Origin of the sequence: Cellulosimicrobium sp. RS (assembly GCF_046159675.1) — a bacterium.
Classification (GTDB): domain Bacteria; phylum Actinomycetota; class Actinomycetes; order Actinomycetales; family Cellulomonadaceae; genus Cellulosimicrobium; species Cellulosimicrobium funkei.
This window is the reverse complement of the sequence record NZ_JBJXVU010000013.1, coordinates 1-56,869: the sequence shown is the minus strand read 5'-3', so window position 1 is coordinate 56,869 and position 56,869 is coordinate 1. Positions and strand designations below refer to the sequence as shown.

General features: G+C 75.1%; 49 protein-coding genes and 4 tRNA genes (1 of these 53 cut by a window edge). 18 read left to right on the top strand and 35 right to left on the bottom strand.

The window, feature by feature from the left end:
• The 3 genes from ACI769_RS17975 to ACI769_RS17965 form a co-directional block, all read right to left on the bottom strand.
• Positions 1 to 791 carry the 5' end (the start) of a S8 family serine peptidase gene (locus tag ACI769_RS17975; RefSeq protein ID WP_409142050.1) on the bottom strand. 997 nt of this gene lie to the left of the window's left edge, so only the first 791 of its 1,788 coding nucleotides appear in the window; its start codon is at positions 789 to 791; its stop codon lies beyond the left edge, outside the window.
• A 145-nt stretch (positions 792 to 936) separates the two neighbouring features.
• Entirely contained in the window at positions 937 to 1,434 is a 498-nt protein-coding gene (locus ACI769_RS17970) for a hypothetical protein (protein ID WP_034653625.1), read from the bottom strand.
• Positions 1,431 to 2,066 carry an RNA polymerase sigma factor gene (locus ACI769_RS17965; RefSeq protein WP_034653623.1) on the bottom strand — a complete coding sequence of 212 codons (636 nt, stop codon included), beginning with the start codon at positions 2,064 to 2,066 and terminating at the stop codon, positions 1,431 to 1,433. Before ACI769_RS17965 ends, ACI769_RS17970 begins: the two co-directional genes overlap by 4 nt.
• A 354-nt stretch (positions 2,067 to 2,420) precedes the next feature.
• Here ACI769_RS17965 and ACI769_RS17960 point away from each other — a divergent pair, with 354 nt between their 5' ends.
• The 3 genes from ACI769_RS17960 (at position 2,421) to ACI769_RS17950 (ending at position 4,885) form a co-directional block, all read left to right on the top strand.
• On the top strand, positions 2,421 to 2,828 hold the full coding sequence (locus ACI769_RS17960; RefSeq protein WP_043659485.1) for a DUF4383 domain-containing protein: 408 nt from the start codon (positions 2,421 to 2,423) through the stop codon (positions 2,826 to 2,828).
• On the top strand, positions 2,825 to 3,379 hold the full coding sequence (locus ACI769_RS17955) for a hypothetical protein (RefSeq protein WP_144722354.1): 555 nt from the start codon (positions 2,825 to 2,827) through the stop codon (positions 3,377 to 3,379). The genes ACI769_RS17960 and ACI769_RS17955 overlap by 4 nt, the downstream gene beginning before the upstream one ends.
• A 210-nt stretch (positions 3,380 to 3,589) precedes the next feature.
• Positions 3,590 to 4,885: a glycosyl hydrolase family 18 protein gene (locus tag ACI769_RS17950; protein ID WP_061268501.1), complete on the top strand. Its 1,296-nt coding sequence runs from the start codon at positions 3,590 to 3,592 to the stop codon at positions 4,883 to 4,885.
• 116 nt (positions 4,886 to 5,001) lie between these two features.
• Here the strand turns inward: ACI769_RS17950 and rplA are convergent, their stop codons facing one another.
• The 5 genes from rplA to ACI769_RS17925 all read right to left on the bottom strand — a co-directional run bounded on the left by rplA (position 5,002) and on the right by ACI769_RS17925 (position 7,798).
• Positions 5,002 to 5,718 (bottom strand): 50S ribosomal protein L1, encoded by a 717-nt coding sequence (rplA, locus tag ACI769_RS17945; protein WP_034653773.1) that lies wholly within the window; start codon positions 5,716 to 5,718, stop codon positions 5,002 to 5,004.
• A gap of 119 nt (positions 5,719 to 5,837) precedes the next feature.
• Positions 5,838 to 6,269, bottom strand: coding sequence for a 50S ribosomal protein L11 (rplK, locus tag ACI769_RS17940; protein ID WP_021482529.1), 432 nt, complete (start codon positions 6,267 to 6,269; stop codon positions 5,838 to 5,840).
• Between the two features lie 96 nt (positions 6,270 to 6,365).
• A complete protein-coding gene (gene nusG / locus ACI769_RS17935) occupies positions 6,366 to 7,223 on the bottom strand; it encodes a transcription termination/antitermination protein NusG (RefSeq protein ID WP_085388402.1) in 858 nt (285 codons plus the stop codon).
• Between the two features lie 114 nt (positions 7,224 to 7,337).
• The gene (gene secE, locus ACI769_RS17930; protein WP_031316181.1) at positions 7,338 to 7,619 is read right to left on the bottom strand and encodes a preprotein translocase subunit SecE; all 282 of its coding nucleotides are present in this window, start codon (positions 7,617 to 7,619) and stop codon (positions 7,338 to 7,340) included.
• Positions 7,620 to 7,725: 106 nt separating this feature from the next.
• A tRNA-Trp gene (locus ACI769_RS17925) sits at positions 7,726 to 7,798 on the bottom strand.
• A gap of 205 nt (positions 7,799 to 8,003) precedes the next feature.
• Here ACI769_RS17925 and ACI769_RS17920 point away from each other — a divergent pair.
• From ACI769_RS17920 to ACI769_RS17900, 5 genes are all read left to right on the top strand, one after another.
• Positions 8,004 to 9,014 (top strand): ABC transporter ATP-binding protein, encoded by a 1,011-nt coding sequence (locus ACI769_RS17920; RefSeq protein WP_144722353.1) that lies wholly within the window; start codon positions 8,004 to 8,006, stop codon positions 9,012 to 9,014.
• Positions 9,011 to 9,868, top strand: coding sequence for an ABC transporter permease (locus ACI769_RS17915; RefSeq protein WP_043656145.1), 858 nt, complete (start codon positions 9,011 to 9,013; stop codon positions 9,866 to 9,868). Before ACI769_RS17920 ends, ACI769_RS17915 begins: the two co-directional genes overlap by 4 nt.
• Positions 9,855 to 11,177 (top strand): sensor histidine kinase, encoded by a 1,323-nt coding sequence (locus ACI769_RS17910; protein WP_085388404.1) that lies wholly within the window; start codon positions 9,855 to 9,857, stop codon positions 11,175 to 11,177. Before ACI769_RS17915 ends, ACI769_RS17910 begins: the two co-directional genes overlap by 14 nt.
• Positions 11,174 to 11,839, top strand: coding sequence for a response regulator transcription factor (locus tag ACI769_RS17905; RefSeq protein WP_255438041.1), 666 nt, complete (start codon positions 11,174 to 11,176; stop codon positions 11,837 to 11,839). The genes ACI769_RS17910 and ACI769_RS17905 overlap by 4 nt, the downstream gene beginning before the upstream one ends.
• Before the next feature lie 101 nt (positions 11,840 to 11,940).
• A complete protein-coding gene (locus ACI769_RS17900) occupies positions 11,941 to 12,960 on the top strand; it encodes an adenosine deaminase (RefSeq protein WP_034654722.1) in 1,020 nt (339 codons plus the stop codon).
• A 49-nt stretch (positions 12,961 to 13,009) separates the two neighbouring features.
• Here the strand turns inward: ACI769_RS17900 and ACI769_RS17895 are convergent, their stop codons facing one another.
• Complete coding sequence (locus ACI769_RS17895; RefSeq protein ID WP_144722352.1) at positions 13,010 to 13,780, bottom strand: methyltransferase domain-containing protein; 771 nt, start codon at positions 13,778 to 13,780, stop codon at positions 13,010 to 13,012.
• Between the two features lie 122 nt (positions 13,781 to 13,902).
• Between ACI769_RS17895 and ACI769_RS17890 the strand changes: the two genes are divergently transcribed.
• From ACI769_RS17890 to ACI769_RS17880, 3 genes are read left to right on the top strand one after another with little or no spacing between them, the layout of a single operon-like run.
• Complete coding sequence (locus tag ACI769_RS17890; protein ID WP_409142049.1) at positions 13,903 to 14,256, top strand: hypothetical protein; 354 nt, start codon at positions 13,903 to 13,905, stop codon at positions 14,254 to 14,256.
• 41 nt (positions 14,257 to 14,297) lie between these two features.
• Complete coding sequence (locus ACI769_RS17885; protein ID WP_409142048.1) at positions 14,298 to 15,929, top strand: sensor histidine kinase; 1,632 nt, start codon at positions 14,298 to 14,300, stop codon at positions 15,927 to 15,929.
• Positions 15,926 to 16,600, top strand: a complete 675-nt coding sequence (locus tag ACI769_RS17880; RefSeq protein ID WP_034654727.1) for a response regulator transcription factor — start codon at positions 15,926 to 15,928, stop codon at positions 16,598 to 16,600. The genes ACI769_RS17885 and ACI769_RS17880 overlap by 4 nt, the downstream gene beginning before the upstream one ends.
• Before the next feature lie 72 nt (positions 16,601 to 16,672).
• On the opposite strand, the gene ACI769_RS17875 is transcribed toward ACI769_RS17880, so the two are convergent.
• Positions 16,673 to 17,074 carry a hypothetical protein gene (locus ACI769_RS17875; protein WP_409142047.1) on the bottom strand — a complete coding sequence of 134 codons (402 nt, stop codon included), beginning with the start codon at positions 17,072 to 17,074 and terminating at the stop codon, positions 16,673 to 16,675.
• 64 nt (positions 17,075 to 17,138) lie between these two features.
• The gene (locus ACI769_RS17870; protein WP_085388408.1) at positions 17,139 to 18,467 is read right to left on the bottom strand and encodes a hypothetical protein; all 1,329 of its coding nucleotides are present in this window, start codon (positions 18,465 to 18,467) and stop codon (positions 17,139 to 17,141) included.
• A 124-nt stretch (positions 18,468 to 18,591) separates the two neighbouring features.
• Between ACI769_RS17870 and ACI769_RS17865 the strand changes: the two genes are divergently transcribed.
• The 3 genes from ACI769_RS17865 (at position 18,592) to ACI769_RS17855 (ending at position 21,096) form a co-directional block, all read left to right on the top strand.
• A complete protein-coding gene (locus ACI769_RS17865; protein ID WP_409142046.1) occupies positions 18,592 to 19,560 on the top strand; it encodes a hypothetical protein in 969 nt (322 codons plus the stop codon).
• Positions 19,553 to 19,948, top strand: coding sequence for a GntR family transcriptional regulator (locus ACI769_RS17860; RefSeq protein WP_085388410.1), 396 nt, complete (start codon positions 19,553 to 19,555; stop codon positions 19,946 to 19,948). The genes ACI769_RS17865 and ACI769_RS17860 overlap by 8 nt, the downstream gene beginning before the upstream one ends.
• Before the next feature lie 167 nt (positions 19,949 to 20,115).
• Entirely contained in the window at positions 20,116 to 21,096 is a 981-nt protein-coding gene (locus ACI769_RS17855) for a L,D-transpeptidase family protein (protein WP_232322612.1), read from the top strand.
• Positions 21,097 to 21,115: 19 nt separating this feature from the next.
• Here the strand turns inward: ACI769_RS17855 and ACI769_RS17850 are convergent, their stop codons facing one another.
• The 3 genes from ACI769_RS17850 to ACI769_RS17840 form a co-directional block, all read right to left on the bottom strand.
• Positions 21,116 to 22,333 carry a UDP-N-acetylmuramate dehydrogenase gene (locus ACI769_RS17850; protein WP_085388843.1) on the bottom strand — a complete coding sequence of 406 codons (1,218 nt, stop codon included), beginning with the start codon at positions 22,331 to 22,333 and terminating at the stop codon, positions 21,116 to 21,118.
• 62 nt (positions 22,334 to 22,395) lie between these two features.
• Positions 22,396 to 23,709 (bottom strand): MFS transporter, encoded by a 1,314-nt coding sequence (locus ACI769_RS17845; protein WP_085388844.1) that lies wholly within the window; start codon positions 23,707 to 23,709, stop codon positions 22,396 to 22,398.
• On the bottom strand, positions 23,706 to 25,310 hold the full coding sequence (locus ACI769_RS17840) for an MFS transporter (RefSeq protein ID WP_085388411.1): 1,605 nt from the start codon (positions 25,308 to 25,310) through the stop codon (positions 23,706 to 23,708). Before ACI769_RS17840 ends, ACI769_RS17845 begins: the two co-directional genes overlap by 4 nt.
• A gap of 72 nt (positions 25,311 to 25,382) precedes the next feature.
• Between ACI769_RS17840 and ACI769_RS17835 the strand changes: the two genes are divergently transcribed.
• Positions 25,383 to 26,525 carry a LacI family DNA-binding transcriptional regulator gene (locus tag ACI769_RS17835; RefSeq protein ID WP_085388412.1) on the top strand — a complete coding sequence of 381 codons (1,143 nt, stop codon included), beginning with the start codon at positions 25,383 to 25,385 and terminating at the stop codon, positions 26,523 to 26,525.
• A 9-nt stretch (positions 26,526 to 26,534) separates the two neighbouring features.
• Here the strand turns inward: ACI769_RS17835 and ACI769_RS17830 are convergent, their stop codons facing one another.
• The 7 genes from ACI769_RS17830 to ACI769_RS17800 form a co-directional block, all read right to left on the bottom strand.
• Positions 26,535 to 28,064, bottom strand: coding sequence for a Tat pathway signal sequence domain protein (locus ACI769_RS17830; protein WP_085388413.1), 1,530 nt, complete (start codon positions 28,062 to 28,064; stop codon positions 26,535 to 26,537).
• Between the two features lie 247 nt (positions 28,065 to 28,311).
• Positions 28,312 to 28,746 (bottom strand): MaoC family dehydratase, encoded by a 435-nt coding sequence (locus tag ACI769_RS17825; protein ID WP_085388414.1) that lies wholly within the window; start codon positions 28,744 to 28,746, stop codon positions 28,312 to 28,314.
• Positions 28,743 to 29,201: a MaoC family dehydratase N-terminal domain-containing protein gene (locus ACI769_RS17820; RefSeq protein ID WP_409142045.1), complete on the bottom strand. Its 459-nt coding sequence runs from the start codon at positions 29,199 to 29,201 to the stop codon at positions 28,743 to 28,745. The genes ACI769_RS17825 and ACI769_RS17820 overlap by 4 nt, the downstream gene beginning before the upstream one ends.
• A 28-nt stretch (positions 29,202 to 29,229) precedes the next feature.
• A complete protein-coding gene (gene rpmG / locus ACI769_RS17815; RefSeq protein ID WP_021482899.1) occupies positions 29,230 to 29,400 on the bottom strand; it encodes a 50S ribosomal protein L33 in 171 nt (56 codons plus the stop codon).
• 86 nt (positions 29,401 to 29,486) lie between these two features.
• Positions 29,487 to 29,563: transfer RNA gene (locus ACI769_RS17810), tRNA-Met, on the bottom strand.
• A 61-nt stretch (positions 29,564 to 29,624) separates the two neighbouring features.
• Positions 29,625 to 29,697: transfer RNA gene (locus ACI769_RS17805), tRNA-Thr, on the bottom strand.
• A gap of 165 nt (positions 29,698 to 29,862) precedes the next feature.
• A tRNA-Tyr gene (locus ACI769_RS17800) sits at positions 29,863 to 29,944 on the bottom strand.
• A gap of 130 nt (positions 29,945 to 30,074) precedes the next feature.
• Between ACI769_RS17800 and rarD the strand changes: the two genes are divergently transcribed.
• Genes rarD through ACI769_RS17785 form a run of 3 tightly spaced genes read left to right on the top strand, consistent with a single transcriptional unit; the run spans position 30,075 to position 32,644 of the window.
• On the top strand, positions 30,075 to 31,112 hold the full coding sequence (gene rarD / locus ACI769_RS17795; RefSeq protein WP_085388416.1) for an EamA family transporter RarD: 1,038 nt from the start codon (positions 30,075 to 30,077) through the stop codon (positions 31,110 to 31,112).
• Positions 31,113 to 31,168: 56 nt separating this feature from the next.
• Positions 31,169 to 31,663, top strand: a complete 495-nt coding sequence (locus ACI769_RS17790) for a YajQ family cyclic di-GMP-binding protein (RefSeq protein WP_085388417.1) — start codon at positions 31,169 to 31,171, stop codon at positions 31,661 to 31,663.
• Between the two features lie 6 nt (positions 31,664 to 31,669).
• On the top strand, positions 31,670 to 32,644 hold the full coding sequence (locus tag ACI769_RS17785; RefSeq protein WP_085388418.1) for an HAD family hydrolase: 975 nt from the start codon (positions 31,670 to 31,672) through the stop codon (positions 32,642 to 32,644).
• A 44-nt stretch (positions 32,645 to 32,688) separates the two neighbouring features.
• Here the strand turns inward: ACI769_RS17785 and htpX are convergent, their stop codons facing one another.
• The 14 genes from htpX to ACI769_RS17715 all read right to left on the bottom strand — a co-directional run.
• The gene (gene htpX / locus ACI769_RS17780) at positions 32,689 to 33,573 is read right to left on the bottom strand and encodes a zinc metalloprotease HtpX (protein ID WP_021483666.1); all 885 of its coding nucleotides are present in this window, start codon (positions 33,571 to 33,573) and stop codon (positions 32,689 to 32,691) included.
• Between the two features lie 232 nt (positions 33,574 to 33,805).
• Positions 33,806 to 35,218, bottom strand: a complete 1,413-nt coding sequence (locus tag ACI769_RS17775; protein ID WP_085388419.1) for an FAD-dependent oxidoreductase — start codon at positions 35,216 to 35,218, stop codon at positions 33,806 to 33,808.
• Positions 35,219 to 35,435: 217 nt separating this feature from the next.
• Positions 35,436 to 35,909: an LpqN/LpqT family lipoprotein gene (locus ACI769_RS17770; RefSeq protein ID WP_085388420.1), complete on the bottom strand. Its 474-nt coding sequence runs from the start codon at positions 35,907 to 35,909 to the stop codon at positions 35,436 to 35,438.
• A 131-nt stretch (positions 35,910 to 36,040) separates the two neighbouring features.
• Positions 36,041 to 36,313 (bottom strand): WXG100 family type VII secretion target, encoded by a 273-nt coding sequence (locus ACI769_RS17765; protein ID WP_021482523.1) that lies wholly within the window; start codon positions 36,311 to 36,313, stop codon positions 36,041 to 36,043.
• A 135-nt stretch (positions 36,314 to 36,448) separates the two neighbouring features.
• Positions 36,449 to 40,927 (bottom strand): FtsK/SpoIIIE domain-containing protein, encoded by a 4,479-nt coding sequence (locus ACI769_RS17760; RefSeq protein WP_409142044.1) that lies wholly within the window; start codon positions 40,925 to 40,927, stop codon positions 36,449 to 36,451.
• A 103-nt stretch (positions 40,928 to 41,030) separates the two neighbouring features.
• The gene (locus ACI769_RS17755; RefSeq protein WP_043654136.1) at positions 41,031 to 41,732 is read right to left on the bottom strand and encodes a hypothetical protein; all 702 of its coding nucleotides are present in this window, start codon (positions 41,730 to 41,732) and stop codon (positions 41,031 to 41,033) included.
• A complete protein-coding gene (locus ACI769_RS17750) occupies positions 41,729 to 43,522 on the bottom strand; it encodes a serine/threonine-protein kinase (RefSeq protein WP_085388422.1) in 1,794 nt (597 codons plus the stop codon). Before ACI769_RS17750 ends, ACI769_RS17755 begins: the two co-directional genes overlap by 4 nt.
• Complete coding sequence (locus ACI769_RS17745) at positions 43,519 to 45,225, bottom strand: FHA domain-containing protein (RefSeq protein WP_085388423.1); 1,707 nt, start codon at positions 45,223 to 45,225, stop codon at positions 43,519 to 43,521. Before ACI769_RS17745 ends, ACI769_RS17750 begins: the two co-directional genes overlap by 4 nt.
• Complete coding sequence (locus ACI769_RS17740) at positions 45,222 to 46,079, bottom strand: PP2C family serine/threonine-protein phosphatase (RefSeq protein ID WP_043660484.1); 858 nt, start codon at positions 46,077 to 46,079, stop codon at positions 45,222 to 45,224. The genes ACI769_RS17745 and ACI769_RS17740 overlap by 4 nt, the downstream gene beginning before the upstream one ends.
• On the bottom strand, positions 46,076 to 47,692 hold the full coding sequence (locus tag ACI769_RS17735) for an RDD family protein (RefSeq protein WP_085388424.1): 1,617 nt from the start codon (positions 47,690 to 47,692) through the stop codon (positions 46,076 to 46,078). The genes ACI769_RS17740 and ACI769_RS17735 overlap by 4 nt, the downstream gene beginning before the upstream one ends.
• Positions 47,689 to 50,190 (bottom strand): transglutaminase-like domain-containing protein, encoded by a 2,502-nt coding sequence (locus ACI769_RS17730; RefSeq protein WP_409142043.1) that lies wholly within the window; start codon positions 50,188 to 50,190, stop codon positions 47,689 to 47,691. The genes ACI769_RS17735 and ACI769_RS17730 overlap by 4 nt, the downstream gene beginning before the upstream one ends.
• Entirely contained in the window at positions 50,190 to 51,533 is a 1,344-nt protein-coding gene (locus ACI769_RS17725; RefSeq protein WP_085388426.1) for a DUF58 domain-containing protein, read from the bottom strand. Before ACI769_RS17725 ends, ACI769_RS17730 begins: the two co-directional genes overlap by 1 nt.
• Before the next feature lie 82 nt (positions 51,534 to 51,615).
• Complete coding sequence (locus tag ACI769_RS17720; protein WP_043659321.1) at positions 51,616 to 52,590, bottom strand: MoxR family ATPase; 975 nt, start codon at positions 52,588 to 52,590, stop codon at positions 51,616 to 51,618.
• Positions 52,591 to 52,637: 47 nt separating this feature from the next.
• On the bottom strand, positions 52,638 to 56,869 hold a 4,232-nt coding region (locus ACI769_RS17715), incomplete at its 5' end, for an Ig-like domain-containing protein (RefSeq protein ID WP_409142042.1).

Sequence of the window (56,869 nt, the reverse complement as noted above, 5' to 3'; positions counted from 1 at the left end):
CACGGGTGCTCGCCGACGCCGGTGTCGAGCACGGCGACGACGGGGCGACGGACGCCGTCGCCCGCGACCCACGGCGTGTCCCCCGCGGGCAGCGCACGGCGCGGCACGGGCCCGATCCAGCTCACGGGCGTGCGGCCGCCCGAGCCCGGCAGGGAGTACTCCGCGGTGCCCGCGAAGGGGTGCGGCTGCGTGTAGGGATGGGGCTGGGTGTACGGGTGCGGCTGCGTGTAGGGATGGGGCTGGGTGTACGGGTGCGGCTGCGTGTACGGGAACGGCTGGGTGTACGGCTGGCCGCCGATGAACGGGGTCGGCGCGACCATGTGGTCGAGCGCGAGCCGCGGGCTGTGCCGGTCGTCCGGGCACAGTCGTCCGCTCAGCTCCTCGACGAGGCGCCAGGCGTCGGGGAGCTCCCCCTGCGTGTCGTCGCGGTAGCGCAGACGCACGGAGTAGCCGAACGTGCGGAGCAGGTCGGTCGTCGTCTCCGGGTCGAGGTCGGCCTCGCGCACGAGCTCGGCGTCGTCGATGCTCTCCTGCTGCACCTCCACGCGAAGGCGGAGGCGCTCGGCCGCGCGCTCGAGCCACCGCAGGGAGCGGTTCCCCTCGCGGTCGAACGGCGACTCGGGGATGAGGATCCGGTCGCCCACGTACCAGGTCGGGTGCGGGGACTGCTGCCCGGCGCGACGCTGCGCGGCGACCGGGTCGATCGTGCGGGTGCGCCACTGGAGCCGGCTCGGCCGGTCACCGAAGAAGCCGGGGTCCGCCGCGGCGGGGGGTTCAGGGGTCTCGCTCACGTGCTCCTCCTCGGGAGATGACGTTCGTCCGGTGCCGCGCGCGTCGTCGTCGACGGGCGGCCGCCCGCGCACCGCTGCGCGGGGAAGGGTTGCTGGTGGTCCTGCGGTCGGTGGGCCGCGGGCGTCGCCCGCGGCCCACCGGGTGCTAGAGCTCGACGACCGGCGTGCTCACGGCACCGCCGGCGCCGTCGGCGCGGCGGACCACGAGGCTCGCCGGGCCGCGGTCGACGGCCTCGAAGACGAAGCGGCCGTCGTCGTCGCTCGTCGTCTCGCTCACCACGCCGGGGCGGTGCAGCTCGACGCGCAGCGCCGTCGCGGGGGCGGCCCAGCCGTCGATCCGGATGCGGCCGTCGTCCGTCGGGGACAGCGAGATCATCACCGTGACGGACTCGGACGTGAACGTGATCGTGCGCGCCTCGACGGGCGGCGCGTCGCCGCGCACGGACGTCGCGGGGGCCTGGACGTACTCCAGCTCCATGACCTCGGCCTCGAGCCCGGCGAGCGTGATCGCGAAGAGCGACCGCTCGACGAGGCCGTCCGGGACGGGGTCGATCTCCTCGGCGATCCGCGCGAGGTCGGCCAGGAGGGCGAGGTCGACGGCGTCGAGCGGCTCGTCGGGGCTGTGCGTCGGCTCGGTGCTCATGATGCTTCCCACGGTTCCCCCTGGTCGTCGATGATGTCGCGCAGCTTGGCGAGGCAGCGGCCCCGCGTGGAGCCGATGCTCCCGACGGGCATGCCGATGGCGGCCGAGATGGCCTTGTAGTCCGGACGGTCGGCGAGCGACACGAGGTGCAGGAGCTGGCGGCAGCGTTCCGGCAGCCGGTCGAGCGCGGCCCAGAGGGAGCGGTCGCGCTCGTTGCGGAGCACCTCGACGTCCGGCGTCGGGTCGCCCGACGGGAGCTCGGGGACGCCCTCGTCGGTGTCGTCCGGGAGCTCGGTGCGCCGTCGGGCCTCGTCGCGGTGCTTGCGCACGGCCTCCCAGGCCGCGCGCTTGGCCGTGATGAGCAGCCACTTGAGGACGGCGTGCGGCTCCTTGATGGTCATCGCGTTGCGCACGAGCGCGACCCACACCGTCTGGACGAGGTCGTCGGCCTGCTCGCGCTCGACGCCCTGCGCGCGCACCGTGTGCCACAGGAGGGGGGACGCCTCGCGGACGAAGTCCCCGAGCGCCTCCGGGCGGCCGTCGCGGTACTCCAGGAGCGCGAACGCACCCCGGTCCCCCAGGCTGAGGCCCGGTTCGCCGGTGTCGGCCACCTCGTCGGTCGTTCTGGTCATGGGGCGCACTGTCCTCGGCACGCTCGTCCGGTCAGGCATCAGCGGGGGGTCCCCGGAAGCGCCTGATTCTACGGCCGGGCCGGTGGGGTCGACAACCATCGTCACTGGTCACACCCCTCCCGGCTCGTGCGGTTGCGTCGCATCTCGTCCCTCCGGCACACGGGCGGGAGCGTCTGGTCGGCGCTCCTCCACCCGGACGAGAGGGGCGGACCGCCCGTCTGATACATCGCGGCCGGCTCCGTCCGGAGCGATCCCGGCCCGAGACCCGCACCGGCGGACCCGTCCAGATCGCGCACCGCTCCGAACCCGGGGCGACGCGCGGAGAGGCCGCGCGACCACCGAGCGGAGACCACCATGACCTCGTCCCCGAACCGCCTGCTCGCAGCCGTCTTCGGCACCGTCTACCTGCTGGTCGGCCTCGCCGGCTTCGTCGTGACGTCGGGGGTCGGCTTCGCCGCCACCGAGGGCCGCAACCTCCTGCTGTTCGAGGTGAACCCCCTGCACAACATCGTCCACCTCGGCATCGGGGCGGCGCTGCTGCTCGCGTCGCGCAGCGTCCGGGCCGCGCGCGGCACGAACGTCGCGATCGGCGCGGTGTACCTCCTCGTCGGCGTGGTGGGGCTGTTCCTCGTCGACACCGGCGCCAACATCATCGCGCTCAACGGCGCCGACAACGTGCTCCACCTCGCCAGCGCGCTGCTGCTCCTCGGCGTCGGGCTCGCCGCGGACCGCGAGGACGCGGGCCGCACCGTCACGGCATGACGACGCCCGTCCCGACCCGCCGCGTCGGCGCCGCGCTCGCGCTGCTCGGCGCCGGGATCGTCGACCTCGGGCTCGTCCGGGGCGCGTTCCCGGCGCCGTCCGGCCTGCTCGCGCTGGCCACCGGGGCCGGGGAGCTCGTCGTCGCGCTCGTGCTCCTCGCCCGCGGACCGCGGCCCGGTCGCGCGACGGCGGTCCCGCGCGTCGGGATCGCCCTGCTCCTCGTCGCGACCGTCGCGGGGATGGCCGTGCCCGTCGCGTCCGGCGTGCCGCTCTCCGCGGGTGCGGCCGCCGCGGCCGCCCTGCGGGTCGCGACGGCGTGCGTCCTCGCCCGCCCGGCGCGCGTCCCCGCCGACGGCCCGCCGGCGCGCGCCGGGGCGCGGCTCGTCGCGCTGTTCTCAGTGTCCGTCGTGGTCGCCGCCGTCGCGACGTTCGGTCTCGGCGGGACCGACGCCGCGCGGCACGCCGTCCCGCACGGGTCCCACCTGCCCACCCTGGGGCACCTGCCGGGTCACGGCCAGGCCCACGACGGCGGCCCCGGCACCGCGCCGTGAGGGCCCGACGGCGGCTGCGCCCGGAGCGGCGCCACGCCTCCCGGAGGGTACGAGTTCTCCCGTAACCGCGGGGCCCGAAGTTCCGGGGAATCCCTCATGCCGCGCGGCGGGCACCGGGCCTAGCGTCGGGAGCGACCCCTGCACCCACACCGCGGGTGCGGACCGGCGAGGCGCGACGACGCGCCCCGCCCGAGCACGAGGAGCACCTCCGTGAGAACAGTCCTCCCCGGCCGCACGCGCGGCCTCACCGGGCGCGCGCTGCGCGCCCTCGCCTCCGTCGTCGCCGCGGCGACCGTCGTCGCGGGCGGCGCGCTCGCCGCCGCGCCCGCGACCGCCGCGGCGCCGTCCGCCGCCCCCGCCGCTCCCGTGAGCGCCGCCGCGCCGTCGGGCAGCACGCAGTGGCTCACCGGCTACTGGCACAACTTCGACAACGGCTCCGTGACGATGCGCCTGTCCGAGGTCCCCCAGGCGTACAATCTCGTGGCGATCGCGTTCGCGGACAACCTCGCCGGGACCCCCGGCGGCATCACGTTCAACCTCGCGAGCGCGGAGCTCGGCGGCTACACCGAGGCCCAGTTCAAGGCCGACGTCGCGGCCATCCGGGCCCAGGGCCGCAAGGTCGTCATCTCCGTGGGCGGCGAGAAGGGGAACGTCATCGTCTCGAACGCGACCGAGGCGAAGAACTTCGCCGACACCACGTACGCGCTCATGCAGAAGTACGGGTTCGACGGCGTCGACATCGACCTCGAGCACGGCATCAACGCCACGTACATGTCGAGCGCGCTCCACCAGCTCGCGGCGAAGGTCGGTCCGAGCCTGATCCTCACCATGGCGCCGCAGACGATCGACTACCAGGCGACGAGCATGGGGTACTACCAGCTCACCCTCGCGATCAAGGACATCCTCACGATCGTCAACACCCAGTACTACAACTCCGGCTCGATGATGGGCTGCAACCAGCAGGTCTACTCGCAGGGCACGGTCGACTTCCTCACCGCGCTCACCTGCATCCAGCTCGAGATGGGCCTGCGCCCCGACCAGGTGGGCATCGGCGTCCCGGCCGTGCCGCGCGCCGCGGGCGGCGGCTACCAGCCGCTCGCGAACGTCGTCAAGGCCGTCGACTGCCTCGAGGTCGGCACCGGCTGCGGCGCCTTCAAGCCCGCGAAGCCGTACGGCAAGATCGGCGGCGTCATGACCTGGTCGATCAACTGGGACAAGACCAACGGCTACCAGGTCGCGTCCGTGATCGGCGGCCGCCTCGCGAGCGGTCCGACCACGCCCACGGAGCCGACCAACCCCACCGAGCCGACCAACCCCACCAACCCGACGAACCCCACCAACCCCGGGACCTGCACCGCGACCGCGTGGTCGGCCTCCGCCGTCTACACCGGTGGCGCCCGCGTCTCCCACCAGGGCCGCACCTACGAGGCCAAGTGGTGGACCACCAACGAGAACCCCGCGCAGAGCGGGCAGTGGGGCGTCTGGAAGGACCTCGGCGCCTGCTGACCCGGCCGGCACGCCCTCTGGCGACCTGCTGAGACGACGACGGCGCGGCACCCTGGTCGGGTGCCGCGCCGTCGTGCGTGGTGCGGACGGAGGACCGTCCGCGGGGAGGACTGCCGTCAGGCGGCGTCGTCCTCGAGCAGCTTCGTCGTCTTGGACTGGTCCAGCGGGATGCCGGGGCCCATCGTCGTCGTCAGCGTGGCCTTGGTGATGTACCGGCCCTTCGAGGACGACGGCTTGAGACGCAGGACCTCTTCGAGGGCCGCCGCATAGTTCTCCACGAGCGCCTTCTCGTCGAACGAGACCTTGCCGATGATGAAGTGCAGGTTGCCGTGCTTGTCGACACGGAACTCGATCTTGCCGCCCTTGATGTCCGACACGGCCTTCGCCACGTCCATCGTCACGGTGCCGGTCTTCGGGTTCGGCATGAGACCACGGGGGCCCAGCACCTTGCCCAGACGACCGACCTTGCCCATGAGGTCCGGCGTCGCCACGGCGGCGTCGAAGTCGGTGTACCCACCGGCGACCTTCTCGATCAGGTCGTCGCCGCCGACCTCGTCGGCACCGGCCGCACGGGCCTCCTCCGCCTTCGCCGCGTTCGCGAAGACGATGACGCGGGCGGTCTTGCCCGTGCCGTGGGGGAGGTTGACCGTGCCACGGACCATCTGGTCCGCCTTGCGCGGGTCGACACCGAGGCGGAACGCGACCTCGACGGTCGCGTCGTACTTCACGGTCGACGTCTCCTTGGCGAGACGGATCGCCTCGAGCGGCGCGTAGAGACGCTCGCGGTCGATCTTCTCCTCGGCGTTGCGGTACGCCTTGCTGCGCGTTGCCATCTGCTTCTCCTTCTGCAGTCGTGGTCAGCGGGTCCGCGCGGACCCTGCCACCGTCGCCCGCGGGGTGCGGAGCGACGTCGTGCACGAGGCCGGCACACAGGTCCGGCCTCGGTTCTTCGTCAGCCCTCGACGGTGATACCCATCGAGCGGGCCGTGCCGGCGATGATCTTCGACGCGGCGTCGAGGTCGTTCGCGTTGAGGTCCTCGAGCTTGGTCTGGGCGATCTCGCGCACCTGGTCCGCGGTGATCTTCGCGACCTTGGTGGTGTGCGGCGTCGCCGAGCCCTTCTGCACGCCCGCGGCCTTCTTGATGAGCTCCGCCGCCGGCGGGGTCTTCGTCACGAAGGTGAACGAGCGGTCCTCGTAGACCGTGATCTCGACGGGGATGACGTTGCCGCGCTGCGACTCGGTCGCCGCGTTGTAGGCCTTGCAGAACTCCATGATGTTCACACCGTGCTGACCGAGCGCGGGGCCGATCGGCGGCGCGGGCGTCGCCGCACCGGCCTGGATCTGGAGCTTGATGAGGCCGGAGACCTTCTTCTTGGGAGGCATGACTCTTCCCTGGCTTTCTTCTCGTGGGCCGACGCCGTGGGCGATGACCCGGTTGCAGTACTGCGCTCACGCGGGGCGGCTCGGGCCGCCCGCGCGTCAGATCTTGGCGACCTGGTTGAACGACAGCTCGACCGGGGTCTCCCGGCCGAAGATGGAGACGAGGACCTTGAGCTTCTGGTTCTCGACGTTGATCTCGGAGATCGTGGCGGGCAGCGTGTCGAACGGGCCGTCCGTGACGGTGACCGACTCGCCGACCGTGAAGTCGACCTCGACGGGAGCCTTCGCCGCGGCCTGCGCGGGCTTGCCGGCCTCCGGGGCGGGGGTGAGCATCGGCGCGAGCATCGAGAAGACCTCGTCGAGCGTCAGCGGCACCGGCTGGTGGGTGTGCCCGACGAAGCCGGTGACACCGGGCGTGTGGCGCACGGCGCCCCACGACTCGTCGGTGAGGTCCATACGCACGAGGACGTAGCCGGGGATGCGCACGCGTCGGACGATCTTCTTCTGCGCGTTCTTGATCTCGGCCACCTCCTCCATGGGGACCTCGATCTGGAAGATGTAGTCCTCCATGTTCAGGCTCTGGATGCGGTTCTCCAGGTTGGCCTTCACGCGGTTCTCGTAGCCCGCGTAGGAGTGGATGACGTACCAGTCGCCCGGCTGCGAGCGCAGCGTGCGCTTGAACTCTGCGACCGGGTCCTCGATGACGTCGCCGTCCTCGTCGGCCGGGCGGACCTCGTCGGCCTCGTCGTCGTCCGACGGCTCGTCGTCGTCCGACGCGTCGTCGGTCTCGTCAGCGGCGTCGTCCGTCGCGTCGTCGTCGGCCTCGTCAGCGGCGTCGAGGGCCTCGTCGGCTCCGTCGACCGCCGGGACGTCCGTGGTCTCGTCGACGTCGTCCTGGGCACCCTCGGGCTGCGTCGGGTCGACGTTCTCCGTCTGGTCCAGCGACTCCTGGGACACGAACGAACCTGCTTTCTCAACGAACTGCTCGAAGACTTCTTCTGGAAGCGCCGACGGCGCCCCGAGAGGCGCCGGCTGCCGTGCTGACCCGGCCTGGCCGGGGAAGGTCGTGCGCTAGCCGAAGACCCACCGGACGGCCTGGCCGATCCCCAGGTCGAGGACGGTCACGAACGCCATGACCACGACCACGAAGACCAGGACCACCGTCGTGTAGGTGATGAGCTCGGACCGCGTCGGCGTGACGACCTTGCGGAGCTCGGCGACCACCTGGCGCACGAACAGGGCGATGCGCGCGAAGACGTTGGGCTTCTTGTCCGCGGACGGACCGCCCTTCTTCTTCACCTCGTCGGCGCGTGCACCGCCTGCGCCCACGGCCTCTGACGGCGATTCGCTCACTCGATCTTCCCCATCGCTCACGTACGGGACCTGCTCGAACCCTCGGTGCGACCCGGTGCCGGGCCGCGCGCGGATCCCGGGAAGGTCCCGCGAGAGCCACGCCGTGCAGGGTAGACAGGACTCGAACCTGCAACCTGCGGTTTTGGAGACCGCTGCGCTACCAATTGCGCCACTACCCTTCGTGCCGACGGCGCCCCGCGCGGCCCCGCTCCCTGGACGAAAGTCGTCTCACGGGCGCGGACCAGCGTGGCGGGCGTCAACCACCGAGGGATCACTGTACGCGACGCGGCGCCCCTGGTCGAACCACCGTCCACCGATCGGTGGACACGAGGTCCGGACGAACGGGCGTCGCGGGCCGGGGCCCCGCGCCGACACGCTGGTCCCATGACGACGACACCCCTCCCCGCCGGCCCCCGCGGCGCCGGCTCCGGCCCCGGCGCCGGGCAGAGCGGACCGGCCGTGGACGTGCGCGGCCTGCGCAAGCGCTACGGGCCCAAGCAGGCCGTGGACGGCATCGACCTGCGCGTCGAGCGCGGCGAGATCTTCGCGGTCCTCGGCCCCAACGGCGCCGGGAAGACCACCACGGTCGAGATCCTCGAGGGCTTCCGCCGCCGGGACGCGGGCGAGGTCCGCGTGCTCGGCGAGGACCCCCAGACCGCGGGCCGAGCCTGGCGCTCGCGCCTCGGCGTCGTCCTCCAGGACTCGCGCGACCAGGCCGAGCTCACGGTCGCCGAGCTCGTCCGGCACTTCGCGACGTTCTACCCGACGCCGCGGGACCCCGACGAGGTGATCGACGCCGTCGGGCTGCGGGAGAGGGCCCGCACGCGCACGCGCCAGCTCTCCGGCGGGCAGCGCCGACGGCTCGACGTCGCGCTCGGGATCGTCGGCCGGCCGGAGCTGCTGTTCCTCGACGAACCTACGACGGGGTTCGACCCTCAGGCCCGCCGCGCGTTCTGGGCGCTCGTCCGGTCGCTGCGCGAGGACGGCACGACGATCCTGCTCACCACGCACTACCTCGACGAGGCGGCCTACCTGGCCGACCGCGCGGCCGTCGTGCGGTCGGGGCAGGTCGTCGCGCTCGACGCGCCCGACCGCCTCGGGGGCGCGGAGGCGCGCCGTCCCGTCGTGCGGTGGCTCGACGGCGGCACCCGGCGCTCCGAGCGCACGGACTCCCCCACCGCGGTCGTCGCGGCGCTCGCCGCGCAGTACCCCGACGGCGAGGTCCCCGGGCTCGAGGTGACGCGCCCGAGCCTCGAGGACGTCTACCTCGAGCTCATCGGCGAGCCGGTCGCGTCGAGCGACCCGGCCCCCGACCCGGACCGGCCCGGCGCACCCGCCGCGGCCCGCACGCCCGACGACGCGACCGTCGTCGTCCCCGAGGAGGCCCGACCGTGACCGTCGCCCCGACCACGCGCGCACCGCGCGCCGCCCTGCCCGGGCCCGCCCGCCTCGGCGTCGAGCGCACGCGCGCCGAGCTGCGCGGGTTCTTCCGCGAGCGCGACGCGGTCGTCTTCATCTTCACGTACCCGCTCATCATGCTCGCGATCTTCGCGACCGTGTTCGACGGGCAGGACCAGGGCGACGCGGGCTACTCCGTGCCCTTCGCGCAGTACTTCCTGCCGGGGATGATCGCGACGGGCGTCATGCTCACGAGCTTCCAGTCGCTCGCGATCTCGATCGCGGTCGAGCGCGACGACGGCGCGCTCAAGCGCCTGCGCGCGACCCCGCTGCCCGCGTCGGCGTACTTCTACGGCAAGGTGGGCCTGGTCCTCGCGACCTCGATCGTGCAGACGGCGCTCCTGCTGCTCCTCGCGGCCGTCGTGTACGACGTCCCGATGCCCTGGGACATGCCCGACGCCGCGACCCGGCTCACGACGTTCGCGTGGGTGTTCGTGCTCGGGTGCGCCGCGGGCGCCGTGTGCGGGGTCGCGTTCTCGTCGCTGCCGCGCTCGGGCCGGTCCGCGACGGCGGTCGTCACGCCCGTCGTGCTCGTGCTGCAGTTCATCTCCGGGGTCTTCTTCGCGTTCTTCGCGCTGCCCGCGTGGATGCAGACCGTCGCCTCGGTGTTCCCGCTCAAGTGGATGGCGCAGGGCATGCGCTCGGTCTTCCTCCCCGAGCAGGCCGCGGCGCTCGAGCCGTCCGGGTCGTGGCAGCACGGCGCGACCGCTGCTGTACTGGTCGCATGGCTGGTCCTGGGGCTCGTGGTGGGCGCGCGGTCGTTCCGGTGGCGGCGCCGTGACGACGGCTGACCCGCCGTCGCCCGCGGGCGGGCTCCCGGCAGCCGGGGACCGGGCCGGGGGCGAGGACGGGGCCGGGGACGGTGCGGCCACGGCCCAGCTCGACGGCACGTGGGCGCGCGACGTGCGCTGGTGGGACGTGGCGTTCTACGTCATCGTCGTGCTCAGCGCGCTCGCGCTGCTCACCGCGGGCGTCGCCGGCACGGCCCTGCTCGTGTCGCTCGCCGCGCTCGGGACGATCCTCCTGGCCTACCTCGCGTGGGGGCGGCGCGCGGCCCGCACGCGCGCCCAGGTGCCGGCGCACCTCTACCTCGTCGTCGCGATCGCCGGGACGCTCGTCGTCGTCGGGCAGGACGCGCTCGGCACGCTGCTGCTGTTCGCCGTCTTCACGCAGATCTGGATGCTCTCGGAGCACCTCTGGGCGCAGGTCGTGCTGTGCGTCGTGCTCGCGGCGGGCACCGCGCTCGCGCTCGCGTTCGACCCGGCGACGGGGCGCGTCGAGCCCGACGAGCTCGCGAGCGCCGCGCCGCAGATGGGCGTCGCGCTCGCGTTCGCGCTGAGCCTCGGGCTGTGGACGGCGCACACGATGCGGCAGTCGGAGCGGCACGCGCGCCTCGTCGACGCGCTGCGCGCGACGCAGGCCGAGCTCGCGCGCTCGCACCACGAGGCGGGCGTGCTCGCGGAGCGCGAGCGGGTCGCCCAGGAGATCCACGACACGCTCGCCCAGGGGTTCACGAGCGTCGTCATGCTGGCGCAGGCCGCGGGCGCCGACCTGGACCGGGGCGCCCCGGACGCGGCGCGCGAGCGCCTCGCGCTCGTCGAGTCGACGGCGCGCGACAACCTCGCCGAGGCCCGCGCGTTGGTCGCGGCCTCCGCGCCGGCCCCGCTGCAGGGCAGCACGCTCGGGGAGGCGCTGCGCCGCCTCGCGACGCGCTTCACCGAGGAGACGGGGACGCGCACGGAGCTCGCGGCCGACGACGTCCCGGGGCTGTCGAGCGCCGAGGAGGTGGTCCTGCTGCGCTCGGCCCAGGAGGCGCTGACGAACGTGCGGCGCCACGCCGGGGCGGGCGCGGTGCGGGTCGTGCTGCGCCGCGACGCGGACGGGACCCTCCTGGAGGTGTGCGACGACGGTCGCGGGCTGCCCGCCGACGCGGCCGAGGGCTACGGTCTGCGAGGCATGCGCGAGCGCGTCGCCGCGGAGGGCGGCAGCCTCGAGGTCGGGCCCGCGCCGGGCGGGGGCACGCGCGTCGCGGTGCGGCTGCCCGCGACGGGCGTGGGCACGGGCCGGACGGCCCCGACGAGGCGAGGAGCGGTGCGGTGACGAGGACGACGGGCCGGGACGGCGCGGTGCGGGTGCTCGTGGTCGACGATCACCCGGTCGTGCGCTCGGGCATCGTGGGGATGCTGGCCGCCGAGCCCGACCTCGCGGTGGTCGGGGAGGCGGGCGACGGCGCGCAGGCGGTGGAGCTCGCGCGCGAGCTGGCGCCCGACGTCGTCCTCATGGACCTGCGGATGCCCGTGCTCGACGGCGTGGGCGCGACCGCGGCGATCCTCGGTGCACCGGGCCGTGGGCGCAGGGCGGCGGGGCCGCGCGTCGTCGTGCTGACGACCTACGAGACCGACGCCGACATCCTGCGGGCCGTCGAGGCGGGCGCCACCGGCTACCTGCTCAAGGACACGCCGCGCGAGGAGCTCGTCGCGGGCGTGCGCGCCGCGGCGCGGGGGCAGACGGTGCTGGCGCCGAGCGTCGCGACGCGGCTCGTGACGTCGGTGCGCGGGACGGAGCGGCTCACGGACCGGGAGGTCGAGGTGCTGCGGCTCGTGGCCCGCGGGCTGTCGAACGCGGCCGTCGGACGCGAGCTGTTCATCGCCGAGGCGACCGTGAAGACGCACCTGCTGCGGGCCTTCGCCAAGCTCGGCGTGGACGACCGCACCGCCGCCGTGACGGTCGCGATGCAGCGCGGGTTCCTCCCCGGGGCGTGACGCGCGCGGGCGCCGTCGGCACCCCGACCTGCGGCGGGACCTGCGCCGCAGTCGTCCCGCGCCCGACGGCGGGCGCCGGGCGCTCGTGACAGACTCCCGCTGTGCGAGACCTGGCGACGCTCCCGAAGGCCCACCTGCACCTGCACTTCACGGGGTCCATGCGGCCCGACACGTTGCGCGACCTCGCCACGCAGTACGGCGTGCGGCTCCCCCACGCGCTCGTCGACGGCGACCCGCTGCGCCTGCCGCCCACCGAGCGCGGCTGGTTCCGGTTCCAGCGCCTGTACGACGCGGCGCGCGCGTGCGTGCGGTCCGAGGCCGACATGCGGCGCATCGTGCTCGAGGCGGCGCAGGACGACGCCGCGGAGGGGTCGGGGCGACTCGAGATCCAGGTGGACCCGACGTCCTACGCGCCGTTCGTCGGGGGCATCACCCCGGCCGTGGAGATCGTGCTCGACGCCGCCCGGTCCGCGAGCGCCGCGACGGGGACGGAGGTCGCGGTGGTCGTCGCGGCGTCGCGCACGCGGCACCCGCTCGACGCGCGGACCCTCGCGCGGCTCGCGGCGCAGTACGCGGGCGAGGGCGCGGGCGAGGTCGTGGGGTTCGGTCTGAGCAACGACGAGCGGCGCGGGGACACGGCCGAGTTCGCGCGCGCGTTCGCGATCGCGCGACGGGCGGGGCTCGCGTCGGTGCCCCACGGCGGCGAGCTCTTGGGCCCCGGCCACGTGCACGAGGTCGTGCGCGAGCTGGTCCCGGACCGCCTGGGCCACGGGGTGCGGTCGGCGGAGGACCGGCGCGTCCTCGACGACGTGGTGGACCGGGGGATCGCGCTCGAGGTGTGCCCGGCGTCGAACGTCTCGCTCGGCGTCTACGAGGAGGCGGGGCAGGTCCCGCTCGGCGCGCTCGTCGACGCGGGCGCGCAGGTCGCGCTCGGCGCGGACGACCCGCTGCTGTTCGGGTCCCGGCTCGTCGGGCAGTACGAGACGGCGCGGCGCGAGCACGGGTTCTCCGACGCGGAGCTCGCCGACCTCGCGCGGTCGTCGATCCGAGCGAGCCGGGCGTCGTCGGGCACCAAGCGACGGCTGCTCGCGGGCGTGGACGACTGGCTCGCGGCGGGCTGACGCCCGCGTGCGCGCGGGCCGCCGGAGATCGGCGGACCGCCGCGTGGGGTCACGCGCGCGTCGCGACGACGAAGACGCGACGGAACGGCAGGAGCGTGCCTGCGCCGCGCTCCGGGTACGCGTCCCGCAGCGCGGCGGCGTACTGCACGACGAACGCGTCGCGCAGGTCGTCGGGGAGGGCCTGGAGCACCGGACGGGCGCCCGTCGCGGAGACCCAGCGCAGCACGGGGTCCGGGCCGTGGAGCACGTGGAGGTACGTCGTCTCCCAGGCGTCGACGGCCCAGCCGAGCGTGGTCAGCGCGTCCAGGTAGACCTCGGGGTCGTGCGCCGCGGGGCGCTCGACGCCCGCGGCGTGCGTCGCGTACGGGGGTCGGGCGGCGAGCTCGCGCAGGAGCCGGTGGCTCGGCGCGTCGTGGTTGCCGGGGACGGAGAACGCGAGCGCGCCGTCCGGGGCGACGTGGTCGGCGAGCCGGGGAAGCAGGTCGAGGTGGCCGGGCACCCACTGGAGCGTCGCGTTGCTCACGACGACGTCGGCGGGCGCGGGCGGCGCCCACGAGCGCACGTCCGCGAGCTCGTACCGCACCCAGGCGGCGGACGCGTCGCGCCGGGCGGTGGCCACCATGGCCGGCGACGCGTCGATCCCGGTGATCGCGGCGTCGGGCCAGCGTGCGTGCAGGAGCGGGGTCAGGTGGCCGGGGCCGGACCCGAGGTCGACGACCGTGCGCGCGTCGACGGGGACGCGTGCCACGAGGTCGGCCATCGGGCGCGTGCGCTCGTCGGCGTGGCGGAGGTAGAGGGCAGGGTCCCAGTCGCGTGGCATGACGGCTCCGTCCGGTCGCAGTATCTAGACGTCAATAATCTTGACATCAAGATACACACGTCCTCCCGGCTCGTCGCGCGGACTCTCATGTGCGTCTCATCCGGCTCTCCGATACTGGGTCCATGACTCGCCGGACCGTCGCGTGGCTCGTGGGGGCGCTCGTGCTCGTCCTCGCCGGCGCCGCCGCGGCGGGCGCGCTCGCCGCGCGGCCGCAGGACCGCGCCGTCGGCGTGGCCGTCGTCGTGACGCCCGCTCCCCCGGCCGCGACCCCGACGACCCCGGCCCCCACGCCCAGCCCGACCGACGACGACGGCGACGGTGACGGTGACGGTGACGACCCGGACGACGACCGCGTCACGCCCGCCCCGCCGTCGAGCGACGACGACCGGGACGACGACTCGGGTGACGACCCCGACGACGACGCGACCGACGACCAGGACGACGACCGCGACGGCCCCGACCGGGGCGACGGGTGAGGCGCCGGGCGCGCGGCGCGGGACTCACGGTCCGCACCCGGATGCTCGCGGCGTTCCTCGGCCTGTCCGCCCTCGCGCTCCTCCTCGCGGGCGGCGCGGCGTGGTTCCTGCAGCGCGGACAGCTCGACGCACGCATCGACGAGAGCCTCGTGCGGAGCGCGAACGAGCTGCGGCGGATCGCGGGCTCCGGCGTGAACCCCGTGACGGGCGAGCCGTTCCGGTCCGCCGAGGACGTCGTCGTCGCGTCGATCCAGCTCACCGTGCCCGCCCAGAACGAGGGCGTGCTCGGGCTGCGCGAGGGTCGCACGCCGCTCGTGTCGCAGCAGGACGTGCGCCTGCGCCTCGAGGCGGACGCCGAGCTCGTCACCGCGCTGTCGCCGCTCGTGGCGGGCGACCACGTGGTGCTGCGCTCGGTCGGGACGGCGACCGCGGACTACCGCGCGCTCGTCGCACCCGTGCGCGCGACCGGGGCGGACGGCGCCGGGCCGCCCGCGGCGCTCGTCCTCGCCTACGACCGCTCGGCGGAGCACGCCGAGTTCGCCCAGGTCTTCCGCACGTACGCCGTCGTCGCGCTCGGCGCGCTCGTGCTCATCGGCGTCGTCGGCTGGGTCGTGGCCGGCCGGCTCCTGCTCCCGATCCGCACGCTCTCGCGCACCGCGCAGCGCATCGGCGAGACCGACCTCTCCGCACGGATCCCGGTCACCGGCAACGACGACCTCTCCGACCTGTCCCGCACCGTGAACGGCATGCTCGACCGGCTCGAGGGCGCGTTCGACTCGCAGCGCCGGCTCATCGACGACGTCGGGCACGAGCTGCGCACGCCCCTCACCGTGGTGCGGGGTCACCTCGAGCTCATGGACCCGCACGACGCGACCGACGCGACCGAGACGCGCGACCTCGCGCTCGACGAGCTCGACCGCATGAACCGCCTCGTGGACGACCTCGTGACGCTCGCGACCGCCGGGCGCCCGGACTTCGTGCGCCCCCTCGACACGGACCTCGGACGGCTGCTCGACGACGTCCACGACAAGGTCCGCACGCTCGGCGACCGGCGGTGGCTCGTCGACGCGCGCGCGGACGTCGCGGTGCGGGCCGACGCGCAGCGCCTCACGCAGGCGCTCCTCCAGCTCGCGGCCAACGCGGTGAAGTTCTCGGCGCCCGGGTCGGCCGTCGCGCTCGGCTCGGCCGTGTCCGACGACGGCGCGCGCGTGCGCGTCTGGGTCCGCGACGAAGGCGTCGGGATCGCCCCCGAGCAGCAGGAACGGATCTTCGAGCGGTTCGCGCAGGCCACCACGCCCGGCGCGGCGCACCCCGAGGGCGCCGGGCTGGGGCTCGCGATCGTCGCCGCGATCGCCGACGGCCACGGCGGCCGCGTCCACGTCGCCTCGACGCCCGGCGTCGGGTCGACGTTCACGCTCGACCTGCCGCTCGTGCCGGTCCCCGGGCAGGCCGCCGGGCCGGCCGGCGACGCCGCGGCCCCGTACGGGGCCACCGCGCCGACCGCACCCACGGCGCCGTCCGCCGCGACCCCCGAGCTGCCGCCGGACACGCCGGACGCGCGGCCGAACGACCCCGGGTCGGGCTCCGAGACCCGCACCCGGACCGGCACCGACAACGGCACCCAGAGCAGCACCGAGAACGACACCGACCCCGACGGAAGGACCACCCGGTGAGCCAGATCCTCGTCGCCGAGGACGAGACCCGCATCGCGTCGTTCGTGGCCAAGGGGCTGCGCGCCGCGGGCTACGCGAGCACCACGGTCGCGACGGGCCGCGAGGCGTTCGACCTCGCGAGCAGCGGCGACTTCGCGCTCCTCGTGCTCGACCTCGGCCTGCCGGACCAGGACGGCTTCACCGTGCTGCGCCGGCTGCGGGAGACCGGGAACGCGATCCCCGTCATCATCCTCACGGCGCGCACGTCCGTCACGGACACCGTCGCCGGGCTCGAGGGCGGCGCCGACGACTACATGGCCAAGCCGTTCCGCTTCGAGGAGCTCCTCGCGCGCATCCGGCTCCGACTGCGCAGCGAGCCCGCGGGCGAGGTCACGGTGCTCACGCACGGCGCGCTGAGCCTGGACCTGCGCACGCGGCGGGCCCGGACGTCGGACCGCGAGGTCGACCTCTCCGCGCGCGAGTTCGCGCTCGCCGAGGCGTTCCTGCGCAACCCCGGGCAGGTCCTCAGCCGCGAGCAGCTCCTGTCGCGCGTGTGGGGGTACGACTTCGACCCCGGCTCCAACGTCGTCGACGTGTACGTGCGGTACCTGCGCAACAAGCTCGGCGCGGAGCACTTCGTCACCGTGCGCGGGATGGGCTACCGCCTCGCGGACGCGCCACGGCGCTCCTGAACCGACGACGACGCCCGCCCCGGAGGCCGGGGCGGGCGTCGTGCGGGCGCGGGCGGCGAGGCCCGGGCCCGGTCAGGTCGCGGACTGCGGCGACGGCGGGGTCACCGGGCTGGCCGGCGTGCTCGCCGTCTGCGCGGTGCCCGCGGTGTCGGCCGTCGGGGCGGTGCTCGCGGTGTTCGCCGTCTGGCTCGTCACGGCGGAGGCCGCCGTCGTGGGCGACGCGGACGTGTTCGCGGAGCCCGCGGTGACCGTCGTGATCGACGTCCCGTTCTGGACGTCCGTCGGGCTCGGGGTGGCCGACGCGGTCGCCCCGGCCGTCGCGGCCGTCGCGGCGTCGGACGTCGTCACCTCGACCGACGGGGAGACGACCGCCTCGTCGGGGGCGTCGAGCGCGCCCTGGGCGGCGGCCATCGTGGCCCCGAGACCGACCGCGCCGAGCGCCCCGGTGACGATCCATGCGCTGCGTGCCTTCATGGTGCTTCTCCTTCGTCCGATGGTGCGCACGACCCCTCGGCCGTGCAGGTCTCGAGCCTCCCGCTCACGCGTGAGAGGCCGAGGAGGTCGTCATGAGAGTGCTCTCAGGAACCGGCAGCAGCCCGTCGGCGACCGCGAGCCAGGCCTCCGCGAGCTCGCGCGAGCCCGCGCCCGGCACGAGGGACAGCACGACGCCCGCGGCCCGGGCGCGCAGGCCCGCCGGGTCGACGGCGGTCCCGAACACCGCGAGGCACCGCTCGACGAGCCCGCCCACGCCCCCGTACACGGTCGGCGCGAGCGCGGGCAGGACGGCGAGGTGCCCGACCAGGCACGCGAGGTCGTCCACGCGGTGGCCCGGCCCGAGCGTGTCCACGTCGAGCAGCGCGGCCACGCGCGGCCGGGCCGTCGCCCCCGGGACGTCGACGGCGTCCGCGCCCGCGGCGAGCAGGACGTTCGCCTCGTAGAAGTCGCCGTGCGTCGCGACGACGGGGCCCGGGTCGCGCGTCGCGACCGCGTCCCCGACCGCGCGCGCCACGCGCCGCACCCGCCCGGCGTCGAGCCCGTGGACCGCGAGCGCCGACGTCGCGTAGTGCTCCACGCGCTCCGCCCACGCGGGTCGACGGCGCAGCGTCGTCGCGCGCTCCGGCAGCGCGTCGAGCGCACGGAGCAGCTCGCGCGGGTCGATCGCGTCGGGCTGCGCGGCCGGCCCCGACGCCGCGAGGTGCTGCGCGAGCGACGGGCCGCGCGCCTCCTCGAGGACCACGAGGCCGTCGTCGTCCCGGGCGAGGCACCGCGGGGCGCGCACGGCCCCGTCCTGGAGGAGGTCGTGGCGGCGCGCGAGCGCGCGCGCCCGGCCGGGCCGGACGACCTTGACGTAGAGCGTGCGGGAGGGCGTCCGGACGCGGAGCACCGCGCGCCGCAGCGGCCGGTAGGCGACCATCGCCACGGACTCGACGGACTCGCCCGGGGCGAGCACGCCCGCGTCGTCCAGGCGGCGCGTGAGCCCGGGTGCGTCGCACGCCGCGGCGAGCGCTGGCAGCGCCGGGTCGGCCGGGTGCCGCCACACGTGCACGACGCGCGGCCCGTCCTCCAGGCGCGCGACGCCCGGCCCGACGGCGTCGGGCGGCAGGGGCGCCGTCGTGGCGAGCAGGTACGCGGTCGCGTCGACGGTCGCCACCGCCCCGCCGGGCCGCGCCGGGAGCGTGCGGCGCGCGACGACGTCGTACCCGACGGTGACCTCCGCGCCGGGGCGCGCGTGCACCTGGTGCACGCGCCACGTGCCGAGCGCGGCGCCGTCGGCCCCGAGCGCCGCGTCGAGGAGGCCGCCCGCGTCGGGACCGGTGAGCAGGTCGAGCCAGGCGCGCTGGTCGGGGACGGCGGGGGCGATCGTCATGCGCCCAGGGCACCGTGCGCGCGTGGAACGGGGGTGAGAGCGCGATGAGAGTCCTCTCATCGAGTCTGCACCAGGCCGCCCGGCCACCCTTGACCCGCGGGCGGGTCCGTGGGAATGTATCGATGTGTTGATACAAAGTGTCTCCGAGGAGCCGGACGGGGTCGATCTGTTCTTCCCCGCCGCGTACGACCTGCTGTGGAGCGTCGTCGCCCTCGCCGCGCTCGCGGGCGTCGGCGCCCTCGTCGTGCTCGCCGTGCGCGCGCTGACGCGCGAGCCGGCACCCGCCCTGCACGGGCTCGCGGACGGCGACCCGGTGCGGCGCGCCGCCCGACGGCACGCGACGACCGTCAGCGTCGCCGCGGCGACCGCCGCCGCGCTCGTGGGCGCCGTCCTCGTGCAGGCCGTGGCGACCGCCGTCGGCGGCCTCGCGGAGGGCGTGCTCGTGGGGCTCTCCCCCGCGCTCGTCGGCCTGGCGTTCCTCGGGGCGCACGCCGTCGGCGAGCGCACCTGGCCGCGCCAGCGCACGGCGGTCCGGGCGGCCACGCTGCGCCCGCGCACGGTGTCCGACGTCGCGCCGCGCGGCCTGCGCCGCCTCACCTGGGCCCTCGGTGCCCTCGTGCTCGTGCTCACCGTCGTCGGCGGCCTCACCGCCGGGGCGGACGGGCGGTCCGTGACGCGCGTGCTGGGCGACGTCACGTCCACAGCCGGCCCCTACCCCGGGTGGTTCTACGGCGCGTGGCTCGCCGCCGGCGGGGTGCTGCTCGTGGCCGGCGCGGAGGGCGTGCTCCGGCTGGTCGCGCGCCGCCCCGCCGTCCCGCGCGTCGAGCCCGGGTGGGACCTCGCGCTGCGCCGCGCGTCCGCGCACCGCGTCCTGCGCGGCACCCAGCTCGCGCTCGGGCTCACCGCGGCCGGCACGCTCGCCTACGGTGCGAACGCCGCCGCCCGGGCGGGCTACCCCGGGGCGGTCGTGCTCGTGGTCGTCGCCGTCGTGATCGCCCTCGTGGCGGTCGCCGTCGGCGTGCGTCCCGCGCCCGACCCCGACGCGGAGGTCGCCGCCCCGGCGTCCGCGGGGCACGGGCGTCGCGATGGGTGAGCTGCGCGTCGAGATCGACCTGCGCACCGGCCTCGCCCCGTACGAGCAGATCCGGAGCCAGGTCGTCGCGCACGTCGCGGCCGGGCGGCTGCGCGTCGGGGACCGCCTCCCCACGATCCGCGCGCTCGCGACGGACCTCGGTCTCGCCCCCGGGACGGTGGCCCGCGCCTACCGGGAGCTCGAGGCGGCCGGGGTCGTCACGACGCGTCGCCGGGCCGGGACCGTCGTGGCCGACGGCGTCTCCCCCACGGACGTCGCCGCGCGCCACGCCGCGCACGAGCTCGTGCGCACCGGCCGCGAGGCCGGGCTGTCGGACGACGCGATCGTCGACGTCCTGCGCGGCGCGCTGCTCGACGCGCACCGCCCGGACCGGGGCGCGCCGCACTGACCACCGGCACCGACCGGCACGGACCACCGGCACGGACCACCGGCACAGACCGTGCGTCACGACCGGGTCACGATCCGCCGAGAACCGGCGCCGTCGTCCGACCGGGCGCGGCGGACGGCGCATGATGGACCATCGCGGCGACGCCGCGGCAGACGAAGGGGGACCAGGTGGAGCAGGGAACCGTCCGCTCGACCGTGACCGCACCCGCGCCCGGCGCGCGACCGACGGCGGCACCGCGCCGCCACGGGCCCGTCCGGCGGGCGGTCGCGCGCGCCGTCGTGCCTGCGCTCGCCGCCGCGCTGGCTCTCGCGGGCTGCCAGGCGGGCCTGCCGGACATGGAGCCCGGGCGGACGCCGTCGGCCTCCGAGAGCCCGGCCTCGCCGGAGCCGACGAGCCCGAGCCCGTCCGCGCCCACCACGGCCCCGGAGCCCACCCCCACCGAGACGCCCGAGCCCGAGCCGACGCCCACCGAGACGCCTGAGCCCAGCACGCCGCCGCCCGCCGCCGAGCCCACGCCGGAGCCGACGCCCGAGGCCCCGCCCGAGCCGGTCGAGCTCGCGCGCGGGGCGACCGGCGAGCGGGTGGTCGCCCTCCAGCAGCGCCTCGCCGACCTCGGCTACTTCATCGGCGCGCCCGACGGCGACTTCGGCGGCGGCACCCAGCAGGCCGTGTGGGCCCTGCAGAAGGCGGCGGGCCTCTCGCGCGACGGCGTCGTCGGGCCGGCGACCCAGGCCGCGCTCGACGAGGGTGTCACGCCGCAGCCGCGCAGCGGGTCGGGCAAGGTCGTCGAGATCGACCTCGACCGTCAGCTCCTGCTCGCCGTCGAGGACGGTCGCGTCGTCACGGTGGTCAACGCGTCGTCCGGGAACGGCGAGTCGTACGAGGCGAAGGGGCGCACCTACCGCGCGAGCACGCCGCGCGGCACGTTCCAGGTGGGCCGGCAGGTCGACGGGAACCACTCGTCCAGCCTCGAGCTCGGCGACATGTGGCGCCCCAAGTTCTTCACCGGAGGGATCGCGGTGCACGGCTCGGGGTCGATCCCGCCGTGGCCCGCGTCGCACGGGTGCGTCCGCGTCGCGAACTCGGCGATGAACTGGCTCTGGGACACCTGGCGCGCCGACCCCGGCACCACGGTCCTCGTCTACTGAGCCCCGCGCGTCGGGCGCGTCAGAGCGCGACGCCGACGAGCACCGGCTCCGGCACGAGCTCGACGCCGAACGCCTCGACGACGCCGTCGCGCACCGCGCGCGCGAGCTCGACGACGTCCTCCGCGCTCGCCCCGCCGCGGTTCGTCAGCGCGAGCGTGTGCTTCGTCGACAGCCGCGCGAGGCTCGACGGGCCCTGCACGCCGAACCCCTTGGTGAAGCCCGCGTGCTCGATGAGCCACGCGGCCGACGTCTTCACGAGCGTCGGGTCGATCTCGCCGAGGCTCGGGCCGGTCGTCCGGGTCGGCGTCGCCGTGCGGACCGGGTACCGCGGGGCCTCGGCCGGGAGCAGGTCCGCCTGCTCGGCCGGGACGACGGGGTTCGTGAAGAACGACCCGGCGCTCCAACGGTCGTGGTCGGGCCCCGCCGCGGGGTCGACGTCGGGGCCGACGCCGTCGAGCAGCATGCCCTTGCGCGCGCGCAGAGCGAGCACCGCGGCGCGCACGTCCGCGCTCGGCGCGCGGTCCCCGACCTGGACGCCGAGCGTGCGTGCCAGCTCGGGGTACGCGACCGGCGCCGACAACGACCCGAGCCGCGCCTGGAAGCCCACGTCGAGCACGACGTAGCGGGGCGACGGGTACCAGGGGCCGTCGTCGTCGGACCCGGCGCCGGCGTCCACGTGCATGCTGCGCTTGAGCAGCGACGTCCGGTAGCCGAACGCGAGCTCGCCCAGGGCGAGCGTGCGCACCCGCGAGCGCGCGCGGTCCCAGACCCGCACGGTCGAGACCACGCCCGCGACGTCCTGCCCGTACGCGCCGATGTTCTGGACCGGCGCCGCGCCCACGGTGCCCGGGATGCCCGACAGCGCCTCGACCCCGACCCACTCCTCCGCGACCGCGCGCGCCACGAGCTCGTCCCAGTCCTGGCCCGCCGGGGCGTGGAAGCTCGCGCCCCCGCACGAGTCTTCCGCGTCGACGGTGATCCCGCGCCGCAGGTCGCGCACGACGACGCCGCCGAAACCCTCGTCGCCCACGAGCAGGTTCGAGCCTCCCCCGATCACGAGGAGCGGCTCCCCCGCCTCGTCGGCGGCCCGGACGATCTCCAGCAGCTCCGCCTCGCTGTGCGCCTCGACGTACCGGTCCGCCGGCCCGCCCACGCGCAGCGTCGTCAGCTCGGCGAGCGACGGCGTCCCGACGGCCTCGGGACGCAGCCCCGGGGCGGTCCCGACGATCTCGGGCAGGTCACGGTCCACGGGGGCGGCAGGTTCGCAGGTCACCCGTCCAGCGTAGTTCGGGTTCCCCGTCAGTCGGCGCGCCCCGCGCGGTCCGCGCCCTGGGCGGCCTGCTGGCCCGCGGCACCGGCGGCCGTGGGGAGCGGTCGCGTCGCGCCGACGACGAGCAGGCCGACGACGACGGGCACGGCGATCACGAGGAGCGCCCCGCGGTAGCCGACGTGCTCGGCGAGGAAGCCGATGAGCGGCGGCCCCATGAAGAACGCGGAGTACCCGATCGTCGCGACGACGCTCACGCGCACGGCGGCGCGCGCCGGGTCGTCGGACGCGGCGCTCATCCCCACGGGGAACCCGAGCGCCGCACCCATGCCCCACGCGACGACGCCGACGAGCGCGACCCAGAGGTTCGGGGACAGCGTGAACACGAGCAGGCCGAGCAGCGCGAGCGCGGCGCCCAGGCGCAGGACGGCGACGCGGCCGTAGCGGTCGAGCAGGCCCGTCCCGAGCAGGCGCATCCCGGTCATGGCGGTGAGGAACACGGCGAGGCCGACGGCGCCCATGGCGTCGGACGTGCCGAACCCGTCGACGACGGCGAGGCTCACCCAGTCGTTCGCGGCGCCCTCGGTGAGCGCGGCCGCGAGGACGACGAGGCCGATGAGGAGGGTGCGCGGCTCGGTCCACGCGCTGAGGGCCCCGCGCGCGTCCTTGCCCGTCCCGTGCGACGCCCCGCTCCCGGCCGCGGCGGCGGGGTCGGCGCCGGCGGCGTCCTCGACGGCGTCGGCGACCGCGTGGTCCACCTGGCCCGCGGGGAGGAAGAACCGCACGGACCACAGGACGCCGACGAGGCTCAGCACGACGGCGGCCGTGAGGTGCGCCTGGACCGGCACGTGGAGCGCGGCCATGAGCGCACCGACGCCGGCGCCGGCCATGGTGCCGAACGAGAACCCGGCGTGGAAGCGCGGCATGATCGCCTTGCCGAGCCGCTGCTCGACGGCGGCGCCCTCGAGGTTCATCGCGGCGTCCCACACGCCGGTGCCGATCCCGGCGAGGAACAGACCGACGCGCACGACGACGTCCTCCCCCGTCGCGACGCCCGTGACCGCGGTGACGAGACCGACGACGTTGGTCACGGCGAAGACCGTCACGGCCTTCGAGGCACCGAGCCGCTGGACGACCATCCCGGACAGCGGCAGCGCGAGCAGCGACCCGACCGCCATGAAGAGCAGCAGGAGGCCCATCTGCGCCTCGGTGAAGCCGAGCGAGTCCCGCACCGCGGGCAGGCGGGAGGCCCACGTCGCGAAGTTGAACCCGTTGAGGAAGAAGACCGCGAAGACGGACCAGGTGGCGAGGGCGACGACGCGGCGGTCGGGGCGGGCGGTGGTCACGCGGAGGTCTCCTCGCGGCGGTGCGACGGGCGGGTGCGGGGGCGGCGGGACGCGGCCCGGTGGGCGGTGGCGGAGGACCCCGCGCGGACGCTGCGCCACGGGCGGCGACGACGGGCGCCGTCGGCCAGGGCGGGGCCGCCCACGGCGTCCGGGGCGTGCGCGCCGGGGGTCAGGACGTCCACCGGACCATCCTGCACCGCGACGGGTGCGGCGTCGTCGGTGCCGCACGCCGGGCGCGCCGCACGGGCGGCGGCGGTGCCCAGGGGTGCGACCTGGCGCGCGAGGAGGACGCTGAGGACCATCGCGGCGACGATGAGGACGAGCGCGTGGCGCGCGCCCATCGCCTCGGCGGCGAGACCGAGGAGCGGCGGGGCGGCGAGCGACGCCATCGAGGAGAACGCCGACACGACCGAGACACGGCTCGCGGCCCGCAGGGGCTCGTCGGACGCCGCGGCGATCCCGACGGGCACCGCGAGCGCGGCGCCGAAGCCCCACAGGACGACCCCGACGGCCGCGAGCGGGAGCGTCGGCGCGAACCCGAACAGCACGAGACCGGCGATCGACGCCACGCCCGACGCGCGGAGCACGGTGACGCGGCCGAACCGGTCGATGAGGCGCGTGCCCGCGAGGCGCATCACGGTCATGGCGGCGACGAACGTGCCGAAGACGACCGCGCCGACGGCCTCGGTCTGGGCGAACCCGTCCACGACGGCGAGGGACAGCCAGTCGTTGGCGGAGCCCTCGGAGAGCGCGGCCGAGAGGATGACGAGCCCGATGAGCAGCGTGCGCGGCTCGCGCCATGCCGACAGCGCGGCGCCGAGCCGGGCACCGCGCCGGGCGAGGCGCGCGCGCAGGCCCGCCGTCTCGACGTCGACGACGGCGTCGCCGAGCGCGTCGACCGGGGCCGGCGCCGCTGTGCCGGGCGCGGGGGTCCGCGTCGGGAGGGTGTCGTGGACCGTGGCGGGGATCGCGGCGAGCCGCCACACGGTGGCCACGACCCCGGTCGCGACGAACTGCACGACGACGGGCACCTCGGCGTGCGCGCACGCCGCGCCGACCAGCGAGCCGACGACGGCGCCGACGGAGAACGCGGCGTGGAACTGGGGCAGGATCGTGCGCCCGACGCGCCGCTCGATGCCCGCGCTCTCCACGTTCATCGGCACGTTGCCGAGCGAGAACGCCATGCCGTTGACGAAGATGCCCGCGGCGAGGAGCGCGACCGACCCGGTGGCGGGACCGAGCCCGAGCAGGAGGAACGCGACGCCGAACAGGCCCGCCGAGACGGCGAACGCGACCCGGCCGCCGAACCGCGTGACGAAGGGTCCGGCCGCGGTGACCGTGAGGAGCGCCCCGACGGCGCCCGCGAGGAGCACGACGCCCAGGTCTGCGGGGCCGAGGCCGAGTGCGTCGCGCACGGAGGGGAGGCGCGCGAGCCAGCTCGACATCATGACGCCGTTGAGCGCGAACACCCCGAGGAGCACCCAGCGGGCCCTGGCCAGGGCGCGGGCGTCGGACCCGGGGCCGGACGGGAACTGCGCAGCACCTCCTCGAATCGATTCGATCCGACGGACGAGAGTGCGCTTCGAATCGATTCGAGGCATGGTCACCAGTGTGCGGGTACGCTGGCCGCGCGTCAATCGAGAATCCCGCGCCCGCGGGAGGCAGGGAGCGTGATGAGCGACACCCCCGGGAACCGGGAGCCCGCGGCGCCCGCCGCGCCGGCTCACCGGCCCACGCTCGCCAAGGTCGCCGAGCTCGCGGGGGTCTCCGTCTCGACGGCGTCGCTCGCGTTCTCCGGCGCCGGGCCGATCACCCCGGAGACCCGCGCGCGCGTGCTCGACGCCGCGAAGGAGCTCGGGTACACCGGACCGAACCCGCTGGGCCGCCAGCTCCGCTCCGGCCGGTCGGGCGTCGTCGGGGTCGTCGTCGGCGACCAGCTCCGCCGCGCGTTCCGCGACCCGGTCGCCGTCCAGGTGCTCGACGGCCTCGTCTCGACCCTGGGCGAGAACGGCCTCGGCGTGCTGCTCATCCCCGGCATCCCGTCCGACGACCCCGCACGCGCCGTCGACCCGCTCGTCGAGAGCGCGGCCATGGACGTCGCGGTGCTCGTGTGGGGCGTCGGTACGGACGACGCGACGCTCGCCGCGCTCCAGCGGCGCGGCGTGCCCGTCGTCGTCGGCGAGGGCCGCCCCGTCGAGGGCGCCCCGCTCGTCCTCATCCACGACCGCGCGGGCACCGCGGACGCCGTGCGGCACCTGGTCGAGCTCGGGCACACGCGCATCGCCGAGGTCTCGCTCCCCCTCGACACGTCCGACCGCAGCGGACCGCTCGACGCCGCGCGGCTCGCCCAGGTGGACCGCACCCCGACAGCCAACCGCCTCGCGGGCGTGCGCGACGTCGTCGAGCCGGTCGCGAGCTGGGAGACCGAGGCCTCGCTCGTCGAGCACGGCCGGTCCGCCACGCTCGCCCTGCTCGGCCGCACCGCGGCCGACGGGACGACCGAGCCGGCCGACCCCGCGACCCGGCCGACCGCCGTCATCGCCCACTCCGACCTCCTCGCGGCGGGCGCGCTGCTCGCCGCGCGCGAGCTCGGGCTGCGCGTGCCCGACGACGTCTCGGTCGCGGGGTTCGACGGGCTCGACCTCCCGTGGCTGGCCCCCGACGTGCTGACGAGCGTGCACCAGCCGCTCGCGCGCAAGGGCGCCGAGCTCGGGCTGGCCGTCATCCGCCAGCTCGCGGGCGAGGCGCCCACCACGGTCGAGCTCGACGTCGAGCTCGTGGTGGGGACGACGACGGGCGCCGCCCCCACCACCTGAGCGCCCGCGTCAGCCCAGCCGGCCCGGCTGGAGCGGGTTCGCGCGCGCCGCGGCGAGCAGGTACCACGACGTCGCGCCGACGTGCTGGACCTGGAAGTACCCGAACCCGAACCCCGAGTCGAGCAGGCTCGACGCCGCGACGACGCCCGCGCGCTCGGGCAGCGGCGCGCCCCCGATCGTCTGACCGGCGCCGACGCCCTCCTGCACGCCCTGGACCTCGCGCAGCAGGCCCTCGGCGCGGACCCGGTCGTCGTCCCGCTCGCAGCCCCGGCGTCCCCGCCGCCGGTCGTGACGACTCCCCCGCCCGCGTGCCCCGCGGTCCGCGAGCGCCGACGCGAGCTGCGCCGTCCCCTCCAGCCACACGCCCTGCGGGTGCACCGGCAGGTCGTTGTACGAGGCCGTCGACGTGAGGCTCGCGCTCGAGAACGTCACGCCCTCGACGACCGTGCCCGCCGGGAGCTGCGACACCCCCTCGCCCGCGACGTCGCGCGCGGCCAGCGCGTCGTCCGCCCAGTCCAGGGCACGGGCGTAGCGCCGCTCGCGCAGCGCGAGCCACCCCCACGTCTGCGGGTCGAGCGGGAGCGGGTCCCGGTTGATCTCGGTGCCGTCGTTCGTGCCGGTGTAGAGGTAGCCGCCGTCGGGCTCCCACATGCGGTCGACGAACGCGCGCGCGTGCTCGGCCGCACGGCTCCAGCGCCGGTCGCGCGTCACGGACCCGAGCTGGCGGAAGAACGCGACGCAGTCGACGTTGTGCTCGGTCGAGCCGTTGGGGATCGGGACGTTCGCGCCGTCCACGCCGAACGAGAACCCGCCGAGGGGCGCCTGCGACCACGTGTTCGCGACGATCCACTCGCCGATCCGCCGGGCGGCGTCGAGGTAGCGTCGCTCGCGCGTCACGGCGTGCAGGTGCAGCAGGGCGATGCCCGGCCAGGCCATGTCCCCGACCGCCGTCCCGAGGAAGCCGAACTGCCACCCGACGTTCGCCGTCCCGTCGGGGAGCACGAGCCCGTGCTCCTGCGGCGTGCCGTCGTAGAAGGTGTAGGGACCGACGTTGTACGCCTGCCGGAGCCGGCCGTCGTCGTGGTCGGGGTCGTGCTCGAGCGCGAACACGAGCCCGTCGCCGAGCGCCCGCGCGCGGTCGAGGTGGCGTCGCCCGGCGGTGAGCGTCGCGAGGATCGCGAGGGCGTTGTCGTAGACGAACGCGGTGGAGAACAGCCCGAGCTGGTCCGCGTAGGACTGCGCGAGCCGCGGGCCGGGGTTCACCTCCGGGTAGGCGTCGGTCGCCGCGGCGAGGAAGCCGTGGGCGCGCCGGACCGACGCCGCGCGGCCCCGCGCCGGGACGCCGGGCGCACCCCGCCCGAGATCGCCTGCGGCGGGCAGCGGACCGGTGCTCGTCGCCGCGGCCGGGGCGGCCGTCAGCCCCGCGAGCGCGAGCGCGCCACCGAGGGCGAGGACGGTGCGTCGGTCGACGCCGCGAGCGGGACCGGGGTCGTGCGCGGTGAGGTCGGGCCGTCCAGAGCGGCCGCCGTGCTGGGTCATGAGCGTCTCCTTCGACGTCGTGAGTGGCGCGACCCACCATAGTGGGAGCGCTCTCACGGCGAAAGGGGTCCCACGCGGGTCAGGCGCGGGTTCCAGCCCGCCTCCCTGGCTGCGGTTCATGCCCGGACAGGAGATGTGGTTCGCCCGGAGCGGGTGGGACGCGGGACGACGACGAGGGCGCCGCACCCGGCCGGGTGCGGCGCCCTCGTGGCGTCAGGAGCGCATGGTCGCCCAGGGCGACCGCAGGTCAGAGGCGGACGACAGCCTGCGTCTTGCCGAGCACGCGTGCGCCCTCGAAGATGACCGTGAGGTCGACACGGACGGTGCCCGCCTCGGCGTCGATCGCGCCGACGGTGCCCGTCACCTCGAGCGTCGCGACGCCCGGGTTCGGCACGGGCACAGGGCGCGTGAACCGGGTCTGGTAGTCGACGACCGCGCCCGGGTCGCCGGCCCAGTCCTCCACCAGCGCGACGGCGGCACCCATGGTGAACATGCCGTGCGCGATGACGCCCGGCAGGCCGACCTCGGCCGCGAACGCGTCGTTCCAGTGGATGGGGTTGAAGTCGCCGCTCGCACCGGCGTACCGCACGAGGCGGGCGCGGTCGACCTCGACCGTGCGCGTGCCGATCACGTCGCCGACGGCGAGGTCGGCGAGGACGGGACGGGTGACGCCGGTGCTCATGCGCCCTCCCCGCGGACGGCGAGGGTCGAGGTGACGGTCGCGACGGGCTCGGTGCCGCCGTCGGACAGGGCCGCGATCTCGCAGCGCGTGGTGACCATCGCGAGGCCGGCTCGCTCGACGATCGAGTCCACGTGCAGCACGGTCACGAGCTCGTCGCCCGCGACGATCGGCCGGTGGTGCGTGAAGCGCTCGTCCGCGTGGACGACGCGCGAGAAGTCGATGCCCGCCTCCGGGTCCTCGATGAACTGCCCCTCCGCCCGCTGGGCGACGACGACCGCGAAGGTCGGAGGTGCGACGAGGTCCGGATAGCCAGCACCCCGCGCCGCCACGAGGTCGTGGTGCACGGGGTGGGTGGCGCCGACGGCGCCCGCGAACTCGCGCAGCTTCTCGCGCCCCACCGAGTACGGCGCGTTGGCGGGGTACTCGCGGCCAACGTAGGCCAGGTTGACGCTCACTGCGGGTCGCGGGTGCGGAGCCGGAGGCTCAGCGGGTCTCGCGGTGCGCGGTGTGCTTGCCGCAGCGCGGGCAGAACTTCGCGAGCTCCAGGCGGTCCGGGTCGTTGCGACGGTTCTTCTTCGTGATGTAGTTGCGCTCCTTGCAGTCCACGCAGGCCAGCGTGATCTTGGGGCGAACGTCAGCGCTCTTGCTTGCCACGGTAGTGAGCCACCTCTCGCGCCTCCGGAGGGCGCATGTGCTGTGCAGGTCGCACGACGCCGGCCGCCGTACGAGGTTGTCGAAAGTGGTAGCGGAGGCGGGGATCGAACCCGCGACCTCACGATTATGAGTCGTGCGCTCTAACCATCTGAGCTACCCCGCCGCGTGACTGAACGCGAGGTCGCCTTGCAGTATTCCAGCAAGACGACCCCGCGTCACCACAGAGCCCCGAAAGGGAATCGAACCCTTGACCTTCTCCTTACCATGGAGACGCTCTGCCGACTGAGCTATCGGGGCAGCGCGGAAAACTCTACACGGAACATGGCGCCGAGAGAAATCGGCGTCGTTCCGCCGTTTCCGGGCCGTCGGACCGTGCCCGGGACGCGCTCGCGGGGCACGCCCCACGCACCGGACCGGCACGACGACGGGGCGCCACCCGTGGGTGACGCCCCGTCGCTCCGGTGGCAGGTGAGGGATTCGAACCCCCGAAGGCTGAGCCGTCTGATTTACAGTCAGATCCCTTTGGCCGCTCGGGCAACCTGCCGTGTGGAGTTGTCGCTCGCCGGTGGTCGCTGCACCAGGTGCAGCCCCTGCCGTGCGGGCGAGCCAACGATACAGCCCGAGCGGACCAGGTGCGAAATCCGCGTGTGGGCGCCCCTCCGTACAGTGGTGCGGTGACCCACCCCTCCCCCGCGCCGGACCACCTCCCCGGCACCGGGACGCCCGCGCCCCCCGACGCCCCGTCCGTCCCCGCCGCACCGTCCGACGCCTCGGCACCCGCGCCGTCGGGCACGGACCGCGGCGCACCCGCCCCGACGGACCGCTGGGGCCTGCTGCTCGGTGCCGGCGCGTTCTTCCTCTGGGGCGCGATGCCCCTGTACTTCCCGCTCCTGGAGCCGGCCGCACCGCTCGAGATCATCGCCCACCGCGTCGTGTGGAGCCTGCTCTTCTGTCTCGTGCTGCTCGCCGCGACACGCCAGCTCGGGGGCTTCGTCGCCGCCCTCCGGTCGCCCCAGACGCTCGGGACGCTCGCCGTCGCCGCCGTCCTCATCGTGACGAACTGGACGGTCTACGTGTACGGCGTCCTCTCCGGCCACGTGCTGGACGCCGCGCTCGGGTACTTCATCAACCCGCTCGTCACCGTGCTCCTCGCCGTGGCGGTCCTGCGCGAGCGGCTGCGGCCCGCGCAGTGGGTCGCGGTCGGCGTCGGCGCGGCCGCCGTCGTCGTCATCAGCACCGGTGCCGGCGGCCTGCCGTGGATCGCGCTCGTCCTCGCCGGCTCGTTCGGCCTCTACGGCCTGGTGAAGAACCGCGTGGGCCGCACCGTCGAGGCGCTCCCGGGGCTCGCCGTCGAGACGGCGGTGCTCACGCCCGTCGCGCTCGTCTACCTCGGGTGGCTGGGCGCCACGGGAGCCGGCACGTTCGGCACCGAGGGCGTCGGGCACGCGCTGCTGCTCGCCTCCGCCGGGATCGTCACGGCCCTGCCGCTGCTGCTGTTCAGCGCGGCCGCCCGGCGGCTGCCGCTGAGCGTCGTCGGCCTCCTGCAGTACCTGGGCCCCGCGCTGCAGTTCCTGTTCGGCCTGCTCGTGTTCCACGAGCCCATGTCGCCGACGCGGTGGGCGGGCTTCGGGCTCGTCTGGCTCGCGCTCGTCGTGCTGTCGGTCGACGGCCTGCGCACCGCCCGGGCGACGCGCCTCGCGGCCCGTCGCTGAGCACGCTCGACTACGGTGGGACCCAGCACCGTTCCCGGCCCGAGAGAGGACCACCCATGGCCGACTCGTCGTTCGACATCGTCAGCAAGGTCGACCGCCAGGAGGTCGACAACGCGCTGAACCAGGCCGCCAAGGAGGTCTCGCAGCGCTACGACTTCCGCAACGTCGGCGCCTCCATCGCCTGGAGCGGCGAGACGATCGTCATGGTCGCCAACTCGGCCGAGCGCGTGCTCGCGATCCTCGACGTGTTCGAGACCAAGCTCATCAAGCGCGGCATCTCGCTCAAGTCCCTCGACACGGGCGACAAGGCGCCCAAGGCGTCGGGCAAGGAGTACCGCCTCGTCGCGACCCTCAAGGAGGGCCTGTCGAGCGAGAACGCGAAGAAGATCACCAAGATCATCCGCGACGAGGGCCCCAAGGCCGTGAAGACCCAGATCACGGGCGACGAGGTGCGCGTGACGAGCAAGTCGCGCGACGACCTCCAGACCGTCATCGCGCTGCTCAAGGGCGCCGACCTCGACGTCGCGCTGCAGTTCGTCAACTACCGGTAGCTCGCCATGACCCTGCCCGGCGGCGGCCCGCGCCCGGTCGCGCCGGGCCGTCCCGCCGCGTCGTCGAGCGGGCTCCCGCGCGTCGTCGCGACGGACCTCGACGGCACGCTCCTGCGTTCCGACGGCACCGTCTCGGAGCGCACCCGCTCGGCCCTGCGCGCGGCCGAGCACGCGGGCGTCGAGGTGGTGTTCGTCACCGCCCGGCCGCCGCGCTGGCTCGGCGCGCTGGCCGACGTCGTGGGCGGGCACGGGCACGTCATCTGCCTCGGCGGGGCCGCCGTCTGGGACCTCGCGACCGCGAGCCCGCTCGACGTGGTCGGGTTCGCGGACGGCCACGCGGCAGCGCTCGTCGCGGACCTGCGCACCGCCGTCCCGGGTATCGCCCTCGCGTTCGAGCGCGTCGACGGCCCCACGTTCGACCCGGGCTTCCGCTCCACGCCGGACGACGACGCCGACGTCGTCGCCGTGGTCGAGACGACGCTCGGCCCCGGCGCCGCGCCGGGCGGCGCGACGCGGCAGCCGGTCGGCAAGATCCTCGCGCGCGACCCCGCCGTGCCCGTCGAGGACTCCCCCGCGACGCAGCCGGTCGTCGTCGCGGACGGGCAGACGACGGCGCAGGAGACGTTCTTCGCGCGCGTGCGCGCCGCCGTCGGGGACCGCGCCCACCTCGCCTACTCCGGCGCGGCGGGGCTCGCCGAGCTGCTCGCCCCCACGGTCACCAAGGACGCCGCGCTCGCGCGCTGGTGCGCGCGCCTGGGCGTCGATCCGCGCGACGTCTGGGCGTTCGGCGACATGCCCAACGACCTGCCCATGCTGCGCTGGGCGGGGCGCTCGTTCGCCGTCGCGAACGCGCACCCCGACGTGCTCGCGGCGGCGACCGACCGCACGGGCTCGAACGACGACGACGGCGTCGCGCGCGTCCTGCTCGACGCCGTCGAGGCCCTGCGCCGCGCGCCGAGGAGGACGTCGACGGCCCGCTGAGCACGGCCACCGGGCTCCAGGCCCCGCACTCCGGTGCGCGCCGGTCAGTGGTAGGTGATGCCGCCGTAGCCCGGGCCGTGGCCGGCCATCGCCTCGAGGCGCTTGATGCGCTCCGCCATCGGCGGGTGGGTCGCGAACATCTTGCCGACGCCCGCGCCGCGGAACGGGTTGGCGATCATGAGGTGCGAGACGTCGACGAGGTCGCGGTTCTGGGGCAGCGGGGCGCGCTGCGTCCCGGCGTCGAGCTTGCGCAGCGCGGACGCGAGCGCGAGGGGGTCGCCGGTGAGCTTCGCGCCGTCCTCGTCCGCGTCGTACTCGCGCGTGCGCGAGATCGCGAGCTGCACGAGCATCGCCGCGATCGGCGCCAGGACCACCATGGCGATCGCCGCGAGCGGGTTGCCGCCGCGGTCGCGGTCGCCGCCGAAGATCAGCAGGAACTGCGCGAGCGACGTGATGACCCCGGCGAGAGCGCCCGCGACCGACGACGTGAGGATGTCGCGGTTGTACACGTGCATGAGCTCGTGCCCGAGGACACCGCGCAGCTCGCGCTCGTCGAGGAGGCGCAGGATGCCCTCGGTGCAGCACACGGCCGCGTTCTTCGGGTTGCGACCCGTCGCGAACGCGTTGGGCGCCTGGGTGGGCGAGACGTACAGGCGCGGCATCGGCTGGCGCGCCTCGGTCGAGAGCTCGCGCACGATGCGGTACATGGCGGGCTGCTCGAGCTCGCTCACCGGGCGCGCGTGCATCGCGCGGATGGCGATCTTGTCGGAGTTCCAGTAGCCGTAGAACGTCGTGACGAGGCCGATGCCGACGAACACCCACAGCAGGTTCGCGCGCGCGCCGAACAGGGCCCACAGGCCCAGGACGATGGCCCACATGACGCCGAACAGGCCTGCCGTCTTGAGACCGTTGAAGTGCTGACGCCCCACGCTGTGCTCCCTTCCGCGCCCCGGGCCCGCCCGCGCGGTGTGCCGGGCGCCCGACGGGCGCCGACCCTGCCGACGCCCACCTGGATGAACGCCCGAGGCGACCGTCCCGTTCCCGGGCGGGGCGACGGCGTCGGACACCGGGGCGACGGCGACCCCTGGAGGGCCCAGGGACGACGACGGCGCCCCACCCGGGTGCGGGTGGGGCGCCGTCGGGCGTGCGGCCGGGGCCGGGTCAGCCGGCCTGCGACTGTCCGCGCGCGACACGGATCATGTCCTCGCGCGGCACGACCTTGATGCGCTCGCGCCCGTGCGGCTCGCCGAGCGAGCGCTCGTAGGCGTCCAGGAGCTCCCAGCCCGACCACTCGATCGGGTCGACGCCGCGCTCGCGCAGGAAGTCCAGGACGGCCTCGGGCTCGCCGAGCGGCGCGACGCGGCCCGCCGTGAGGTCGGCCGCCGCGACGTCGCCGCCGTCACCCGCGCCCGTGACGTCCTCGACGAGGTGCCGGACGGTCTCGGACGCGTCGGACTTCGTGTGCCCGATGAGGCCCACGGGGCCGCGCTTGATCCATCCCGTCGCGTAGACGCCGGGGAGGTGCTCGCCGTCGATGTCGACGACGCGGCCCTCGCGGTTGGGGATGACGCCCTTGAGCTCGTCGAAGGGGATCTCCGGGAGCGGCGAGCCGAAGTAGCCGACCGCGCGGTACACGGCCTGGACGGGCCACTCGTGGAACTCGCCGGTCCCGGAGACCGTGCCGTCGCCGTTGAGGCGCGTGCGCTCGGTCCGCAGCGCCTCGACCTTGCCGTCGCCGAGGACGGCCGACGGCGCGTGGAGGAAGTGCAGGTGCAGACGGCGCGACGCCGTGTTCTCGCTCGGGTCCTTGAGCGTCCAGTCGGTGAGGGTCTTGACGACCTGCTTCGTCTGGTTCGAGGAGCTGATGGCGGCCATCGAGCCCTCGTCGAACTCGAAGTCCTCGGGGTAGACGATGACGTCGACGTCCGGGACGTGGCCCAGCTCGCGCAGCTCGAGCGGCGAGAACTTGGCCTGCGCCGGGCCGCGGCGGGCGAAGACGTGCACGTCGGTGACCGGCGACGCCTTGAGCGCCTCGTAGACGTTCTGCGGGACCTCGGTCGGCAGCAGGTCGTCCGCGTGCTTCGCGAGCACGCGGGCGACGTCGAGCGCGACGTTACCAGCACCGAGGACCGCGACCTGCTCGGCCTCGAGCGGCCACGTGCGCGGGACGTCGGGGTGGCCGTCGTACCAGGACACGAAGTCCGCCGCGCCGTAGGAGCCCGGGAGGTCGATGCCCTCGATCGGGAGCGCCGCGTCGCGGATCGAGCCGGTCGAGAAGATCACCGCGTCGTAGTACTGGCGCAGGTCGTCCAGCTTGAGGTCGACGCCGTAGTCCACGTTCGCGAGCAGGCGGATGTCGCCGCGGCTCAGCACCTTGTGGAGCGCGACGATGATCTGCTTGATGCGCGGGTGGTCCGGCGCGACGCCGTAGCGCACGAGGCCGAACGGCGCGGGCAGGCGCTCGAACAGGTCGATGCTCACGTCGAGGTCGGTCTTGGACAGGATGTCCGCGGCGTAGATCCCGGCGGGACCAGCGCCGACGATCGCGACGCGCAGTGGACGGATGCTGCTCACAGGACAGGGCGCCTTCCGGTCGAGGACGGGGGTCTCTCCCGCGCGGCCGACGGGCCGTTCCGCGTCGACCGGTGGGTACCGGCCGCAGGAGACCTCTCGATTGTACGACTGGGGTGAGGGTTGCCTCACTCGGGCCCTCTCCTCCGTGACCAGCCTGACACCGGTCTCGCCTGCTGGATACCCCGTCTTGCGGTCCGGGCGAATGTAACGCCGGGGGTCAGCGGTCGACGCGGAGGCTCTCCTGGACCGCGCGGATCTCCGCCGCGGCCCACGGGTGCTGGGTCAGCGTGCACGTCCCGGTCGTCTGCACGAGGTCGGCCACGGGGCCGCGCGGGACCACGACCGTGCGCACCGCCTGCACGAGGACAATGCCCCCGCCCCCCTTGAACGACGCCTCCAACCAGCGCCCCGGCAGGCCGTCGACGTCCACCTCGCCGCCGTCGAGCTCGCGCAGGCGCGGCATCGGCCGGAGCTTGCGGAGCACCTCGGCGTGCGCGTCGTCGAGCGTCTGCTCCGCCCGGATCCGCGACACCGTGACGATGACGTTCGGGTTGAACTCCCCCGGGTCGACCTCGCGGCCGAGCGCGAGCGGCAGGCCCACGTGCGGGAGCGGGACCCACCTCTCCGGCGCGACCACGCGCACCCCTACGGGCGCGGGGAAGTCGTCGCTCGGGTAGCGCAGCTCGGTCATGCGTCAGGTCCTCTCGTCGGGGGCGGGCGCCACGGGGCGCGTCAGCAGTCTCGCACCCGACGCCGGACGCGTGTACGCCGAGGGCGCGGGACCCTCTCGGGGTCCCGCGCCCTCGGCGGAGCTCAGCCGGATCAGCTGTTCGAAGCCTGCTCCTGCTGCTGCGCGTTCTGCGTGGCCTTCTGGCCCGCGTCCGTCAGCGTCTGCGCGACGTTGTTCAGCTGCGTCTGCGCGGCCGGCCAGTCGCTGCCCTTGAACTGCTGGGCGTCGGGGCCCTCCCACGGCACGCTCTGGATCTGGGAGTTCAGGTTCTGCATCGTCGTCCGGATCTCGTCCGCCTTCTGCTGCAGCGTCTGACCGAGCCCACGGAGCTCCTCGACGTTCGCGCCCCACATGCCACCAGCCATGGTGTTCTCCTTCTGTGTCTCGACCCCCACCCTGCGTGGACGTCGTCCCGTTGTCGATGGCAGTACTCAACCATCGGCCCACGAGCGCCGTCGATGGGGAGGTGTCCCCATGAGGTGCCCGTGGTCGTCACGTCGCTACCGCGGGAGCGCGACGTGCAGCTTGCGCGCCCTGCCCGAGACCACGAGGAAACCGCGTCCCGGCGGGAAGTCCGCGCGGCGGATGCGGCCGAGCCCCGTCCCGAGCAGCGTGTCGCCGTCGAGGTCGCCGGGCGTCAGGAGCAGACCGGTGCGGCCCGCCTTGAACGGCTGCGCGATCGCCCACGCCTGGCCCCACGTCGAGGACTCCGCCTCGCCCACGACGAGCTGCTCGGCTCGCGTGGCGGCCCGCACGAACGCGACGAGCGGCTGCTCGGCCGGGGTGCCGGTGAACTCGGTCACCGACTCGACCAGCACCGTGAGCGTGCCAGGACGCAGCGACCCGCCCTCGATCGCCTGGGTGAGCGTCTCGAGGAGCGTCACGACCTCCTCGGGCGACGTCGCGACGGTGTCCCACGCGTCGAGCGCCGAGATGCTCGTGCGGCGCGGCGAGAGGTACACGACCCGGCCCGCGCGCGCCCGGCGCACGGCCTGCGCGATGGTGACGAGCGCCGTCGTGCGGCCGCCCCCGGGAGGGCCGGAGAGCATGAACGTACCGCGCGCGGGGAGCCCCACGGGCGCGATGTCGAGGTCGTCGAGGCCGATCGTCGGGCGCCCGCCCGTGACCTCCGGCAGCGCCTCGAGCGCGAAGCCGTCCGGCAGCCGCTCGACGCCCGGCGCCTGCGCGATGCCGAGCCGCGTCATCGCGTCGCGGAGCTTGCCGAGCTCGCGCGCCTGGAGCGCGACGTTCGGGTCTCCGCCGAGCACCGCGACCTGGACCTCGTTCTCGTCGAGGACGCCGCGCCCGGGCGGGGACGTCAGCGACAGCACGTCCTTCGGGACGCCGAGCGTCAGGTAGTCGTCCTCGCTCGCGAGGCGCAGCACGAGCCGCTTCTGGATCGTCGAGCCGAGCGACGTCGGGACCGACGCCGCGCGGTCGCCCGCGACGACGACGTGGACGCCGACCTGGCGCCCGTCGGTCGCGACGGCCGTGAACGCGCCCCACACGGGGAACGCGTGCGCGGGCCGGAACTCGTATGACTCGCGGAACGCGCCGATGCTGTCGACCAGCAGCAGGATGCGCGGCTCGTCGGGCGCGCCCGCGAGCCGGCGGTACTCGTCGAGGCTGCCCGCGCGGACGGCGGCGTAGCGGGCGGACCGCTCGTCCACGAGGTCGCGCAGGGTGCGCAGCAGGCGCTGGACGCGCTCCTCGTCGTCGCCCGAGATGACGGCGCCGACGTGCGGCAGGTCCTCGAGCATCCGCAGGCCGCTCGCGCCCGCGTCGATCGCGTACACCTGGACGGGGCCGCCGCGCGCGGTGATGGCGGCCGAGACCGCGATCGTCCGCAGCGTCGCGCTCTTGCCCGACCCGCCCGTGCCGTAGATCGCCATGTTGCCGTCGCGGTCGGGCTCGTAGAACACCGTCGGCTGGGCCTGGGACTTCGGGTCGTCCTCGACGCCGAGCAGCAGCATCGTGTCCGTGCGCGGGTTCGGCAGGCGCGCGAGGTCGTACGTCGGCGCGAGCTCGGCGAGCCACGGCTTGCGCGGCATCGGGACGGCGGCCTCGGTCGCGGCCCGCGAGATGGTCGCGACGACGCGCGCGATGTCGTTGGGGCCCGGGTCGGTGACCTCCTCGACCTCGGGCTCCGGGAGCTCCCAGCGCACGCCGGTGCCGAACGACATCTCCTGGACGTCGATCCGGGGGCGCTCGGGGCGCGACGTCGTCCAGCCGCCGGCGTAGCCGGTCTGGAACGGGGTGATCCGGCCGGGGCCGGTCTTCACGGCGCCGCGGCCCGGGATCGACGGGTCGAAGTGCGCGGCCATGGGGATGCCGAGGATGTCCGTCGAGTCGTCCTCGTCGGCCATGCGCAGCGCGACGCGCAGGTTCGTGTTGGCGCGCAGGTTGTCCTTGATGACGCCCGCGGGACGCTGCGTGGCGAGGATGAGGTGCAGCCCGAGGGACCGGCCGCGCTGGGCGACGTCCACGACGCCGTCCACGAACTCGGGGACCTCGTTGACCAGGGCCGCGAACTCGTCGACCACGATGAGCAGGCTCGGCGGCGCGTCCGGGTCGCCCGTGCGCTCGAGGGACGCGAGGTCCTTGGCCTTCTTCCGGTTGAGCAGGTGCTCGCGGTAGCGCAGCTCGGCCCGCAGCGACGTGAGCGCGCGGCGCACGAGGTGGGGCGAGAGGTCCGTGACGAGCCCGACGGTGTGCGGCAGGTTCACGCAGTCCGCGAACGCGGCGCCGCCCTTGTAGTCGACGAAGAGGAACGTCACGCGGTCCGGGCTGTGCGCCGCGGCCATGCCGAGCACCCAGGACTGGAGGAACTCGGACTTGCCCGCGCCCGTCGTCCCGCCCACGAGCGCGTGCGGGCCCTGCGTGCGCAGGTCGAGGTAGAGCGGCTCCGTGCCGGAGTGGCCGACGAGGCCGCGCAGGTTGGTCGGGGCGGAGCGCCGCACCGGCGGGGAGCCGTCGCGCGGCGTGAGCGACCCGTTCTCGCGCCACGCGTCGATGAGCCGGCTCGGGTCCTCCGCGAGCGCCGTGCCCGCGAGCGCGAGGTAGGAGACCGAGCGCGGGAGGTCGGAGTCGTCGTCGACGGGCGCGCCGACGTCGACCACCGGGGCCAGGATGCGCGCGACCTCGTGCGCCGTCGCGAGGTCCACCGTCTCGCACGCGACGGGGAAGGTCAGGCGCCCGACGCGGACCTCGCCGCTCGTCGCGCCGGCGGAGCCGCCCGGGGTGTCGGCGGTGTCGACGGTGTCCACGAGCACGAACGTGCGGCACGCGGCCGGGAGCTGCTCGACGGACGGCGCGACCCACACGACGTGCACGCCGGCGTCCGCGCCGCGCTCGACGAGGCGCGTGAGGCGCGAGCGGTCGACCGGGGCGTCGTCCTCGACGAGCACGACGACGGTCGGCAGGACCGGCTTGGGGGTGTCCTCCCCCTCCTCGGGGTCGATCGGTCCGCGCAGCTCGGCGTGCGTGCCGAGGTCGGCGCCGCGCAGCTCGACGAGGTCCTCGAGCCGGGACAGGAGCGACTGCGCGGCCCCCGGGTTGTCGGCGAGGTGCTCGCCGCCCAGCGGGCTGTGGGCCGACCCGGTGTGCGGGAGCCACTCGAGCCACTCCCAGTCCGCGCGCGAGCGCTGCGACGTCACGGCCGCGAGCACGAGCTCCGACGGCGAGTGCAGGCCCGCGAGCTGGACCAGCACGCCGCGCGCGACGGCGTCGACCGCGGCGCCCGCCCCCGCGACCCCGAGCGCGCCGTCGGTCCGCAGCCGCGCGACGACCGGGACGCCGGAGATCGTGGCGCACTGCGCGTGCAGCTTCTCGAGCTCGTTCCAGTACTCCGGCAGCGTGTTGTTCTCGTTCGGCTGCTCGAGCTGCGTGCGTGCGGGCGCGGAGCCGAGACCGATCCGGACGGAGAGGAACGCGTCGTGCTCCGGGCGGTGCGTCCACAGCAGACCGCCGAGGCGCCGCACCGCGTCCACCGTGTCGGCCACCGAGGGCGCCTCGGAGAGCCGCACCGCCCGCTCGACCGCGTGCGTGCGGTCGATCGTGTCGCGCATCGCGACGACGGCGGCCTCGAACTGCTCGCGCTGCGCCTTGAGCTTGCGCCGCGCCTGCACCTTCTGGTCGAGGTAGTTGCCGAGCATGAGGATCGGGCTGAGCCCGATGAAGACGATCGACAGGACGTTGCGCGTGACGGAGTAGAGGATCACGCCCATGAGGAGCGGCGCGACCATCGCGAGGTAGGGGAACCGCTGCGGCTCGGGCGGCTGCGGCGGCTTGGGCGCGCGCAGCTTGCGCTCGCCGAAGCGGGCCACGACGCGCGGGGACCGGTTGAACTCCACGACCGGGCTCGTCGGCGCGAGGCTCGTCGTGCGGTGCAGCGCGACGACCGAGACCACGGTCGTGCCGATCGTCACCGTGTCCGCGGACGTGAGCGTCGAGCGCAGCATGCGCTGACCGCCCATGACCAGGCCGTTCGCGGAGTTCGTGTCCGTGATCTCGATCGTCTCGCCGACCGTGATGCGCGCGTGCCGCTTCGACACCTGCGGGTCGCTCAGGCGGATGTCCATGTTGCGGTCGCGTCCGAGGTAGCTCGTGCCGACGGGCAGCGAGAACTCGCGCCCCGCGTCCGGGCCCTCGAGCACGCGCAGCACGGCGACGGCGGCCCCGCGGTCCTGGCCCGGCGAGTCGAACTGCTCGGACACCCGCACGATCGAGACGGTCGAGCCGGACCGCAGGCCCGCCTCGACGAGGTCGCTCGTCGGCGACAGCACGCGGCCCTGGCCGCTGCCCGACGGCGACGTACCGACCTGCAGCGTGAGCCGGTCCGGCACGGCGGTGCCCGCGCGCGTCGGGTCGCCCGCGAACAGCGCCTCGGCGACGTCGCGCACCGACGCCGTCGCGTCGGCCGTGACGGCGACGTTCGTCGTGCTGGCGTCGGGGCGGTGCAGCGTGAGCTTGATTCGCACGGGAGTTCCTCGTTCGGGTCCGGGTGGTCAGCGGCGGACGGCGAGCGGTCGACGGGCGCGACCGACCGGAACGCGCGGCGCGCGCTCGCAGGAGCGGGTCGGCTCAGCCGTCGTCGGTCAGGTCGAGCAGGGGCAGGTCGGCCGCCGTCACGAGGCGCGACGCCACGGCGTACTCGACGAGGCGCGCGCGGCGGTTCGTCGCGAGCGCGCCGGGCCCGCCGCGCAGGCCCTTGACGCCGATCCGGTCGAGCTTGTCGCACACGTTGTCGAGCTTGCGGTTGAAGCGCGTCGTCGCCCAGCCGAGCCGGGCCGCCGCCGCGGCGGACGACGGGATCTCCGACAGGCCCGTGCCGTCGCGCCGCAGCATCGGCTCGGCGAGCGCCACGATGAGCTGCTTCTGGCTCGTCGTGAACGTGATCATGCCGATCGTCGTCGCGCCGCCCGCCTCCGGGTCCTCCGAGCGGATCTCCTGGTAGGGCGCGCCGCGCAGCTGCGCGGTGATCTCGTACGTCGTCGGCCCCGCGGTGAACACGATCGACGTCGTCGGGAAGACGATCGGCAGGCGGTTGCCCGGGGAGAGCCACGACTGGACGCCGCCGCCCGAGTCGCACACCGTCGCGGAGATGAGCGACCCGACGTTGGCGAGCCACCAGATGCCGCCCTCGTGCGCGATGCGCAGGAAGCGCCGGTGCAGGTACGGGTTGTCCTCGATCGCGAGGTCCCCGTCGCGCCCGATGTCGAACGGGTCGCCGTCGGTGGACGGGCGGAACCACTCGCCGCAGAACTCGACCGCCAGCTCGCTCATGCCGCCTCCCCCGTGACGCACATCCTCTGCGGCGTGGCCGAGACCTTGCCGTCCCGGTCGACGATGACCTCGATGCAGACCTGCTCGCCGGGCTTGGCCCGGAGCTCGACCGACGTCTTGTCGAAGTTCTCCTTGAACGGCGTCTCCTCGATCGGGTCGATCTTGCGCCACCAGAAGGAGTCGTCCTCGAGCGCCTTGTCCGAGTCGTAGGCCCACGTGAACGTCGCGACCTCGCGCGCCGGGTCGTAGGTGCCGACGAGGTCGTTCACCGGGGGCACGAGGTCGCCGAGGTTGTCCGACGGGACGAAGTCGTCGTCGGGCGAGGCCGAGCTCTCGCCGCCCGCGGTGGTCTCCGTGTCGTCCGGCGTCGCGTCGGGCCGCAGGAGGAAGAAGCCCCCGACGGCGACCGCGACGCCGACGACGCCCGCGACCGTCGCCCAGAGCGCGCCGCGGCCGGAGCGCTGCTCCTGCGGGGACGCGTCGTCGGGCGCCTGGTCCGGCCCGGCGGTCCGGTGCACGGTGTCCTCGACGGGCGGGGTCCCCCAGCCACCGGGACGCCGCGGGCCGGGGTACAGCCGCGAGGGGTCCGTGAGCTCCGCGACGGGCGCGCCGCCCTGCCCGACGGCGGTCGTCGGCACCGTGCCGGACGTCCCCGCCGAGGGCCCCTGGTCCCACGCGGCGGGCGCGTACGGCACCTGGGGGCGGTACGGCGCCGGCTGCCCGGGCGCGGTGCCCGGGGCGACGGTCTGCCCGGGCCACGCACCGGGCGGGGCGGTGTGCAGCGGCGTGGTCGGCTGCGTCGGGCGGCCGGGTGCCACGGGCCCCGCGGACGTCCCGGTCCCGGACGGGTCGATCGAGACGACCTGGCGCAGGCGCGTCCCGGCGTCGTCGTCCGGCTCCTCCTCCTGGACGTGGCCCGAGTCGTCGAGCAGGTCGATCGGCGTCACCGCGTACGACAGCTCGTTCTGGACCTGCTGGAGGGCGCGCGCGAACGCGAGGACCGTCGGGTAGCGCGACGCCGGGTTCTTCGCCATCGCCGTCGCGAGCACGCGCTCGAGCGAGGCCGGGACGTCGGTGCGGCCCGTGGGCGGCAGGGGCGAGCCCTCGATGCGCGAGATGAGGTTCGCGCTCGAGTTCGACCCGCCGGGCACCTCGAACGGCGTGCGCCCGGCGAGCAGCGTGTACGTCGTCGCGGCGAGCGCCCAGACGTCGGTCGCGATGCCGCTGCGCGGGGGCTCCGCGAACGACTCCGGCGGGGACCACGGGATGGACATGCCCTCGGCGCGCGCGGCGTCGTCGACCGTGGACGAGATGCCGAAGTCCGTGAGCGCGGGGTGCCCGTACTCGGTGACGAGGATGTTCGCGGGCTTGATGTCGCGGTGCAGGATCCCGGCGCGGTGCGCCGTCTCGACGGCACCGGCGATCTGGACGGCCGTGCGCAGCGCCTCCGCGACGGGGAGCCGCTCGGTGCGGTAGCGCGCGCCGAGGTTGGGCCGCGAGCAGTACTCCATCGCGAGGTACGGGCGGCCGTCGTCCGCGATGTCCGCCTCGTACATCGTGACGATCGACGGGTGGGTCGAGAGCGTCGCCATGAGGTCGGCCTCGGCGTCGAACGCCGCGCGCTGCGAGTGGCTCGACCACTCGTGCAGCAGCACCTTCACCGCGACGCGGCGGCGCGGGCGCTGCTGCTGGTACAGGAAGACGTCCGAGAACCCGCCCGAGCCGATGAGCGAGACGTACTCGAAGCCGCGGATCTCCGGTGGTGGGGACGGTGCGCGCTTGCTGCTCACCGGATCCCCTCGAACCGCAGGGTCACGCCGTCGCCCAGGTCGGCGACGTCGCCGTCGACGACCAGGACCGGCTCGGACGGGTGCAGGCGCCGCGGCGGCTGGCCGGCGCGCAGGAGCGTGGTCCCGTTCGTCGTCGCCATGTCGCTGACGAGCACGTGCCAGCCCTCGAGCGTGATCTCCAGGTGCGAGCGCGAGATGTCCTGCTGCGGGCTCGGCACCGTGACGAGACGCGGGAGCTCCGCGGCCTGCGTGCGCGGCGAGCGCGGGCGACGGCCCACGACGACCGGCCGGTCGAGATCGAGCGTCTGGCCCGTCGAGACCACGACCCGGCCCAGCGGCGGGCGCACGGCGAGCTCGGCGTCGCCGTCGAGCGGCGCGTCGCACACGGCGCACGTGTCGCGCGACGGCGGGTTCGCGTGCCCCTCGGGGCACGTGCGCGCGAGGATCTGTTGCTGCCCCGGTGCGGGCGGCGGGCTGAAGGACGGGACCGGGGGCGGCACGGGCGCGTCCTCGACCGCCGGCTCCTGGGCCGCCGCGCGCAGGTCCGCGATCGCCGACGACAGCACGGTGTGGCCGTCGTGGTCGAGCCCGGCGACGGGCGCGGGCTCGTCGTCGGGCGTGACGGTCGCCGCCCGGTGCGCGGCGGCGGGCGTGGCGCCCGTCCACTCGCGCGGGACGCCCGCGATGAGGCCGTCCGGTGCGGGCGGCGGGGTGGGCACGGGCGCCTCGTCCGTCGGCGGGACGGGGACGGCCGGGACGGGCGGCGCGGGCGGCACCGTGGCCGACGGCGCGGGCTCGTCGGCCTCGTCCGTCTCCTCGTCCTCCGCGGAGCGGACCGCGGCGTCCTCGACGGTCCGCAGGATGGTGGAGCCCCACAGGTGGGCGTAGTCGTCGTCCTCCTCCGGGGGCGCCTCGGAGACCGGCGCGGCCGGCTCCACGACGGGCGGCGGCTCGACGGCGTCGGGCTGCGGCGCGATCGTCTCCTCCGGGAGCCGGAGCGTCGCCCCGAGACCGCCGAGGACCGTCGTCGCCGACGGCACCGCGGGCGCCTCGGCGAGCGTCGCGGTCTCCGCGGCGGCGTGGCTCGCACCCGGACCGGGCTGCGAGGCCTGGTCCTCGCGGGCGCTCGCCTCCGGGGTGACGAGCCGGTCGTCGTCCGGCCCGGGGTCGGAGCCGAGGTCCTCGCCGCCCGCGATGGGCAGCTCGGGGCGCTCGGGGCGCTCGACGAGCGGCCACGCGACCGCGGACGCGAGCACCACGCCCGACTCGAGCGGCACGGAGAGCACGTCCCCGAGGAGCGGCCCGCCGGGCGGTGCGGGCTCGACGGGCACCACGCCCGCGTCGGCCCGGACGAGCAGCTCGACGACGTCGTCGAGGACCCGCTCCGACCAGGTGGTGACGCCCTCGCCCTCGACCTGGACGCGGTCGCCGCCGTCGAGCTCGAGCGTGACGGAGAGGCGGCCGCGCGCGGCCACGTGGACGCGACGGCCGGTGACGACCGCGACGACGAACGGCGGCACCGTGCGCAGGCTCGAGCCGAACGCGCCCGTGAGGACCTGGAGGACCTCGACGACGCCCGCGTCGGTGCCGAGCTGGTCCCACACCTGCTCGACGAGCGAGGGCTCCACCGGTGCGGGCAGCACGACGACCGCGCCGCCGCGCACCACGGTGCGTGCCGTTCCGGTGACGTAGCGCAGCGTCACGTCAGACCCCCGATCTGCAGACGAACATCCCTGGGCAGCGTGTCCTCGTCGACGACCGGACCCGGCGCCGCCACCTGGTCCCGCGGCGTCGTGCTCCCGCCGCTCGTGTCGTCGGACACGCCCGTCGCGTCGACGACGACGACTGTGATGTTATCCCGGCCACCGGCCGCGATGGCCTCGTGGACCAGCCGCTCGGCGGCGCCCTGCGGGTCCGGCGTGGCGAGCAGGACCTCGGCGATCCGCTCGTCGGACAGCTCGCCGGTGAGGCCGTCGGAGCAGACGAGCACGCGGTCGTGCCGCTCGATGGGCAGGTACCAGAAGTCGGCCTGCGGGGCGTTGCGCGAGCCGAGCGCGCGCGTGACGACGTGGCGCCGCGGGTGCGTGAGCGCCTCGGTCGGGGTGAGGAGACCGGCGTCGACCATCTCCTGCACCTCGGAGTGGTCGACGCTCACCTGCTCCAGGCGGCCGCCCGCCAGGTGGTAGGTGCGCGAGTCGCCGACGTTGACGACGAGCCAGTACGGGTTGCCGTCCTGCTCGGAGACGACGACGCCCGTGACGGTCGTGCCGGCGCCGCGCCCCGGCTCGGTGACGATCGCCTGCACGTTCTCCTGCGCGACCGCGATCCGGGTCCGCACCTCCTCGGGCGTGACGACCTCGAGGTCGGCGAGCGGGCGCAGGGCCTCGACGGCCGTCGCGCTCGCGACCTCCCCCGCCTCGTGCCCGCCCATGCCGTCGGCGACGAAGAAGACGGAGCGCGCGGCGAGGAAGCGGTCCTCGTTGAGGAGGCGGCGGGCGCCGCGGTGCGACGCCGCGCCCCAGGCCAGGTGCACCTCGGCGGGCTGGTCGGTGGTCACGAGACTCCCGGGTGGACGACGAGGCGACGGTCGCCCACGTGGATGGTCGCGCCGACGGGGACGCGCACGCGCGTCCCCGGCTCGGCGACGCGGGGCGGGGCTCCGGGCACCGACACGACGGTGCCGTTCGTCGAGCCGCGGTCGGTGAGCCACAGGCCGCTCGGGTCGACGCGCAGCTCGGCGTGCGTCTTGGAGACGGAGCGCGTCGGGTCGTCGAGGGCGACGAGGGTCCACGGGCCGTCGTCGGGCGCCTGGGGGTTGCGGCCCACGAGGGTCGGGCGGTCGACGGTGCGCCGCTCCCCCGACTCGAGCTCGAGGACGACGGCCACGTCGGGCGCGGGGTCCATCGCGCGCACGTCGCGCGCGGACATCCGGGTGCTGTCCCACTCGGGCTCGGCGGCCTCGGGGCCCGCCGCCGGGGTGGCGGACCGCGCAGCAGCCGGGGCGGGCGTCGGCACGGGCGTGGGCGCCGGCACCGCGGCCGGCGGGGGCGCGGCGGGCGGCGGGGCGGACGCTCCGCTCCCGACGCCGGGGACGCCCGTGATGAGACCGCCCTCGGTGGGCGCGGGCGTGGACGGGAAGGCCCACGGGTCCGGCACGGGCGCGGCCGACGGTGCCCCGGACGCCTCGCCCGGGCGGGCCGGCGAGGCGGGAGACGGCGGCGGCGCGAACGACGCGGCGGGGGTCGCGGCCGACGGTGCGGGCGGGCGCCCGGCGTCGGGCGCCGGGTACGACGCCGGGTGGCCGCCCGGGGCGGCGGGGTACGCGCCGGGGGCGGCCGGGGCGCCGTACGCCCCGGCGGGGCCGCCCGCCACGAGCGAGGCGACGCCGTCGTACCCCGAGGACGTGGGGGCGACGCCGCGCACGTCGAGCACGAGCGACCGGCCCGCCTTGTCGTGCCAGCCCTGCGACCGGCCGGTGGAGTCGAAGCGCGGGCTGAGCAGCACGACGAGGATCCCGCCCAGCGGCACGACGCCCACGATGATCCAGCGCAGCGCCGCGCGCCCGAACCCGACCGGCCCGCGCGTGCCCGCGTCCACCGTGCGGATGCCGGTCGCGAGGTTGCCGAGCGTCTTGCCCGTCGACCCCTCCCAGAACCAGACGCCGACCCACCACGCGAGCGCGAGCACCGCGGCCACGACGTAGACCACGAGGATCTTGCCGAGCAGCGCGGCGGCCTCGTCCTGGGTCACCGTCTGCACGCTGCCGAGCGGCGCACCCACGACCGCGAGACCCGCCACGAGGACGACGAGCGCGACGACGGCCGGCACGGCCGCGTCGACGAGGTACGCGAGGAACCGGCGGCCGGTCCCGGCGAAGGGCGCGGCGGCGAGGGACGACGGCGACGCCCCGGCCGAGACCGGGACGAAGGCCTTCTGCGTCGCCGCGTAGACCTCGGGCTCGGTCGTCGTGTCCGGCGCCGAGTGCGCGACGGCGGCGTACGGCAGGTCCGGCCCACCGCGGCCCGCGACGGCCTGGACGCCGCCGACCGGCCCGGCCGACGGCGCGGCGACGGGCCGGCCCGTCCGCGGGAACGGCTGACCGCACACCGCGCAGAACGCGGCCCCCGGGGACTGCGCGGACCCGCAGGCGGGGCACGTCACGTCGCTCATGACTCGTCTCCCTGTCGACTCGACGGCCCCGACGACGACCCTGCCGCCGGGGGCACGGCTCCACCCCGCGCACCGGCGCGGCGGCCGGGCAGCCACCGGCGCAGGCCCGCGGAACCGGCGCCCGCGCGCACGGACCGCAGCGAGAGCGCGGCGCGCACCCGCGCGCGACGGTTCACGGAGGAGCGTAGCCCTCCGACGACGGAGTCGACGTCCGCCCAGAACGCCTCGATCTCCTGCTCGGTCGGCTCCCCGGTGCCGAACACGGTCGCGTCGGCGCGGTGCGCGAGCGGGATGGTCGCCGTCGCGCCGTACGCCTGCGCGAGCACCCCCGCGCCCTCGCGGCGCGTCGAGCCGGCGGGGACGGGCGTCCCGAGGTCGGTCGCGGCGTCGAGCACCTCGCGCCAGCCACCGCTCACGCGGTCGACGGGCCGTTCCGCGGTGCGGCGCCGCGCCCGGCGCCGCGCCTTGTACGCGAGCACGAGCACGACGGGGAGCGCGAGCAGCGCGAGCGGCACGACCACGGCGACGCCGATGAGGACGGCCTGCCCCCAGTCGAACCCGTCGCTGTCGGCCTTCTCCTTCTCCTCGTCGTCGATCTTCCCGGCCTCGGCCTCGGCCGGCTCCTCCGGCGGCTCCGGGTCCTCGAGGATCGGGGGCTTGGGCACCTGGAGGCTCTTCGGCTCGGGCTGGATCTTGTTGTCCTCGTCCGGGATCGCCGTGATCGGCACCCAGCCGTGCCCGACGAACGGCACCTCGGCCCACGCGTGCACGTCGGTCCCGGTCGCCGTGTACGGCTCGCCCGGCTCGAGCGGGTTCTTGTCCAGGTCGGGGTAGAAGCCCATGACGACGCGCGCCGGGATGCCGGCCTGGTTGGCCATGAGGGCGAGCGCGACGGCGAACTGCTCGTCGTCGCCCACCATCTCCTCGTCGGCGAGCAGCGTGTCGACGCGCTCCGCCGAGTGGCCCGGTCGCGACGGCGGCTGCGTGTCCAGCCCGCTCGAGAAGATGCCGCTCGCGACGAGGCCGTCGCGCAGCGCGTAGAGCTGGTCGACGGGCTCGGTCTCCTCGCCCACGAACTGCGCGGCCTTGCCCGCGAGCGACGCGGGCAGCACGCCCTTCGGCGGCGTGGGGACCTGCACCGACTGGTCGATCGCCCCGGCGCGGAGGTCGTCCTCGGTGGGCTCGGCCGTGACGAGCGCGTCGAGCGTGTAGGTGTCGCCCGGGCGCAGCCCGGCGGTCGACAGCGCCGTGCCGGTCGTGCCGTTGTAGTACGTCGTGTCGGCGAGCTCGCGCGCCCGCTCGCCGGTGTAGGTGATGCCTGCGAGCTGGCCGACGTCCGGCACCCACACCCCGGTGTAGTCGCCGACCTGGACGTCGAGGCGCGTCGGCGTGCCGGGCGCGACCGTCGCGATCTCCTGGCCCGCGCGCGTGTAGACGCCCGAGCCGGGCAGCCCGCTCGAGACGTCGTAGACGACGCCGTTGTAGGTGTCGAGCGCGGCGAGGCGGACCTTCGCGCCCGGGGGCAGGCCCCGGACGGTGAACAGCTCGTCCTCGCGCATGTCCTTCGCGTACTTGCGGAACGCCGTGAGCGGGCTGACGTACTGGTGCAGGTCGAGCGGCGGGACGACCGTCTCGCGCAGGACGGTGCGCGGGTCGTCGGGCAGGAGCGCGGGGGCCGCGAACGCCGCCGCGACGCCCCCGACGACGAGCATCGCGGCGCCCGTGCGCACGCGGTGCCACCACAGGCGCCGCGTCGCGGCGCGACTCGCCTCCGTGGTGATCTGGTGCGCGCCGAGGCGCGCGGCGGTGACGCGCCACCCCGCCCAGAGCAGGCCGACCCCGCCGAGGACGAGGCCCTGCACGACCGGGTACGCCGCGATGACGGTCCCGAGCAGGATGACCGCGACGAACGCGACGGCCACCGGCACGAGCGCCCACGCGGCACGGCGCGCGCGCCACGCGATCGTGCCCGCGAGGAGACCCGTGACGAGCATGAGCAGGTACGGGACGACGGCGAGGTGCGGGAACGAGTGCAGCGGCGGGACCGTCGTGACGAACTCCTTCCAGCCCGCCACCGCCCCCCGCGCGAGGTCGGCGATCGTCGCGAGCGACGGGAGCACGCCGCCGATCGCGTCGGCGGGCAGGGCGAGCAGGCCGCCCAGGAGGAGGTACGCGAGGACCGCGACCGGGAGCACGGTGTACGCCGCCCAGCGCCGCCAGGCGCCGAGCCACGCGACCGCGAGACCGACGACGGCGCCCCCCGCCGCGGGGAGCAGGTAGCCCGAGGAGCCCCAGACGGGACCGAACCCGACGACCGTGGCGCCGAGGACGAGGACGAGCGCGAGCGCGTCGACGGCGCCGAGCACCGTGAGGGCGCGCGGGGTGTCGGCGCCCCGCAGCCGGGTCGTGTTCCGCTGCGACGTGCCGGACGAGGGCGCCGGCGTGCCGACCGACGTGGCGCGGCGCGAGCCGCGCGTCGTGGTGCTGGGAGCGCTCATCAGTCGTTCAGCCTCCGCAGGGCGAGGGGGAGCTCGCCGAGCTCGCCGATGGTGAGGACGACGAGCTCCGCGATCGCGTGCCGGCTGAGGGACGCGCCGGGCACGCACTGGATCGCCATGACGCGCACGTCCTGCGGCAGGCGCGCCGACGCCGCACGGAGCTCCGTCGGGGTGACCCGGCTCCCGACGATGAACGCCACGACGGACGCGTCGGTGATCGTCAGGCCCGCGACGCGCGCGACGTCGACGAGCGACGTGCGCTGCGACTGCGTCTCCACGCGCGCGAGGTCGTCGAGGAGGCGCGTGCGGTGGTCGCCGCGCAGGTTGCCGTCGTTGACGAGGACCGTGACGCCGCGGTCCTCCTTGATCGCCTGGAGCCCGAGGGACCCGCACGCGCTCACGGCGAGCTCGAACTCGTCGTCGTGCGCGTAGTCCTCGGCCCGCGTCGAGAGCAGCACCGCGAGGTGCGAGCGCCGCGTCTCCTCGAACTGGCGCACCATGAGCTGGCCCGTGCGGGCCGTCGTCTTCCAGTGGATGTGGCGGCGGTCGTCGCCGGGCACGTAGTCGCGCAGCGCGTGGAACGACACGTCGGAGTTCGAGATGTCGGTGGTCACGCGGCCCTCGAGGTCCTTGAGGAACCCGGTCGACGAGCCGGACAGGTTCTTGACCCGCGGGTGGACGAAGAGCTCCTCGGGCTCGGTCCACACGACCTCGCGCCGCAGGAGCCCGAGCGGGTCGGCCCGCACGGAGCGCACCGGGCCGACGGAGATGACCGACCGCCGGTGGGTCGGCACGGTGAAGATCTCCTCGTGGCTCCCCTGCGGGCGCAGGCGCGGCACGGGGAACGTCGCCATGCCCTGCCCCACGGGCAGCTCCATGACCGACGGGAGCAGCGGTCGGGCGGAGTCGTTGCGGACGTCGAGCCGGCCCACCGCGCGGTCCCCCACCGTCACGCGCTGCTGCGCGAGATCGAGCACGACGGCGTACCGGAAGCGCCCGAGGACGAACGCGACGGCCGCGAGCAGCGCGACCGTGAGCAGGACCGCCACGACGAGCAGCTCGAGCCACGACAGCGCGAGCCCCGCCCACCAGGCCGCGACCGTGACGACGAGCGCCGCCCAGCCGAACGGGCTGACGGCGGACGTCACGGGCCGGATCGTCCGCGCGGCGGGCGCGAGCGCACGCCCGACCGGCGCGGTGACCCGCGCGAGGGGTGCGGCCAGGGGGCGGAGCAGCCCGGCGAGGGCGGACCCCGCGCGGGGTGCGCCCGGGCGGCCGCCGCTGGCGGTGCGGCCGGAGCGGGCGCTGGGGCGCCCGCTCGTCGGGCCGGAAGTGGCGTTCATGGCATGGGCTCTCGGTCGGTGCGGGCCGTCGGTCCGCCGGCGGCGGGACGGCGTGCGGCCGGCGTGCGGGACGCCGGTCGCGTCAGGCGCTGCGGCGCTCCTGCGGCGCCGCGACGTCGGCGAGCAGGCGGCCGAGCACGGCCTCGTTCGTCGCGCCCGCGAACTCGGCCTCGGGGTCGAGCACGAGGCGGTGCGCCCACGTCGGCTGCGCCAGCTCCTTGACGTCGTCCGGCAGGACGTAGTTGCGCCCGTGCGCGGCGGCCCACACCTTCGCGCAGCGCACGAGGGCGAGCGCACCACGGACGGAGACGCCGACGCGCACCTCGGGCGCGTTGCGCGTCTCCTCGGCGAGCCGGGAGACGTACTCGAGCACCGCGCCGTCGACGTGCACGCGCGCGCCGAGCTCGGCCATCTCCGTGACGGCCTGCGTCGTGATGAGCGGCTGGAGCGTCTTGCTCCGGTCGCGGACGGACGCGCCCGAGAGGATCTCGACCGTCGAGGCGTGGTCCGGGTAGCCGATCGACGCCTTCATGAGGAAGCGGTCGAGCTGCGCCTCGGGCAGGCGGTACGTCCCGGCCTGCTCGATGGGGTTCTGCGTCGCGATGACCATGAACGGGCGGCCGACGTCGTGGCCGACGCCGTCGACCGTGACCCGGCCCTCCTCCATGACCTCGAGGAGCGCGGACTGCGTCTTGGGCGAGGCGCGGTTGATCTCGTCCGCGAGGACGATGGACGCGAAGATCGGGCCCTGGTGGAACTCGAACTTCCCCGTCTTCTGGTCGTAGATCGTCACGCCCGTGACGTCGGACGGCAGGAGGTCCGGGGTGAACTGGATGCGGTTGTTCGTGCCCTGGACGCTCGCGGCGAGGGCGCGCGCGAGCGAGGTCTTGCCGGTGCCGGGCGCGTCCTCGAGGAGGATGTGGCCCTCGGAGAGCATGCACGTCAGGGTCAGGCGCACCACGTGCGCCTTGCCCAGGACGGCCTGGCCCACGTTGCCGACGAGGCGGTCGAAGGTCTGAGCGAACCAGGTGGCCTGCTCGGGGGTCATGGTGGTCATTCGTCGCTTCCGTTCGCTGTGCTGTCCGAGGTGGGGCGCGGTCCGCGCTAGTACCACGTCATGGTGTTCGTGCTCCCGATGGTCGTCTCGATCCGCGCCGAGCCGCCCGGCTGGCCGTAGACGCACTGCTGGCCGCCGGAGTAGTTCCCGTTGCCGTCGGTCCGCAGGGCGCGGCCCTGGGCGTCGCGGCTGTAGTTGCCGGAGCCGATCTGCGACCCGCCGCCGTAGCACGTCACCCGGAACGCGGTGTTGGCGGGGCCGTCCTTGATGGTGAGGTAGAGCTCGGCGCACGACGAGTGGCTGCAGTACCCCGGCCAGTTGCCGTCAGGGAGCTTGTGGTTGCTCCCCTTGCTCACCGTGAGGACGGGCTCGGGCTTCTTGTCGGACGTCGCCGACCGGCACGTCTCCTTCGCGGCGCCCTCCGTCGGGATGACCCGGACGCAGATCTCGCGCGTCTCGGAGTAGCCGACCGAGAGGCTCCCGGAGCCTTCCTTCTGGGTGGACTGGACCGCGCCGCGCACCTGCACGGAGTACCCGCGCCCGTTGCCCGCGGTCGACCAGCTGTACGTGATCGAGCGGTCGCCGCCGTTCATCGACACGACCGGCGCCGGGATGGGCCCGTAGGGCGACTCCTCGTTCGCCGTCGCCGCAGCGCCCGGCTCGCGCGCGCCGTCGACACCCGCGACCGCGCGCACCTTGATCGAGTACGGCTTGCCGTTCGACAGCCCGCCGACGACCTTGTTCGCGCCGAGCGTCTGCCAGCCGCCGCCTGCGTCGTACTGGTAGGAGATCTCGTCGGCCAGCACGCCGTTGCCCGACGCGGCGCCGAACGACAGCTGGATCTGACCGTCCGTGCCGTTCGCGTCGGCGCTGAGGTTCGACACCGCGCCCGGCTTCGCGAACGCGCGCACCGGGTCCGACGCCGGCGAGAACTCGGCGTCGCCGAGCTTGTCCGTCGCCTTGTTGTGCGCGCGCACCCGGAACGCGTAGCCCGTCGTGTCCGCCGGGACGCCGACCGTCGCGGACGTCGCGCCGCCGGCGGCGGTCGCGGTCTGCACGACGCTCCCGCCCCGCAGCGCCTCGATCGTGTACCGCGTGATCGGTGCGCCGTTGCCGTCCGGGGCGACCCACGAGACCTGCATCTGCGACGTGTCGCCGATCGACGTGCGCTGCACCGCCGGCTTGGCGGGAGCCGCCGGCTTGCCCGCCGGCGTCTCGGCCGCCGAGTAGTCGCCCCAGTCCGAGGGGTCGGGGGCGAGGTTCACGGCCTGGGCGCGCACCTTGTACGCGACGCCGTTCTGCAGGCCGTCCCACGTCACCGACGTCCCGGTCAGGGCCGTCTTCTGCACGGCGCCGCCCGGCGGCGCGGGCGAGATCTCGAGGTTGACCGTCTCGATCGGCGAGCGGTCGGTGTAGGTCTTGTTGGTCCAGGTGACCGTGAGGGACTTGTCGCCGAACTCGAGGGTGGGTGCGGCGGGCGGGTCGGGCTTCTCGTCGGGTCGCGCGACGGCGGAGGCCGGGGAGGCGGGTCCGTCGCCGACGGCGTTGGTCGCGTAGACGGTGAAGGTGTACTCGACGTTGTTGGTCAGCCCGTCCAGGGTGCAGGTGGTGGTGCCGCAGGCCTTCTCGTAGCCGTTCTGGGAGCGCACGGTGTAGCCGGTGATGTCGGCGCCGTTGTTGTTCGGCGGGTCCCAGGTGAGCACGACGGTCTTTGAGCGGACCTCGACGACCTGCGGGGTCGAGGGCGCCTCGGGCTTGCCCAGCACCTTGAGCTGCACGCGGCCCTCGACCTCGCGGTCGGGGTCCTTCGTCGCGTCCTGGATCCGGTACCGGACGACCATGACCCCGACGAAGTCGTCGCGCGGGGTGACCGAGACCTGGTCGCCCGCGACGGAGGCGGTGCCCTGCCCCGTCTCCACCACGGCGTCGACGAGGGTCAGCGGCCGGTCGGGGAAGGGGTTGGAGTCGTTGGCCAGGACGGGCACGGTGGTGGCCTTGCCCTGGTGGGCGTCGTCGACGGTGTCGGGGTTGGCGCGCGCCAGGGGGCGGGTCGAGGCCACGACGGTCAGGGTCGCGGTGCCCTCGACCGGGGGGTGCTCGCCGTCGGTGACGGTGATCGGGACCTGCACGACCGAGCCCTTGGGCACGTCCGGGGTCGCCTGGGCGCGCAGCGTGGTGCCCTCGACGGACACGGTCACGCCCTGCGCCTGGCCGGTGGCCCGGAACGTCAGGGGGTCGCCGTCGGGGTCGGTCGCGAAGCGCGCGAGGTCGATCGATGCCTCCTCGCCCGCTGCGACGTCGAGCGTCGGGGTCGACAGCTCCGGCGGCAGGTTCTCCGGCGGGAGCACCTGGACGGGGATCGTCAGGACGTTCGTCCGGCCCTCCGGGTCGTCCGGGCCCGACCCGTCCGTCACCTCGAACGACACCGACGCCGGGCCGGTGTAGTCCGCGTCGGGCGTGTAGACGATCTCGGTCACGGACGGGACCTGCCGGTCCCCCTCGGTGACCTTGACCTTGTCCTCGGTGGTCAGGCGCGGGGAGCGGCCCTCCACGACGAGCACGTGCTGGGTGAGGTCGATCGGGAGCGACTCCCCCGCCAGCACCTCGAGCTGCGTGCCCGGCCGCAGCGTGGGCTTCTGGTCGGTGAGGCCGGGGACCTTGACGAAGGCCTTGGCGGTCAGGCCGTCGATGTCGGTCGCGGTGTAGGTGATGACCTGGCGGCCCTCGGTGAGGGTGACGGTGAGCTCGCCGTCGGGGGTGACGCTCGCGGTGCTCGCGTCGGTGGTGACGGTGAGCTCGCTCGCGGCGCCGTCGGGGTCCTCGTCGTTGTCCAGGACGGGGACGGTGACCTCGGTCTTGCCCAGGATGTCCTCCACGGGCACGGTGTCGTCGCGCGCCACCGGGGGCAGCAGGGGCGCGTTCGCCGAGACGTTCACGGTGACCGCGCCGGTCGCGCGGGCGCCGTAGGTGTCCTGGATCTGGTAGTAGAACGAGTACGAGCCGTCCTGGTCGGGCGAGGTCAGCACGATGCGGTCGGCCACGACCTCGGCGTCCAGGTCGTGGGTGTCCTCGATCCCGCCCGGGACCAGGCCGACCTGGTCGCCGTCGGGGTCGGTGTCGTTGGCCAGCGCCGCGACCGAGACCGTACGCCCCGGACGCACCGTCACCTCGTCGTCCACCGCGACCGGCGACTGGTTGCTCTCGCCCGGCCGCGCGATCCCCACCCGCACGGTTCCGGTCGCCGTCGCCCCGAGGGCGTCCAGGACCGTGTACGTGAAGGTGTCGAGGCCCGTCGCGTTCTTGGAGGCCGCGTACTCGAGGAAGCCCTCGACGACGCTCGCCGAGCCCTTCGCGGGCGGCGCCGCCACCCCCGTCACCTGGACGGAGTCGCCGTCGGGGTCGATGCCGTCCAGCGGGACCGCGATGCGCACGCTGGACCCGGACAGCACCCGGGCCTCGATCTCGCGCGGCTGCGGCGGGGCGTTGTCCTCACCGTCGCGGATCCGGATCGTGACCTGGGCCGAGTCCTCCTGCCCGTTGACGTCCCGCACCCGGTAGATCGCGTACGCCGTGCCCGCCTCCGAGCCCGCCTTGAACCGCAGCGTGTCCTCCGAGACGAACGCCTCGCCCAGCGCCGGGTCCACGTCCTGCTCCAGCTCGGGCTGCAGGAACAGCTCCAACCCGTCCGGGTGCGTGTCGTTCTTCAGCACCGGGACCGTCACCACGTCCCCCGCGTGCACCGTCACCTCGTCCGCGACCGCGTTCGGCGGCTGCAGCCGCGTCGGCGCCGGCACCGGCACCACCCGCACCTCGCCCACGGCCGACTCCGTGCCGTTCGACACGGTGTAGGCGATGCTGACGGGGCCGTCGAGCCGTCGCAGCTCCGTGACGCGGAGCATCTGGTGCCCCAGGACGGCCACGGAGACGCCTGCGTCCGCCGGGACCGAGACCGACTGGACCACCAGGACGCCGCCCGCCGGGTCGGTGTCGTTGGCGAGCACGTCGACCAGGGTCGAGCCGCCGGTGGGCAGCAGGGCCGTGTCGGTGACGACGATCGGGGCGCCCTCGGCCTCGGACGGCGGCAGGACGTCCACCCGCACCAGGCCCGTGGTCGCGTTCGGGCCGTCGGTCACCTGGTACGTCAGGTCGTAGGAGCGCGGCTCCATCGAGAGGAACGTGAACGTCCCCGCGTCGTAGTTCGGCGTGATCTGCGCCGGGGCGGACTCCGAGACCGACGCCAGGCGCAGCTCGTCCCCGTTCGGGTCGGTGTCGTTGCGCA

Bases quoted from the DNA above. Each gene is read 5' to 3' on its own strand.
- ACI769_RS17875 (WP_409142047.1), bottom strand. From the start codon at position 17,074: ATGAAGGCACGCAGCGCATGGATCGTCACCGGGGCGCTCGGCGCGGTC.
- ACI769_RS17885 (WP_409142048.1), top strand. From the start codon at position 14,298: ATGCTCGCGGCGTTCCTCGGCCTGTCCGCCCTCGCGCTCCTCCTCGCG.
- ACI769_RS17955 (WP_144722354.1), top strand. From the start codon at position 2,825: ATGACGACGCCCGTCCCGACCCGCCGCGTCGGCGCCGCGCTCGCGCTG.
- ACI769_RS17895 (WP_144722352.1), bottom strand. From the start codon at position 13,780: ATGCCACGCGACTGGGACCCTGCCCTCTACCTCCGCCACGCCGACGAG.
- ACI769_RS17825 (WP_085388414.1), bottom strand. From the start codon at position 28,746: ATGAGCACCGGCGTCACCCGTCCCGTCCTCGCCGACCTCGCCGTCGGC.
- rplA (WP_034653773.1), bottom strand. From the start codon at position 5,718: ATGGCAACGCGCAGCAAGGCGTACCGCAACGCCGAGGAGAAGATCGAC.
- ACI769_RS17770 (WP_085388420.1), bottom strand. From the start codon at position 35,909: ATGACCGAGCTGCGCTACCCGAGCGACGACTTCCCCGCGCCCGTAGGG.
- ACI769_RS17860 (WP_085388410.1), top strand. From the start codon at position 19,553: ATGGGTGAGCTGCGCGTCGAGATCGACCTGCGCACCGGCCTCGCCCCG.
- ACI769_RS17970 (WP_034653625.1), bottom strand. From the start codon at position 1,434: ATGAGCACCGAGCCGACGCACAGCCCCGACGAGCCGCTCGACGCCGTC.
- ACI769_RS17730 (WP_409142043.1), bottom strand. From the start codon at position 50,190: ATGAGCGCTCCCAGCACCACGACGCGCGGCTCGCGCCGCGCCACGTCG.
- ACI769_RS17830 (WP_085388413.1), bottom strand. From the start codon at position 28,064: ATGACCCAGCACGGCGGCCGCTCTGGACGGCCCGACCTCACCGCGCAC.
- ACI769_RS17840 (WP_085388411.1), bottom strand. From the start codon at position 25,310: ATGCCTCGAATCGATTCGAAGCGCACTCTCGTCCGTCGGATCGAATCG.
- ACI769_RS17890 (WP_409142049.1), top strand. From the start codon at position 13,903: ATGACTCGCCGGACCGTCGCGTGGCTCGTGGGGGCGCTCGTGCTCGTC.
- ACI769_RS17785 (WP_085388418.1), top strand. From the start codon at position 31,670: ATGACCCTGCCCGGCGGCGGCCCGCGCCCGGTCGCGCCGGGCCGTCCC.
- ACI769_RS17725 (WP_085388426.1), bottom strand. From the start codon at position 51,533: ATGAACGCCACTTCCGGCCCGACGAGCGGGCGCCCCAGCGCCCGCTCC.
- ACI769_RS17790 (WP_085388417.1), top strand. From the start codon at position 31,169: ATGGCCGACTCGTCGTTCGACATCGTCAGCAAGGTCGACCGCCAGGAG.
- ACI769_RS17960 (WP_043659485.1), top strand. From the start codon at position 2,421: ATGACCTCGTCCCCGAACCGCCTGCTCGCAGCCGTCTTCGGCACCGTC.
- ACI769_RS17720 (WP_043659321.1), bottom strand. From the start codon at position 52,590: ATGACCACCATGACCCCCGAGCAGGCCACCTGGTTCGCTCAGACCTTC.
- rplK (WP_021482529.1), bottom strand. From the start codon at position 6,269: ATGCCTCCCAAGAAGAAGGTCTCCGGCCTCATCAAGCTCCAGATCCAG.
- ACI769_RS17965 (WP_034653623.1), bottom strand. From the start codon at position 2,066: ATGACCAGAACGACCGACGAGGTGGCCGACACCGGCGAACCGGGCCTC.
- ACI769_RS17735 (WP_085388424.1), bottom strand. From the start codon at position 47,692: ATGAGCGACGTGACGTGCCCCGCCTGCGGGTCCGCGCAGTCCCCGGGG.
- ACI769_RS17765 (WP_021482523.1), bottom strand. From the start codon at position 36,313: ATGGCTGGTGGCATGTGGGGCGCGAACGTCGAGGAGCTCCGTGGGCTC.
- ACI769_RS17835 (WP_085388412.1), top strand. From the start codon at position 25,383: ATGAGCGACACCCCCGGGAACCGGGAGCCCGCGGCGCCCGCCGCGCCG.
- ACI769_RS17920 (WP_144722353.1), top strand. From the start codon at position 8,004: ATGACGACGACACCCCTCCCCGCCGGCCCCCGCGGCGCCGGCTCCGGC.
- ACI769_RS17870 (WP_085388408.1), bottom strand. From the start codon at position 18,467: ATGACGATCGCCCCCGCCGTCCCCGACCAGCGCGCCTGGCTCGACCTG.
- ACI769_RS17755 (WP_043654136.1), bottom strand. From the start codon at position 41,732: ATGAGCGAGCTGGCGGTCGAGTTCTGCGGCGAGTGGTTCCGCCCGTCC.